Annotated in this window: 46 protein-coding genes and 1 pseudogene (1 of these 47 cut by a window edge); 19 read left to right on the top strand and 28 right to left on the bottom strand. The window is 60.1% G+C overall.

What is annotated here, in order from left to right:
- From BW979_RS03645 to BW979_RS27730, 5 genes are all read right to left on the bottom strand, one after another.
- A protein-coding gene (locus BW979_RS03645; protein ID WP_076383189.1) for a metal ABC transporter substrate-binding protein crosses the window boundary here: on the bottom strand, nt 1–691 show its 5' portion. The gene continues 185 nt to the left of window position 1, outside the view; only the first 691 of its 876 coding nucleotides appear in the window; the start codon lies at nt 689–691; its stop codon lies off the left edge, out of view.
- Nucleotides 692–702: 11 nt separating this feature from the next.
- Nucleotides 703–1569: a metal ABC transporter permease gene (locus BW979_RS03650; RefSeq protein WP_047226683.1), complete on the bottom strand. Its 867-nt coding sequence runs from the start codon at nt 1567–1569 to the stop codon at nt 703–705.
- Complete coding sequence (locus tag BW979_RS03655) at nt 1569–2237, bottom strand: metal ABC transporter ATP-binding protein (protein WP_076383190.1); 669 nt, start codon at nt 2235–2237, stop codon at nt 1569–1571. Before BW979_RS03655 ends, BW979_RS03650 begins: the two co-directional genes overlap by 1 nt.
- Nucleotides 2234–3130, bottom strand: a complete 897-nt coding sequence (gene folE2, locus BW979_RS03660) for a GTP cyclohydrolase FolE2 (RefSeq protein ID WP_076383191.1) — start codon at nt 3128–3130, stop codon at nt 2234–2236. Before folE2 ends, BW979_RS03655 begins: the two co-directional genes overlap by 4 nt.
- Before the next feature lie 127 nt (nt 3131–3257).
- A complete protein-coding gene (locus tag BW979_RS27730) occupies nt 3258–3650 on the bottom strand; it encodes a glutamine synthetase (RefSeq protein ID WP_076383192.1) in 393 nt (130 codons plus the stop codon).
- A 163-nt stretch (nt 3651–3813) separates the two neighbouring features.
- On the opposite strand from BW979_RS27730, the gene zigA reads away from it, so the two are divergent.
- Together zigA and BW979_RS03675 are read left to right on the top strand one after the other, a co-directional pair.
- Complete coding sequence (gene zigA / locus BW979_RS03670) at nt 3814–5022, top strand: zinc metallochaperone GTPase ZigA (RefSeq protein ID WP_076383193.1); 1209 nt, start codon at nt 3814–3816, stop codon at nt 5020–5022.
- Nucleotides 5022–5672 (top strand): DUF1826 domain-containing protein, encoded by a 651-nt coding sequence (locus BW979_RS03675; RefSeq protein ID WP_076383194.1) that lies wholly within the window; start codon nt 5022–5024, stop codon nt 5670–5672. The genes zigA and BW979_RS03675 overlap by 1 nt, the downstream gene beginning before the upstream one ends.
- On the opposite strand, the gene BW979_RS03680 is transcribed toward BW979_RS03675, so the two are convergent.
- A complete protein-coding gene (locus tag BW979_RS03680) occupies nt 5669–6022 on the bottom strand; it encodes a hypothetical protein (protein ID WP_047226688.1) in 354 nt (117 codons plus the stop codon). The two genes, BW979_RS03675 and BW979_RS03680, sit on opposite strands and share 4 nt — an antisense overlap.
- Nucleotides 6023–6049: 27 nt before the next feature.
- Here BW979_RS03680 and BW979_RS03685 point away from each other — a divergent pair, with 27 nt between their 5' ends.
- Nucleotides 6050–7015, top strand: coding sequence for a CobW family GTP-binding protein (locus BW979_RS03685; RefSeq protein ID WP_076383195.1), 966 nt, complete (start codon nt 6050–6052; stop codon nt 7013–7015).
- A gap of 12 nt (nt 7016–7027) precedes the next feature.
- Here BW979_RS03685 and BW979_RS03690 read toward each other — a convergent pair whose 3' ends face one another.
- Nucleotides 7028–7450 carry a DUF3301 domain-containing protein gene (locus BW979_RS03690; protein ID WP_047226690.1) on the bottom strand — a complete coding sequence of 141 codons (423 nt, stop codon included), beginning with the start codon at nt 7448–7450 and terminating at the stop codon, nt 7028–7030.
- Between the two features lie 119 nt (nt 7451–7569).
- On the opposite strand from BW979_RS03690, the gene pdxY reads away from it, so the two are divergent.
- Nucleotides 7570–8442 carry a pyridoxal kinase PdxY gene (gene pdxY, locus BW979_RS03695; RefSeq protein ID WP_047226691.1) on the top strand — a complete coding sequence of 291 codons (873 nt, stop codon included), beginning with the start codon at nt 7570–7572 and terminating at the stop codon, nt 8440–8442.
- A gap of 39 nt (nt 8443–8481) precedes the next feature.
- Here the strand turns inward: pdxY and BW979_RS03700 are convergent, their stop codons facing one another.
- Nucleotides 8482–8967 carry an acyl-CoA thioesterase gene (locus tag BW979_RS03700; RefSeq protein WP_047226692.1) on the bottom strand — a complete coding sequence of 162 codons (486 nt, stop codon included), beginning with the start codon at nt 8965–8967 and terminating at the stop codon, nt 8482–8484.
- 255 nt (nt 8968–9222) lie between these two features.
- Between BW979_RS03700 and BW979_RS03705 the strand changes: the two genes are divergently transcribed.
- Nucleotides 9223–10986, top strand: a complete 1764-nt coding sequence (locus BW979_RS03705) for a cation:proton antiporter (RefSeq protein WP_076383196.1) — start codon at nt 9223–9225, stop codon at nt 10984–10986.
- A 22-nt stretch (nt 10987–11008) separates the two neighbouring features.
- Here the strand turns inward: BW979_RS03705 and BW979_RS03710 are convergent, their stop codons facing one another.
- The 3 genes from BW979_RS03710 to uvrD form a co-directional block, all read right to left on the bottom strand.
- Entirely contained in the window at nt 11009–11416 is a 408-nt protein-coding gene (locus BW979_RS03710) for an SMI1/KNR4 family protein (protein ID WP_003187120.1), read from the bottom strand.
- A 138-nt stretch (nt 11417–11554) separates the two neighbouring features.
- Complete coding sequence (locus tag BW979_RS03715; protein ID WP_047226694.1) at nt 11555–12430, bottom strand: Tim44 domain-containing protein; 876 nt, start codon at nt 12428–12430, stop codon at nt 11555–11557.
- Between the two features lie 308 nt (nt 12431–12738).
- Complete coding sequence (gene uvrD / locus BW979_RS03720) at nt 12739–14922, bottom strand: DNA helicase II (protein WP_047226695.1); 2184 nt, start codon at nt 14920–14922, stop codon at nt 12739–12741.
- Between the two features lie 260 nt (nt 14923–15182).
- Here uvrD and BW979_RS03725 point away from each other — a divergent pair, with 260 nt between their 5' ends.
- The 3 genes from BW979_RS03725 (at nt 15183) to BW979_RS03735 (ending at nt 19405) form a co-directional block, all read left to right on the top strand.
- Nucleotides 15183–18056 (top strand): putative bifunctional diguanylate cyclase/phosphodiesterase, encoded by a 2874-nt coding sequence (locus tag BW979_RS03725; RefSeq protein ID WP_076383197.1) that lies wholly within the window; start codon nt 15183–15185, stop codon nt 18054–18056.
- Nucleotides 18057–18196: 140 nt separating this feature from the next.
- Complete coding sequence (gene hexR / locus BW979_RS03730) at nt 18197–19063, top strand: transcriptional regulator HexR (protein WP_003187110.1); 867 nt, start codon at nt 18197–18199, stop codon at nt 19061–19063.
- A 132-nt stretch (nt 19064–19195) separates the two neighbouring features.
- Complete coding sequence (locus BW979_RS03735) at nt 19196–19405, top strand: PA3496 family putative envelope integrity protein (protein ID WP_047226697.1); 210 nt, start codon at nt 19196–19198, stop codon at nt 19403–19405.
- On the opposite strand, the gene BW979_RS03740 is transcribed toward BW979_RS03735, so the two are convergent.
- Nucleotides 19347–20309, bottom strand: coding sequence for a LysR family transcriptional regulator (locus tag BW979_RS03740; RefSeq protein ID WP_047226698.1), 963 nt, complete (start codon nt 20307–20309; stop codon nt 19347–19349). The two genes, BW979_RS03735 and BW979_RS03740, sit on opposite strands and share 59 nt — an antisense overlap.
- Nucleotides 20310–20497: 188 nt before the next feature.
- Here BW979_RS03740 and BW979_RS03745 point away from each other — a divergent pair, with 188 nt between their 5' ends.
- Together BW979_RS03745 and oadA are read left to right on the top strand one after the other, a co-directional pair.
- The gene (locus tag BW979_RS03745) at nt 20498–21913 is read left to right on the top strand and encodes an acetyl-CoA carboxylase biotin carboxylase subunit (RefSeq protein ID WP_047226699.1); all 1416 of its coding nucleotides are present in this window, start codon (nt 20498–20500) and stop codon (nt 21911–21913) included.
- Between the two features lie 11 nt (nt 21914–21924).
- On the top strand, nt 21925–23733 hold the full coding sequence (oadA, locus tag BW979_RS03750; RefSeq protein ID WP_047226700.1) for a sodium-extruding oxaloacetate decarboxylase subunit alpha: 1809 nt from the start codon (nt 21925–21927) through the stop codon (nt 23731–23733).
- 63 nt (nt 23734–23796) lie between these two features.
- Here the strand turns inward: oadA and BW979_RS03755 are convergent, their stop codons facing one another.
- On the bottom strand, nt 23797–25455 hold the full coding sequence (locus BW979_RS03755) for an autotransporter domain-containing protein (protein WP_231990602.1): 1659 nt from the start codon (nt 25453–25455) through the stop codon (nt 23797–23799).
- Here BW979_RS03755 and BW979_RS27735 point away from each other — a divergent pair.
- Nucleotides 25420–25884: a hypothetical protein gene (locus BW979_RS27735; RefSeq protein ID WP_231990603.1), complete on the top strand. Its 465-nt coding sequence runs from the start codon at nt 25420–25422 to the stop codon at nt 25882–25884. The two genes, BW979_RS03755 and BW979_RS27735, sit on opposite strands and share 36 nt — an antisense overlap.
- Nucleotides 25885–26166: 282 nt before the next feature.
- Here BW979_RS27735 and BW979_RS03760 read toward each other — a convergent pair whose 3' ends face one another.
- Nucleotides 26167–27003, bottom strand: a complete 837-nt coding sequence (locus BW979_RS03760; protein ID WP_076383199.1) for an amino acid ABC transporter permease — start codon at nt 27001–27003, stop codon at nt 26167–26169.
- Complete coding sequence (locus BW979_RS03765; RefSeq protein ID WP_076383200.1) at nt 27000–27821, bottom strand: ABC transporter substrate-binding protein; 822 nt, start codon at nt 27819–27821, stop codon at nt 27000–27002. Before BW979_RS03765 ends, BW979_RS03760 begins: the two co-directional genes overlap by 4 nt.
- A 113-nt stretch (nt 27822–27934) precedes the next feature.
- On the opposite strand from BW979_RS03765, the gene BW979_RS03770 reads away from it, so the two are divergent.
- Nucleotides 27935–28834, top strand: a complete 900-nt coding sequence (locus tag BW979_RS03770; RefSeq protein WP_047226704.1) for a homocysteine S-methyltransferase family protein — start codon at nt 27935–27937, stop codon at nt 28832–28834.
- Nucleotides 28835–29069: 235 nt separating this feature from the next.
- Nucleotides 29070–34415, top strand: coding sequence for a dermonecrotic toxin domain-containing protein (locus tag BW979_RS03775; protein ID WP_076383201.1), 5346 nt, complete (start codon nt 29070–29072; stop codon nt 34413–34415).
- Between the two features lie 159 nt (nt 34416–34574).
- Here BW979_RS03775 and BW979_RS03780 read toward each other — a convergent pair whose 3' ends face one another.
- From BW979_RS03780 to BW979_RS03790, 3 genes are read right to left on the bottom strand one after another with little or no spacing between them, the layout of a single operon-like run.
- Nucleotides 34575–35246, bottom strand: coding sequence for a GNAT family N-acetyltransferase (locus BW979_RS03780; protein WP_047226706.1), 672 nt, complete (start codon nt 35244–35246; stop codon nt 34575–34577).
- 10 nt (nt 35247–35256) lie between these two features.
- Nucleotides 35257–35703 (bottom strand): GNAT family N-acetyltransferase, encoded by a 447-nt coding sequence (locus BW979_RS03785; RefSeq protein WP_047226707.1) that lies wholly within the window; start codon nt 35701–35703, stop codon nt 35257–35259.
- A gap of 2 nt (nt 35704–35705) precedes the next feature.
- The gene (locus BW979_RS03790) at nt 35706–36347 is read right to left on the bottom strand and encodes an FMN-binding negative transcriptional regulator (RefSeq protein WP_076383202.1); all 642 of its coding nucleotides are present in this window, start codon (nt 36345–36347) and stop codon (nt 35706–35708) included.
- A 100-nt stretch (nt 36348–36447) separates the two neighbouring features.
- Here BW979_RS03790 and pdxR point away from each other — a divergent pair, with 100 nt between their 5' ends.
- Nucleotides 36448–37998, top strand: a complete 1551-nt coding sequence (gene pdxR / locus BW979_RS03795) for a MocR-like pyridoxine biosynthesis transcription factor PdxR (RefSeq protein WP_076383203.1) — start codon at nt 36448–36450, stop codon at nt 37996–37998.
- Nucleotides 37999–38122: 124 nt separating this feature from the next.
- Here pdxR and BW979_RS03800 read toward each other — a convergent pair whose 3' ends face one another.
- The 8 genes and pseudogenes from BW979_RS03800 to aspA form a co-directional block, all read right to left on the bottom strand.
- Nucleotides 38123–42442, bottom strand: coding sequence for a dermonecrotic toxin domain-containing protein (locus BW979_RS03800; protein ID WP_231990604.1), 4320 nt, complete (start codon nt 42440–42442; stop codon nt 38123–38125).
- Between the two features lie 433 nt (nt 42443–42875).
- Nucleotides 42876–43976, bottom strand: a complete 1101-nt coding sequence (locus BW979_RS03805; protein ID WP_047226711.1) for a polyamine ABC transporter substrate-binding protein — start codon at nt 43974–43976, stop codon at nt 42876–42878.
- A gap of 12 nt (nt 43977–43988) precedes the next feature.
- Entirely contained in the window at nt 43989–45020 is a 1032-nt protein-coding gene (locus BW979_RS03810; RefSeq protein ID WP_076383205.1) for a histone deacetylase family protein, read from the bottom strand.
- A gap of 381 nt (nt 45021–45401) precedes the next feature.
- A pseudogene (locus tag BW979_RS03815) lies at nt 45402–45763 on the bottom strand (DUF6124 family protein).
- Between the two features lie 382 nt (nt 45764–46145).
- On the bottom strand, nt 46146–47138 hold the full coding sequence (locus BW979_RS03820; RefSeq protein WP_047226713.1) for an AraC family transcriptional regulator: 993 nt from the start codon (nt 47136–47138) through the stop codon (nt 46146–46148).
- Between the two features lie 182 nt (nt 47139–47320).
- Nucleotides 47321–48325, bottom strand: a complete 1005-nt coding sequence (locus tag BW979_RS03825; protein WP_076383206.1) for an asparaginase — start codon at nt 48323–48325, stop codon at nt 47321–47323.
- Nucleotides 48326–48454: 129 nt separating this feature from the next.
- Nucleotides 48455–49906 carry an alanine/glycine:cation symporter family protein gene (locus BW979_RS03830; protein ID WP_047226715.1) on the bottom strand — a complete coding sequence of 484 codons (1452 nt, stop codon included), beginning with the start codon at nt 49904–49906 and terminating at the stop codon, nt 48455–48457.
- Nucleotides 49907–50398: 492 nt separating this feature from the next.
- Entirely contained in the window at nt 50399–51823 is a 1425-nt protein-coding gene (gene aspA / locus BW979_RS03835; protein ID WP_025216214.1) for an aspartate ammonia-lyase, read from the bottom strand.
- A gap of 181 nt (nt 51824–52004) precedes the next feature.
- On the opposite strand from aspA, the gene BW979_RS03840 reads away from it, so the two are divergent.
- From BW979_RS03840 to BW979_RS03860, 5 genes are all read left to right on the top strand, one after another.
- A complete protein-coding gene (locus BW979_RS03840; RefSeq protein ID WP_047226716.1) occupies nt 52005–52922 on the top strand; it encodes a LysR substrate-binding domain-containing protein in 918 nt (305 codons plus the stop codon).
- Nucleotides 52923–53257: 335 nt separating this feature from the next.
- Nucleotides 53258–53749, top strand: a complete 492-nt coding sequence (purE, locus tag BW979_RS03845; RefSeq protein ID WP_003196369.1) for a 5-(carboxyamino)imidazole ribonucleotide mutase — start codon at nt 53258–53260, stop codon at nt 53747–53749.
- 12 nt (nt 53750–53761) lie between these two features.
- On the top strand, nt 53762–54847 hold the full coding sequence (locus tag BW979_RS03850) for a 5-(carboxyamino)imidazole ribonucleotide synthase (protein ID WP_047226717.1): 1086 nt from the start codon (nt 53762–53764) through the stop codon (nt 54845–54847).
- Nucleotides 54848–54950: 103 nt separating this feature from the next.
- Nucleotides 54951–55196, top strand: coding sequence for a GlsB/YeaQ/YmgE family stress response membrane protein (locus tag BW979_RS03855; protein WP_039593587.1), 246 nt, complete (start codon nt 54951–54953; stop codon nt 55194–55196).
- An 87-nt stretch (nt 55197–55283) separates the two neighbouring features.
- Nucleotides 55284–55820, top strand: a complete 537-nt coding sequence (locus BW979_RS03860) for a DUF3299 domain-containing protein (RefSeq protein WP_076383207.1) — start codon at nt 55284–55286, stop codon at nt 55818–55820.
- Nucleotides 55821–55955: 135 nt separating this feature from the next.
- On the opposite strand, the gene BW979_RS03865 is transcribed toward BW979_RS03860, so the two are convergent.
- A complete protein-coding gene (locus BW979_RS03865; RefSeq protein ID WP_076383208.1) occupies nt 55956–56855 on the bottom strand; it encodes a D-hexose-6-phosphate mutarotase in 900 nt (299 codons plus the stop codon).
- Nucleotides 56856–56912: 57 nt separating this feature from the next.
- Nucleotides 56913–57317 (bottom strand): acyl-CoA thioesterase, encoded by a 405-nt coding sequence (locus BW979_RS03870; protein WP_003177184.1) that lies wholly within the window; start codon nt 57315–57317, stop codon nt 56913–56915.
- Nucleotides 57318–57671: the final 354 nt, after the last annotated feature.

The following is a 57671-nucleotide window of genomic DNA, read 5'->3' on the forward strand; positions in this document are numbered from 1 at the left end:
TTACTTTTGCTTGGCGTATCTGGGTAATCAGCGCCGCGACATCGGCGGCCGAGGGCTCCCGTTCAGTGGACAGCCCCTGGGGCGCGATGAACTCAATGCCATAGGCCTGTCCCAGGTAGCCGAAGGCATCGTGGGACGTCACGATCCTGCGATTGCCCGGTGGCAAGGCACCAAGCTTGGCCTTGGCATCGGCGAGCAGCGCATAGATCTTTTTCAGATACGCCTGGCTGTTACGTTCGTAGTCGGCCTTGTGGGCCGGGTCGGCGGTTTCCAGCGCCTTGGTGATGTTCCTGACGTACAGCTCGGCGTTTGCCAGGTTATGCCAGGCATGCGGGTCGGGGACGGTCTCGCCCTCTTCATCCAGCGAACGAGGAATAACGCCGCGACTGGCGCTGATCACCGGTGCGCTGGTTTCGGTGCTGGTGACCAGGCGATCCAGCCACGGTTCAAAACCCAGACCATTCTTGATGATCAGTTTGGCGCTGAGCAACGCCTTAGCGTCGTCTGGCGTGGGTTCGTAAGTGTGGGCATCCGCGTCCGGCCCCACCAGGTTGGTGATCTGGATATGCTCGCCGCCGACCTCTTGGGTCATGTCGGCAAGGATGCTGAAGCTGGTCACCACTTGGAGCTTTTCGGCGGCAGACGTGGATAAGGACAGCATCAGACTGAACAGCACGAGCAGAACGCGCATCGGGAAACACCTCATTGGGATGTGAGTAAAGGCGGGCGACGCAGCAAACCGTGCACCGGACCGAACACTACGGACAGCAGATATAACGCGCCCGCCACCAGTACGATGGCCGGCCCGCTGGGTAGCGAGAAGTGGAATGACAACAGCAGTCCGAGCCACACCGACACACATCCAAGCAGCGCCGCGACTCCCATCAGAACCGGCAAACGGCGGCTCCAGAATCGTGAAGCGGCAGCCGGCAACATCATCAAACCGACCACCATCAGTGCACCGATGGCCTGGAAGCCGATGACCAGATTCAGCACGACCAAGGTCAGAAATACGCCATGGGCCAGTGGGCCCAGCCGACTGACGGTTTGCAGGAAAAGAGGGTCCAGGGTGTCGAGCAACAGCGGTCGGTAAATCAGCGCCATCGCGAGCAGGCTGACCCCCGAAACCCAGAGCATGCCGGTAAGTGTCGGGCCATCTACCGCCAGCGCGGAGCCGAACAACAGGTGCAGCAAGTCCAGGCGTTTGCCGGCCATACCAAGAATCAACACACCGGCGGCCAGGGAAATGGGATAGATCGCCGCAAGGCTGGCGTCTTCCCGCAGACCGGTGCGACGGGTAATCCAGGCTGCCACCCCGGCCATGCTCAAGCCTGCACCGAGTCCGCCCAGCGTCAGGGCTGGCAGGCTCAGCCCGGCAAACCAGAAACCCAGTGCGGCTCCGGGCAAGATGCCATGAGCGACGGCGTCGCCTATCAGGCTCATGCGTCGCAGAATCAAAAACACCCCAAGCGGTGCCGTGCTGCACGCCAATACCAGGCCGCCCAGCAGCGCCCGGCGCATGAAGACAAATTCCTGAAAGGGTTGCCAGAGATGGGTGGCCGCGAGCATCAGGCCACCTGCGTGAGGGGTTGTTGGGAAATCAAATCGACACTGCGGCCCAGCGTGCAACCGGCCTGGCTGACCAATAGTGTATGAGGAATATGTTGGCGCACCGCAGCGAGATCATGACAAACCACCACCAGGGTGCGGCCTTCGGCATGCCAGCCGTGAAGGTGTTTCCACAGTAGCGCCTGGCCTTGTTCGTCGAGGGCGGCGTGGGGTTCGTCGAGCAACAGCAGGGGCGCTTCAGCCAAACTCAAACGGGCGAGAAGGGCGCGTTGCAACTCGCCTCCCGACAACGCCATTAACGAGCGATGCTCCAGGCCATCCAACGCCCAGTCTTGCAGTACGGCTTTCAAGCGATGGCGGCGCATCGCTGGCGTGTGCCTGCTCCCCCAGGATCCCGCCGCCACCAGCTCTTGCAAGCTGATTGGAAATTGCCGATCCAGATGTTGCTGTTGCGCCAGAAACGAGACGCTGCCGCGACGTGGAACATCCAGCACGACTTTGCCGGATAGGGGTTTTTGCAGGCCCGCCAGCACTTTCAGCAGGCTGCTTTTGCCCGCACCGTTGGCTCCGACGATGGCCGTCAGGCTTCCCGCCGGCCGCTCTATGTTCAACGGGGGTGTGAGGGGGTGGCCCGGGGCGCCCCAGCGCAATGACTGGCAACGAATCACAGTGCCTCCCTGACCCAACGGCTTTGTGCCACAGCGTCATGGGCATGCAAACTTTCGGCGTGCACCACTCGCACATCGAGGGAGGCGATATCGGGGGATCGCCTCAAAGCCATGCTCAGCCGCCGCGCGGCGTCTTCACAGAACATTAGGTTTTGACCATTGGCGAGGGCGAAGGCTTGTTCGTCTGCCCGTTTCACGGCGGTTTGTACGGCCGTGCCGAGGGCTGCTTCGGCTTCGTTGATGAGCGACAGCAGCGGCAATTCGTCGACGTCGCTGTTCAGTCTCAGCTTCACCGTGGCCGTGCTGCGTTGACTGTGAGGCGTGGCGAGGATGCCTTTTGATGAGCCTAGCCAGGCCAGGACTCCGGCGTGCTCGAGCGCTTTATTGGCAAAGTCGTCTACAAATTGCTGCTGGATTAACTGACGAGCGAGCGCGGCCGAGCAAGGGCAGGTGGACGAGTAGGCAATCTGAATGGTCAGTTCCACGTGGAACACATCATTTTTCAGGTGGGCCTCGATGCTGACCGGATAGCGCTTCCAGCCAGCCAGTGGGCTGACTAGCGCAGGGCGCTTGAACAGTAGATCGGTACAAATGCTCAGCGAGGCGGCGTCGGACAGACCGGCGTGACTGTCGAGGAATTGCTGGAGGATTCGGCGTAACAGCATGGGAGACAGCGCTGCGCTTTCGAGCAGCTCCAGCGCCAGGTACAAGCGTGACATATGGATGCCTCGGGCTTCACCGTCGTCAAGGCTGACACCGGCATCAGCGATCGCGTTAAGACGCTGACCGTCGATCAATACGGGTACCGCGATGCCGCACATGCCTACCCAGTCAAGGGCCAAGGCCTGGCGCGAAGCCTGCGCGGCAACGTCCGGCAGAGTGAACGCATTCATATTCAAGGTCCGTCATAGGTACACAACAAACGTTATACTATAACAGTATGCTCGACGAGCACTAGTTCATGAACGCAGTTTCATTTTGCTGGGTGTGAGGGCTTTTCGTACCGTTCCACGTGAAACATCAGCGTGGTGCGTCCTGGCAACCGCTTATGCGTCCGCATAAAAATTTCCCAGTGCTTCCACCCGAGCTCGAGAAACGGTTGAGTGTCGTCCAACCTACGCGCCGGCTGTATCCCACCCAGGTCTCTCCGTCAGAAGCTATTCCGGTAAAGAACGTCAGCTGGCCATAGCGGCTAGTGGTTTGTGCCCAATAGCGGCGGCCATTTACTTCAAATCCACGGAGATACAGGGTGTTTCCGGCCGTCATGACGCTGTAGGCATTACCTTGCCCATCGACACAGGCCAGTAAATTCGCGCTGCGAGTGCAGTTTGCCAACATAGGGCTCTGGGCTGAAGCATCTAGCGCCAATAGCAGCATCGGGCTTGCGAATACGAATTTCAGAAAACTGCGCATGTTTTTTACTTCAGACCGGTGGAGCCGAGAGGCTGGTTAAATGTTGTTGTTATACTATAACATTAAAAAGGCTTAGACCTTGAACCGAACCCAAGCCTGAAGAAAAGAGCCGCGACATGCATTCAACCGCATCAGCGCGGCCCGCCCGATGAGGATATACCTGGTGCCCAATCGTCTCCCTGTAACCGTGCTGTCCGGATTTCTCGGCGCCGGTAAAAGCACACTGCTCAATTACGTCCTGCGCAATCGCGACAACCTGCGCGTCGCGGTGATCGTCAACGATATGAGCGAGATCAACATCGATGGCAGCGAAGTCCAGCGAGATGTCACCCTAAGCCGGTCTGAAGAGAAACTGGTGGAGATGAGTAACGGCTGCATTTGCTGCACGTTGCGTGAAGACCTGCTGGAAGAAGTCGGCCAGCTCGCCAGGGAAGGCCGTTTCGACTATCTGCTGATCGAGTCCACGGGGATTTCCGAACCCTTGCCGGTGGCGGAAACCTTTACTTTTCGTGATGAACAAGGCCGCAGCCTGGCGGATGTGGCACGGCTGGACACGATGGTAACGGTGGTCGATGGGGTCAATTTCCTGCTGGATTTCCAGGCGGCCGAAAGCCTCGCTTCACGCGGCGAAACCCTGGGGGAGGAGGATGAGCGTTCCATTACTGATCTGTTGATTGAGCAGATCGAGTTCGCCGATGTGATTCTGATCAGCAAAATCGACCTGATTGGCCGTCACGAACGGGAGGAGTTGATCGCGATTCTGGAACGGCTCAACGCCCAGGCGCAGATCATTCCCATGGTTATGGGCCAAGTACCGCTGGAAAAGATCCTCGACACAGGCCTTTTCGACTTCGAGCGCGCGGCTCAAGCACCGGGCTGGCTGCAGGAGCTGCGCGGTGAGCACGTGCCCGAAACAGAAGAATACGGCATCGCTTCGGCAGCTTACCGGGCGCGCAGGCCGTTTCATCCCCAGCGTTTTTTCAGTTTTATCGACCGTCCGTGGACCAATGGCAAGCTCCTGCGCTCCAAGGGCTTCTTCTGGCTGGCCAGCAAACATGAGGAAGCGGGCAGTTGGTCCCAGGCCGGCGGCTTGATGCGACATGGATTCGCTGGGCGCTGGTGGCGGTTCGTGCCGAAAAGCCAATGGCCGCAAGATGAGGAAAGCACCGCAGCCATCCTGAAAAACTGGCTTCCCGCCACCGGTGATTGCCGGCAGGAGCTGGTATTCATCGGCCAGAATATCGACTTCACGCAACTGACCGCCGAGCTGGACGCTTGCCTGCTCAGTGACGCGGAAATGGCCCTGGGTGTCGACAGTTGGCGTTTGCTGCCGGATCCGTTCGGCCCTTGGCATGACGAGGCCGCAGCGTGATGCTGGCGCCCAGTCCGAAGCGGGAAGTGCCGGTACGCCAGGTTCAGGGCGATACCCCGCGGATCCTGACGCAAATTCTGGACGACGATACCAACCTGGCGGTCTGGCAACGTCAACTGCCGGCGCACATCAGTGATTTTGCGGCAATGGTGCTTTCCATGGATCAGCCTCTGGCCGAATCGCGGGTGCTCGACCTGCCGCACGAGGACGCGCAACCGGCACTGGACGGTCTCGCCGCAGGCTTTGGCGATCTGCATGGCTATGAAGGCTTCATCACCGATGTCTCCTGGCTGGTCAGTGCGTTTGCCTGCCTGCTGGGCGCCAAACGTGTCGGCCTGCGCCTGCGAACGCTGGACAAGGCCATGTGCCCGCGTTTTCACGTCGACCATGTGCCGGTACGGCTGATCGCCACGTACGCTGGCGTGGGCAGCCAGTGGCTAAAGGAAGGTGTGATGGATCGTCGATGTCTGGGGCAACCTGACGCTGAACCGGGTGACCCGCATGCGGTTCAGCAGTTTGCCTGTGGTGATGTGGCGCTGCTCAAAGGCGAGAAGTGGCATGGTAATGAGGGCATGGGCCTGATCCATCGCTCGCCGCAGCTGGCGCCGGGGGAGCGTCGACTGATCCTGACTCTGGACTGGCTCGCTTAAGGTTTGAGCCAGTTGCCCTGACTTTGTCCTTCACAGAAGGGCTGCAGATAGGCCGCATCGCTGGCTACGCCGTAATAGTGAATATCCTGGCGGTAGGGCATATTGGCGACCTGGGCATTGCTGCAGATGCCAAACGCGCCGCCAGGGCATTGATCGACGTACTGTACCTCGACTTTTTGTCCGGCAAGGTTTGGCTGGCAGAAGCCGTCGGCGAACAGTTTCTGCGGAATATTGCGGTTCTGCTGGCAGACTTTTACATCCAGCCGTTCTGCCTGGCTATGCACGACACAAGCCTGGGCCAGCGCCTGGTTCGACGTCAGCGCCAGTAAAAAACAGCCGATCAACCGCATGTTCACCTCCCTCGAAAGCCGCCGATTATGTTGCAGAACATTCCCACCCACGTCATCGCAGGCCCTTTGGGGGCTGGCAAGACCAGCCTGATCAAGCAATTGCTGGCGCAGCGCCCGGCGAATGAGCGCTGGGCGGTGCTGATCAACGAGTTTGGTCAAATCGGCCTGGACGCGGCGTTGCTGACCCAGACTGCCGATGGTATCGCACTGGGCGAAGTGGCCGGGGGCTGTTTGTGTTGCGTCAACGGCGCGCCATTTCAGATCGGCCTCGCTCGTTTACTGCGCAAGGCGCGCCCGGATCGACTGTTTATCGAGCCCTCCGGCCTGGGCCATCCGGCGCAGTTGATGCGGCAACTGAACGAAACGCCATGGCTCGGCGTGCTGGCGGTTCAGCCTTGCGTGTTGGTGCTCGATGCCCGAGCGATGGCGGATGGCACGCCGTTGCCCGACGCGCAGCGGCAAACTCTGGCCGATGCAGGGTTGGTGGTGCTGAACAAATCCGAGCACCTGAGCGAAACCGAACGCCTGGGCATCACCGCGCAACTGCCGGAGATTGCCTTGTACTGGACCCGACAGGCTGTGATGCCGATCGATCGACTGCCAGGTCTTGCGGCTCGCGGAAGCGGGGCTGTGGCTAACGTGAATCTACCCAAGGACGTGGGACAGATGCCGGCCGTCTGGACCGACCCGACATCGCCCATCTGCCTGTATCAGCAACAGGAAGGCGGCTGGAGTATTGGCTGGCGCTGGCATCCGAGTCAGCGACTGGACACGGCGACGTTGACGCGCTGCCTGCAAGGCTGCGGCTGGAAGCGGGCGAAGATGGTTATCCACAGCGCCGATGGCTGGGTTTCAGCCAATGCGCTGGAGGGCGCGACGCTGCGGTGGCAGGCCAGCGAGTGGCGCCAGGACTCACGAATCGAATTGATTTTTGATGAGCCTCAAGACGTGGCAGCGCTGCAAGCCGGCCTGGCGAACTGTCGGTGCCCGTGAGTCAGCCTTGCTTCAAGGCTTCCACTTGTTGTGTTCCTGGCGCCACTGACTCAACTCGATGACTTCGGCCCTGGGCCTGGTCTGGACCGGTTCGATCGGTGTCGGCGCTGACTCTTCGAACGGCATGGGATAAGGCGCCAGCTCGATTTGCGCGCTGTGGGCCCCGAACTGGGTAATGGTGCCCGAATGGCGCGATTCACCCGTAACGGTGAATTCGAAGTTATAGATACGGGCCAGGCGCCGGCGTCCGCTGGCGTCTTTGACGAACCCAATCTTTTTCAGCGCCACGTTGCCGTCCAGCAGCTCGATCTTGAGGTTGGCGCAATGTTGCATGACCCTCGCCAACGCTCGTTCGCGCAAACCATGGTTGTGCCACAGCCAGGCGCCGGCGGTAGCCAACAGCATCAGCACGAAAATATTTCCAAGGGTCAGCATGAACGAAGTGCTCCTACAAGTTGCTGTCAGCTTAACTGTGTCCCCGGTCTGTCGTACAGGTTGCGTTTAGTCGCATACTGCGCGGCTTGAATTTCATTCGTTTTACGGAAACATCCCGCATGAAACGTACCCCTCATCTGCTTGCCATCCAGTCCCACGTGGTCTTCGGTCACGCCGGTAACAGCGCTTCAGTCTTTCCGATGCAACGGGTGGGGGTGAACGTGTGGCCGCTCAACACCGTACAATTTTCCAATCACACTCAGTACGGACAGTGGACCGGCGACGTGCTTGCCTCTGAGCAGATACCGGCATTGGTAGAGGGGATCGCCGCAATCGGCGAGCTGGGCAATTGTGACGCGGTGTTGTCCGGTTACCTGGGCAGCGCCGCCCAAGGGCAGGCGATTCTGGCGGGCGTGGCGCGAATCAAGGCGTGCAATCCCAAGGCAATTTATTTGTGTGATCCGGTCATGGGGCATCCGGAGAAGGGTTGCATCGTGGCGCCCGAGGTGAGCGATTTTCTCCTGGAGGAAGCGGCTGGTGTGGCGGACATCATGTGCCCGAACCAGCTGGAGCTGGACAGTTTTTCGGGACGCAAGGCGCAGTCGCTGCTGGACTGCCTGGCCATGGCTCGCGCGCTCCTGACCCGTGGACCCAAAGCGATACTCGTCAAACACCTGGCCTATCCGGGAAAGCCGGAGGACAGCTTCGAAATGTTGTTGGTAACCGCCGACGGTAGCTGGCACCTGCGTCGTCCATTACTCGCATTCCCTCGTCAGCCGGTGGGGGTGGGAGACTTGACCTCGGGGCTGTTCCTGGCGCGAGTGGTGCTGGGAGACAGCCTGGTGGCGGCGCTCGAATTCACTGCCGCAGCCGTACATGAAGTACTGCTGGAAACCCAGGCGTGTGCCAGTTACGAGTTGGAACTGGTACGCGCCCAGGACCGGATCACCCATCCGAGGGTAAGGTTCGAAGCTGTACCGATCAGCCTCTGATCAACGCGAATCCCTGTGGGTGCGAGCCGGGCGGATCTGTTAAGGGCCGTCGGCTTTGATTTCCTGATAGCGCCTCTCCAGCTCCTGGCGAATTTGCCGACGCTGCTGGGCTTGTTCGTAACGGCGTTTTTCTTCGCTGTTCTGCGGTTGCAATGGCGGGACGGCGGCGGGTTTGCGCTGATCGTCCACCGCAACCATGGTGAAGAAGCAGCTGTTGGTGTGGCGCACCGAGCGTTCACGAATGTTTTCGGTCACGACTTTGATGCCCACTTCCATTGACGTGTTACCGGTGTAGTTCACCGACGCCAGAAACGTCACCAGCTCGCCGACATGAATCGGCTCGCGGAAAATCACCTGGTCAACCGACAGCGTCACTACATAGCGCCCGGCGTAGCGGCTGGCGCAGGCGTAGGCGACTTCGTCGAGGTACTTGAGCAGGGTGCCGCCATGCACATTGCCAGAGAAGTTGGCCATATCGGGGGTCATCAGCACCGTCATCGACAGCTGGGCGTTTCCGGGTTCCATAACGTACTCACGGTTCAAGGCAGCAATTTCGGGAGTGCACCTCTGCGGGTGCTGGAAGGTTTTCAAACTACCAGTATCGGGACGCTGCGCCCGTGGCAGCCGTCACGCTCCGGTGGATCTGTTTCCATATATTGCACTGTCTTTTTGTCGGAAGTCGCGGTGGTACCCTTCAAAAGCCCCTTGCGAGGGTATTTCCTACAAAGGAAACGGACTCGTCCAGCTCTGTGATGAGTCATTTGAACAGGGAGCCCCACCATGCATGCCATCAGTTTTATTCAAGACCTGGCGATCATCATGATGGCAGCGGGGCTGGTCACGGTACTCTTTCATCGTTTCAAACAACCCGTGGTGCTGGGTTACATCGTTGCAGGCTTCATCATCGGCCCGCATACGCCGCCTTTCGGTTTTATCCACGACGAAGAGACGATCAAGACCCTGGCCGAGTTGGGGGTCATCTTCCTCATGTTTTATCTGGGCCTGGAGTTCAGCCTGCGCAAGTTGTTCAAGGTGGGCGCCACGGCGTTCATCGCGGCGTTTCTCGAAATTGTGTTGATGATCTGGATCGGCTACGAAATCGGGCGCTGGTTCGACTGGAACACCATGGATTCGTTGTTCCTCGGGGCAATCCTGGCCATCTCCTCGACCACCATCATCGTCAAGGCCCTCAATGACCTGAAGATGAAGAACGAGCGCTTTGCGCAGTTGATCTTCGGGGTCCTGATTGTCGAAGACATCCTGGGCATCGGCATTATCGCCTTGCTGTCGAGCATCGCTGTCAGCGGAACGGTCAGCTCCGGCGAAGTGTTCTCCACGGTCGGCAAATTGTCGTTATTCATGATTGTCGCCCTGGTGATCGGCATTTTGCTGGTGCCCAGGCTGCTGGCTTACGTGGCGAAGTTCGACAGCGACGAGATGTTGCTGATCACCGTGCTGGGTCTGTGTTTCGGCTTTTGCCTGCTGGTGGTAAAGCTGGAATACAGCATGGTGCTGGGAGCGTTTCTGATCGGCGCGATCATGGCCGAGTCGCGGCAGTTGCTGAAAATCGAGCGGCTGGTGGAGCCGGTGCGCGACTTGTTCAGCGCAATCTTCTTCGTCGCCATCGGCCTGATGCTCGATCCGGTCATATTGCTCCAATACGCTTGGCCGATTGCCGTGATTACCACCGCAGTGGTGTTGGGCAAGATGCTCTCTTGTGGCCTCGGTGCGTTTATTGCCGGCAACGACGGGCGGACCTCGCTGCGAGTCGGGATGGGCCTTTCGCAGATCGGCGAATTTTCCTTCATCATCGCATCGCTGGGGATGACCTTGCAGGTCACCAGCGATTTCCTTTATCCGGTAGCGGTCGCGGTTTCGGTACTGACCACTCTGCTGACCCCGTACCTGATCCGGGCCGCCGACCCTTTATCGGTCAGGCTGGCTGCCGTTATGCCACAACGGCTGTCGAGGGTACTGGGAATGTATGGCGAGTGGCTTCGCAGCATTCAACCCCAAGGGGAGGGGGCGCTGGTGGCCGCCATGATCCGGCGGATTTTGCTGCAGGTGGGTATCAACTTGGCGCTGGTCATCGCGATTTTTATCGCCGGTGGCTACTTTGCCGAACAGATGTCGGCCTATCTGCAAGCCTGGATCAGCGACCCGAGTTGGCACAAAGCACTGATCTGGGGCGGGGCGTTGTTGTTGTCGCTGCCGTTTTTGATTGCCGCGTATCGCAAGCTCAAGGCGTTGTCGATGCTGCTGGCGGAAATGGGCGTGAAGCCGGAGATGGCCGGCCGTCACACCCAGCGCGTGCGTCGAGTGATCGCAGAAGTGATCCCGATCCTCTCGCTGCTGATGATTTTCCTGCTCTTGGCAGCCTTGTCGGCCAGTATTCTGCCGACCAACAAGTTGCTGGTACTGATCGCGGTGGTGGCCACGGTCGTGGCGGCATTGCTCTGGCGCTGGTTCGTCCGCCTGCATACGCGGATGCAGGTGGCCTTGCTGGAGACCCTGGACAATCATAAGGAATCGTCCGGGCATTGACCGGCGGCGGACGTGCGGCGGATCAGCTTTCCAGCCAGACGTCCCGGGCCCAGTGCCAGACCGATTCCCAGGTTTCTTCGGCAATCAGCTCTTCTTCGGCCTGCCACAACACCACGGTCCCGTCTTCTTCGACGCAGTAATAGTCGTCGCCGTCCTGGCAGATCGGGATCAGGCTACGGTCGACACCGGCATCCCAGGCGTTGGCGGCCACATCTGGCAGATAGGTGTGGGACTGCGGATCGGTGACGGTCACGGGTTCCAGGCTGCCGTAGACAACATCGCTGACCGTCAGCAAAAACTCTCTGAATACGAACGGAATATCGATGAACAGCTGCTCTTCGATCTCCACCAGCAAGTCTTCGTCAGGTAACTCCAGTGGAACCGGCACGGGTTCGTTGGCTTCACGCAATTGTTCGATGATTTCTTCCACGTCCGGGATCCTCTTTCTCGATGGCGCGGTTTATATGGAGCGGTTTATACAGTAGCTCGCTATAGATGCAACCGCGAAATAGAAAACCCCGGCCTGAGCCGGGGTTCTTTTATTTCAACATGCAAAACGCGCAGAGGTTCAACCGTTCTGGCGGATACCGGCCACCAGCCAAGGCTGGTCATCGCCCTGGGGACGTTCCATGTTCCAGCTTTCGCTGAACGCTTCGCCTTTGTCGAAGCGCGAGTCCTTCGACACACCGCTGAAGGTCAGGGTGGCGATGGTCTTGTCGGCGCGATCATCGACACCGTCCAGCTGTACTTGCAGATTGTCGATGTAGGTCGACTGGAAGCCATCGCCCAGTTCGGCCCGCTCGCGCTTGAGGAATTCCAGCAGTTGCGGGGTCACGAACTCAGAGATCTTGTCCATTTCGTTCGCATCCCAGTGTTGCTGCAGGGACATGAAATGGTTGCGCGCCGCTTCGATGAAGCGCTCTTCGTTGAACCAGGCTGGCGCATTGATCACCGGTCGAGCAGCCACCGGTGCTGCCGAACCGCCGAAGATCGAACCACTGGCCGGTTGCTGGTTGAACACCTCACGTTGCATCGGCGCATGACCGGCCGGAGCCAGTTGCTCCTGCTGCTTGCGACGACGGGCGGCAATGAAGCGGAAGACCAGGAAGGCGATGACCGCCATGATCAGGATGTCGAAGATCTGCATGCCCTGGAAGCCGTCGCCCATGAACATGGAGGCGAGCAGGCCACCGGCGGCGATGCCGGCCAGGGGGCCGAGCCAGCGCGAAGCACCGCTGGCTTTGGTGGCGGCGCCAGCCGCACCGGCCGCGCCCGCAGTAGCCGCGGTAGAGCCGGCCGCAGAGGACGGCGCCATCTGGCTGGTCTGGTGGGTCGGGGCAGCGCCCGAACTTTTACCACCGCCAAAGCGCTTGGCGGCATTGGCGTCGATGGCCATCGTCAGGCCGATGCACAACGCCATGGCGATGCTAAGAAAACGTTTCATATAAGGGCATTCCCATTTGTGGATAGCACGCGCGCCATGTTGCACAGGTGAACTGTTGCTGGCTAGCGGCAGAGTGTTTCGGGCTTTTGCGTGACAGGTTAGGTTCAGCTTCAGCCGCGCAAGAGGGCTTGTTGGCTTTTGGCTGTAGGAAAGGGGGACAAGTTCTATCGGAAAGGCAGCAGGCGTGAGCAATCCGACCTGTGGGAGCGAGCCTGCTCGCGATCGCGGTGGGTCAGTCACTGTCAATGTTGCCTGATCCACTGCTATCGCGAGCAGGCTCGCTCCCACATAAAAAGCTTTCAGAACGCCTAGATCGCTTCCAACTTGGCATACCCCAGCATCAGCCACTTGCTGCCTTCGCTGAAGTTCACCTGAACCCGGGCCTGGGCGCCGGCGCCTTCGAAGTTGAGGATCACGCCATCGCCGAACACCGAATGTCGCACGGTCTGGCCGAGACTGAAGCCGGTTTCCGGGATGTCGCTGCCGCCAAACAGACTGCTGGTGCTTTGCTGCTGGCCGCCGCCGAACGGACGGCTGACGCTGTTGGACAGCCGCACCTCCTGAATCAGGCCTTTGGGCACTTCACGGACGAAGCGCGACACCTTGTTGTAGGTTTCGCTGCCGTACAGGCGTCGGGTCTCGGCGTACGTCAACACCAGGTTCTGCATGGCGCGGGTGATGCCAACGTAGGCCAGGCGTCGTTCCTCTTCCAAGCGTCCCGGCTCTTCCAGGCTCATCTTGTGCGGGAACAGGCCTTCTTCCATTCCCACCAGGAACACGTAGGGGAATTCCAGGCCCTTGGCACTGTGCAGGGTCATCAACTGGATGCTGTCTTCATGCTCGTCGGCCTGGGTGTCGCCGGCCTCCAGAGAGGCGTGGCCCAGGAAGGCCGACAGCGGCGAAAGCTCTTCGTCTTCCTCGGTGTTCTCGAAGTTGCGTGCGGCGCTGACCAGTTCCTCGAGGTTTTCCACCCGGGCCTGGCCTTTCTCGCCCTTTTCTGCCTCGTGGTAGGCGATCAGGCCGGACTGCTCGATAACGGTCTGAGTCATCAAATGCAGCGGCATGTCCGTGCACTTGGTGGCCAGGTCGTCGATCAGGTCCATGAACGCCTTCAGCGCACCGGCGGCGCGGCCGGTCATGCCCTTGTTGGTGACCAACTGGCGCATGGCTTCCCACATCGACACATGGCTGTGGCGCGCGTGGTCGCGAATCGCTTCGACGGTTTTCTCGCCAATGCCCCGGGTCGGGACGTTGATCACCCGCTCCAGGGCCGCGTCGTTGCCGCGTCCTTCGAGCAGGCGCAGGTAGGCCATGGCGTTCTTGATTTCGGCGCGCTCGAAGAAGCGCTGGCCGCCATAGATGCGGTACGGGATACGTTCGCGCAACAGGGCTTCTTCCAATACCCGGGATTGGGCGTTGGAGCGATACAGGATGGCGATGTCGCTGCGGGCCAGACCGGTTTTCAGCGCGCTTTCGATGGTTTCCACCACGTAGCGGGCTTCATCGTGTTCGTTGAAGGCGGCATAGAGGTTGATCGCTTCGCCTTCGCCGCCGTCGGTCCACAGCTCTTTACCCAGGCGCCCGGTATTGTTGGCGATCAGGGCGTTGGCGGCCTTGAGAATGCCGGCGGTGGAGCGGTAGTTCTGTTCCAGGCGGATCACTTGGGCGTCGGGGAAGTCCGCCGAATATTGATGAATATTCTCGATTTTGGCGCCGCGCCAGCCGTAGATCGACTGGTCGTCATCGCCCACCACCATCAGGCTGTCGCCGCCCTTGGCCAGCAGGCGCAACCAGGCGTATTGCACGGCGTTGGTGTCCTGGAACTCGTCCACCAGCACATGCCGGAAGCGCTTCTGATAGTGCGCCAGCAGGCCTGGGTGATCGCGCCACAGGTCCAGTGCGCGCAGCAGCAGCTCGGAGAAGTCGATCACGCCAGCCCGCTGACACGCCGCCTCGTAGGCTTCATAGATGCTGCGCATGGTCGCCAGGAACAGATCGCCGCTGGCCTGGATGTGTTGCGGACGCAGGCCTTCGTCTTTCTGGCCGTTGATGAACCACTGGGCCTGACGGGCCGGCCAGCGCTGTTCGTCCAGGCCCAGCTCACGGATCACCCGCTTGACCAGCCGCTGCTGGTCGTCGCTGTCGAGAATCTGGAAAGTCTGACTCAGGCCGGCTTCCTGCCAATGCGCCCGCAACAAGCGGTGCGCCAGGCCGTGGAAGGTGCCGACCCACATGCCGGCCGGGTTGATGCCCATCAGTTGCTCGATGCGATGGCGCATCTCGGCAGCGGCCTTGTTGGTGAACGTCACCGACAGGATCGAATGGGGCGAGGCGTTCTCGACCTGGATCAACCAGGCGATACGGTGCACCAGCACCCGGGTTTTACCGGAGCCGGCACCGGCCAGGACTAACTGACGACCCACGGAGGCCGCTACGGCCTGGCGTTGGGCATCGTTGAGGGAGTTCAGCAGAAGGGAGAGATCATCGCGCATCGGGGCATTCTAGGGTGCGGCGGCAGCCCGGGCAAACCGAGCTTTGCCCCAGCCGATAAAAGACCGGTCGGTGATGACCGGTTGGTCATGGGCCACAGGCATTGGCCGGGCTCGCTTGAAGGGCTCGCGACCCAATGAAATAGCGACTTTTTCAGCATTTTTATGAGCTTGGGCAGTGTGGGATGGCCGTTGCCTTGTGTATGCTCGCTGCATGTTTCGGGTTCTCCATGCTCCGCTGAATAAGAACAAGAACAGTGCCTATGACCCTAAATTCCGATCTGGCGGGCCCCTGTGTGGAGCCACGGATCATCTGCAAGCAGTACGCCACGGAAATGGCGGTCGAACGCACAAGGCTGTTGTATCAGGGTTCGCTGCTGCCCACGCTGTTCATGCTGGTCAACGGCCTGGTTTGCGCCGCGTTGTTGTGGGGGCCTTCGCGTCATTTTCAGGTCAGCGTCTGGCTGGTCTGGTTGCTCTCGCTGGTAGCGCTACGGGTCATTCAGGTGGCGGCCTTCGATTCGGCGATACCCAGCCGCCAGGCGCACCCGATATGGTTGCGAATGTTTTTGCTCGGCTCGGCGATGACCGGGCTGACATTGGCCGGAGCAGGTATTGCACTGGTACCGGCCGACAGCTTTCAGCAACAGGCCTGGGTATTCGGCCTGATTGGCGCGGCCACCTTGTCAGCCAGCGTTGCCTATGCCGTGAGCCTTCCGGCGTTTTTGTCCTTTACCTTACCGTGCCTGTTGCCGGCCATCGGTTATCTGTTCTGGGGCGGCGATGAGCAACAGCGCGGATGGGGTTGGCTCGGACTGGTCGTACTCGTCTCGCTCAGCGTAGTGGCCTGGCAGGTCAACCGGTTGATACAAAGTGGCATGCTGCGAAGGTTCCAGAATCAGGCGCTGATCGAGCATTTGCAGCAGGCGCAAGCGCGTAGCGCACAGCTCAACGAGGCACTCGGCCGGGAAGTCGAACAACGCCGCAGCGCCGAGGAAAAACTGCGGTCGGCCCAGGTAGGGCTGGAGGCGCGCGTGGTACAGCGCAGCCTCGAGTTGGAGGCGACCAGCCAGGCCCTGAGCAAGAGCGAAGCCCGTCTTGACCTGGCGCTCAAGGCCAGTGAGTTGGGGCTCTGGGATTGGAACCTGCAAACCGACGAAGTCCATCACACTCAGCTCAAGGAACTGTTCGGCCTGGAGCCTGAGTACATCACAGCGATGCTCAGTCACCTGACCCCGCGTCTGCACCCTCAAGACGTGCCGGCCCTCAAACGCGCCCTCGTTGAGCACCTCAAAGGCCGCAGCGAGGACTACCAGATCGAATACCGCGTACGTCACGGCGATGGCCATTGGGTCTGGATCGAAGACCGCGGTCGGGCTGTGGAGCGCAGCCCGAGTGGCCGAGTGTTGCGCATGGTCGGCACCCGGCGAGACATCAGCACCCGTAAAGAACTTGAGCAACAGCGCCAATTGGCGGCCACGGTTTTCGAGGCCGCCAGCGAAGGCATTGTGATTTTTGACCCGCATTACGCACTGCTGGCCGCCAATCAGGCGTTCACGCGGGTCACCGGTTTTAATATCGATGACATGCTGGGACGCAATGTCGTCGACCTGCCGTGCAGTCGTGATGCCCGCCGGCACTACCCGATTATCCGCCAGGCGCTCAAGCAGCACGGCACCTGGCAAGGTGAACTGGTGGAGGCCCGGGCCAATGGCGAGTTGTATCCCCAGTGGCTGCAACTGAACGTGGTGCGCGATGCGCGGGGAAATGTGAGCCATATCGTGGGCTTCTTCGCCGATCTTTCGGCCCGGCGCGAGTCCGAAGAGCGAATGCGCTACCTGACCCATTACGACGAACTCACCGGGCTGGCGAACCGCTCGTTATTCCGTGAGCGCCTGCACGAAGCCCACCAGCGGGTGCGTCAGGGCGGACGACGCAGCCTGGCACTGCTGCATATCGACCTGGACCGTTTCAAGCTCCTCAACGATAGCCTCGGCCATGATGTTGCTGACCAACTGTTGCAGAAGATGGCCCGCCGCCTGATCAATGCGTTGCCCGAAGCGGACACCATCGCCCGCTTGTCTGGCGATGAGTTCGGGGTGCTGTTCGACGCCTACGGCAACCTTTCCAGCCTGGCGCGGGTGGCAACCCGATTGTCCGCCAAGCTGCGCCTGCCGCTCACCATCGAGGGCCACGAACTGGTGGTCAGCGCCTCGATCGGCATCAGCATGTTGCCCGACAATGCGAGGGAGATTTCCACGCTGGTCAGTCAGGCGAACATGGCCATGCAACATGCCAAGCATCTGGGCGGCAACAATTTCCAGTTCTATACCGACAGCCTCCAGGCCAGCACGCTGGAGCGCCTGCAACTGGAGAATCAGCTGCGCAAGGCCCTCGAAGAACAGCAGTTGAAGGTTTTCTATCAACCCAAACTGTGCCTGGCGACCGGCCGTCTGAACGCTGCCGAGGCGTTGGTGCGTTGGGATCATCCGGTCATGGGCCGAGTTCCGCCGGGAGACTTCATCAGCCTGGCCGAAGAGACCGGGCTGATCGGGCCGATCGGCGAGTTCGTGTTGCGCCAGGCCTGTTGGCAGGCGTGCCAATGGCAGCGTGAGGGGCTGGCGCCGATCAGGGTGTCGGTCAACCTGTCGGTTCATCAGTTGCGCCAAGGCAAGCTGGTCAGCCTGGTTCGGCAAGTGCTGGAGGAAACCGGTCTGGCGCCGCAATACCTGGAACTGGAACTGACTGAAAGCCAGTTGCTCGACAGCGTTGAGCACATCATCGCGACGTTCCAGCAATTGCGCGACCTCGGGGTCAAGCTGGCGATCGATGACTTTGGTACCGGCTATTCGTCTCTGAGTTATCTCAAACGCATCCCTGTGGATTACGTGAAAATCGATCAGGCGTTCATTCGTGGGCTGACGGAGGGTAGCGAAGACGCGGCCATTACCCGGGCAATCATTGCAATGGCCCATGGGTTGTCGCTCAAAGTGGTGGCCGAAGGCGTCGAGCGGCCAGAGCAGCTCGAGTTTCTGAAAGCCGAACAATGTGATGAGGTTCAGGGCTATCTCATCAGCCGACCGGTTGAAGCACAAGGGTTGGCCGCGCTGTTATGGGCTAATCGGGATGATTGCTAGCCCGCCGTTGCTACATGGCGTGCATGCGGCATGAAACCGGGAGATTGAGTTACGGATTGGGCGGGCAAAAAGCCGATTCTTGTAGTATAACTACAAGCTTGCTACATCCCGGCTTCTGCCAATAACAAGAGTCCAATCCCTTGAACCTGTTGCAACACATCGCCCAGTCACGCCATCTGCTGCGCAAGTCGGAGCTGAAAGTCGCCGATCACGTATTGCTTGATCCTGCGGCCGTGATGCACAGCTCCATGGCCGATCTTGCCCACAGCGTCGGCATCAGCGAACCGACCATTGTGCGTTTCTGCCGAGCCATCGGTTGTTCGGGTTTCCAGGACCTGAAACTCAAGCTGGCGCAAAGCCTCGCCGCGGGTGCGAGCTTCGGCCAGTTTGCGATCCATGAAGACGATTCGGTCGCCGACTACAGCCTGAAAATCTTCGACACGACCCTGCATACGCTGATGGAGGTTCGCGAGAAGCTTGATCCGGTGGCGTTGCAAAAAGCCGTCACGGCCATGTCCCAGGCCCAGCGTGTCGAGTTTTATGGTTTCGGTGCTTCGGGCGCGGTGGCGGCCGATGCCCAGCACAAGTTCTTCCGGTTGCTGCTGACGGCCGCGGCTTATTCCGACCCGCACATGCAGGCGATGTCGGCAGTCACGCTGAAGCCCACCGACGTGGCGATCTGCATTTCCCAGTCGGGCCGTTCCAAGGATCTGCTGATCACCGCCAACCTGGTGCGCGAAAGCGGCGCCTCGTTGATCACCTTGTGCCCGAGCCAGACCCCATTGGCCGAGCTGTCCACGGTGAACCTGGCCATCGACGTGCATGAAGACACGGAGATCTACACGCCGTTGACCTCGCGCATCGCCCATCTGGTGGTGATCGATGTGCTGGCGATGGGCGTCGCCATGGCGCGCGGCCCAAGTTTGGTCAATCACCTCAAGAGCGTGAAACGCAGCCTGCGCAGCTTGCGGTTGTCACCCAAGTCGGTGAAAGCGCTGGACGATTGACCGCTGGTCTTGAAGTTGGGGCATCTGTGGCGAGGGGATCTGCGAATTCATCGTTCTGTAACGCTCGCGCCGCCAAACCGTCATCGCGCGCCTTCATCGTAAAGCTCCCGTATACGTCTTGGGAGTCTCGACATGACCCAGTCCTACGAAGAACGCAGCGCCGTCAAAACCCGTCGTCAGCAGGAAGACCAGCGCCGCATGGCGTTTCGTCGTGCCATCGAAGACCGCTGTGAGCAGCGCCAGCTGCTGGCCGAAATCAGCGAGTTTCCGGACGCAGCAGAATTCAACTATTGGCAGGCAACATCGGCGGCTTCCCGTCGAAACGCTCAACCAGGCCAATGATCTGAGCACGCTCGCCGCGAACGAACGCCAGGAAGGCGTGAGCCACCGGTGACAGGCGCTTAGCCCTGGCCTGCACCAGGCACCAGCTGCGGTACAGCGGCAGCTCCTCCACCGGCAACTCGATGAGAGCGCCGGACACCATCTCCCGGCTTACGGCGTGGCGCGTCAACAGTGCCACGCCCAGCCCTGCGAGAACGCATTCGCGTTGGGCCTCCGCCGACGCCACTTCCAGTGTCTGGGTGAAATGCACCCGTTTCTCCTTGAAATACTCCTCGCAGGCCAGCCGCGTACCTGACCCCGGCTCGCGCAGCAGCAGCGTATACGGCTCAAGGTCTTGCAAGCGCAACGGGCCCATGTGGCACAGCGGATGGTCGGGCGGCGCCACAGCGACGATTGGATTGTTGAGAAATGGCAGGAATTCCAGGCCCATGTCCTGAGGCACCATGGACATGATCACCAGATCGTCCCGGTTGTCCGAGAGCCTTCGGATCACTTGGCCGCGGTTGACCACCGTGAGGTTCAGGTTGACCTCCGGGTGCTGGCGCTTGAAGGCGGCGAACAGATGCGGCACGAAGTACTTGGCGCTGGATTCCACCGCCAGCTTCAGTTGGCCTTGCAGCGAGCCCTGCATGTCCGACAACTGCATGTCAAGGTTTTCCAGGCGCCCGAAGATGTCCCGGCTGGCGCGTTGAAGGGCTTCGGCGGCTTCGGTCATGTAGAGTTTTTTGCCAACGTACTCAAACAGCGGCTGGCCAATCAGCTCCTCAAGTGATCGAATCTGTAGGCTAACGGCCGGTTGTGTGAGAGACATTTCGTCGGCTGCGCGGCTGTAGGACCTCAGGTCGCACACCTCATTGAAAATCTGCAGTTGACGCAATGTCATACGCATCAATGACTTACGCATTTTCTATAGGCTCTCGAGCGGGGCGGATGAGTCAACTATAAGTCTTTGCTTATGCACGACCCAATAAATATTCATTTTTGTTAATCAACAGCCAGGACTAGTGTGGTGCTGCGACCGATTGTTACATCTGGTCACGCGTCGACCTGAAGCTCCAGGTCGTGGTACCACCGGCTCAAGGGAACCTCCAATTGATAACAAAGATCCTGATCGCCAACCGTGGTGAGATTGCCGTCCGCATCGTGCGCGCTTGCGCCGAGATGGGCATTCGCTCGGTCGCGGTCTATTCCGACGCTGACCGTCATGCGTTGCATGTCAAGCGTGCGGACGAGGCCCACAGCATCGGCGCCGATCCGCTGGCCGGCTATCTCAACCCGCGCAAACTGGTGAACCTGGCCGTGGAAACCGGTTGCGATGCGTTGCATCCCGGTTATGGCTTTCTCTCGGAAAACGCCGAGCTGGCGGACATCTGCGCCGAGCGCGGGATCAAATTCATCGGTCCGTCGGCTGAAGTCATTCGCCGCATGGGCGACAAGACCGAAGCGCGTCGCAGCATGATCAAGGCCGGCGTACCGGTCACGCCGGGCACCGAAGGCAACGTATCGGGCATCGAAGAGGCCCTGACCGAAGGCGACCGCATTGGTTACCCGGTGATGCTCAAGGCTACGTCCGGTGGTGGCGGTCGGGGTATCCGTCGCTGCAACAGCCGCGAAGAACTCGAACAGGCTTTCCCGCGGGTCATTTCCGAAGCCACCAAGGCCTTTGGTTCGGCGGAAGTGTTCCTGGAAAAATGCATCGTCAATCCCAAGCACATCGAAGCGCAGATCCTGGGTGACAGTTTTGGCAACGTGGTGCATCTGTTCGAGCGTGATTGCTCGATCCAGCGTCGCAACCAGAAGCTGATCGAGATCGCCCCCAGCCCGCAACTGACGCCTGAGCAGCGCGCCTACATTGGTGACCTGTCGGTGCGCGCCGCCAAGGCTGTGGGCTACGAGAACGCCGGCACCGTGGAGTTCCTGCTCGCCGAGGGCGAGGTGTACTTCATGGAGATGAACACCCGGGTGCAGGTGGAACACACCATCACCGAAGAAATCACCGGCATCGACATTGTTCGTGAACAGATTCGCATCGCCTCCGGCCTTCCGTTGTCGGTCAAGCAGGAAGACATTCATCACCGTGGCTTCGCGCTGCAGTTTCGGATCAACGCCGAAGACCCGAAAAACAACTTCCTGCCCAGTTTCGGCAAGATCACCCGCTACTACGCCCCCGGCGGCCCGGGCGTGCGCACCGACACAGCGATCTATACCGGCTACACCATTCCGCCCTTCTACGATTCGATGTGCCTGAAGCTGGTGGTCTGGGCGCTGACCTGGGAAGAAGCAATGGACCGTGGCCTGCGGGCCCTGGACGACATGCGTCTGCAAGGGGTCAAGACCACCGCGGCGTATTACCAGGAAATCCTGCGCAACCCGGAATTCCGTAGTGGCCAGTTCAATACCAGCTTCGTTGAAAGCCATCCTGAGCTGACCAACTACTCGATCAAGCGCAAACCCGAAGAGCTGGCCCTGGCCATCGCCGCCGCCATTGCCGCCCACGCAGGCCTGTAAGGAAAATAACAATGTCCAAGAAGATTCACGTAACCGATACGATCCTGCGCGACGCTCACCAATCGCTGCTCGCCACCCGCATGCGCACCGAAGACATGCTGCCGATCTGCGACAAGCTCGACAAAGTCGGCTATTGGTCGTTGGAAGTCTGGGGCGGCGCAACATTCGACGCCTGCGTGCGCTTCCTGAAGGAAGACCCGTGGGAGCGCTTGCGCCAACTGCGTGCGGCGCTGCCCAACACTCGCCTGCAAATGCTGCTGCGTGGTCAGAACCTGCTGGGCTATCGCCATTACAGCGATGACGTGGTCAAGGCGTTCGTGGCCAAGGCTGCGGTCAACGGCATCGATGTGTTCCGTATTTTCGATGCGATGAACGACGTGCGTAACCTGCGGGTCGCCATCGAGGCGGTGAAAGCCGCCGGCAAGCACGCCCAGGGCACCATCGCCTACACCACCAGCCCGGTGCACACCATTGAGGCTTTCGTAGCCCAGGCCAAGCAAATGGAAGCCATGGGTTGCGACTCGGTGGCGATCAAGGACATGGCCGGTTTGCTGACTCCGTACGCCACTGGCGAGCTGGTGAAGGCATTGAAGACAGAGCAGTCGTTGCCGGTATTCATCCATTCCCATGACACCGCTGGCCTGGCCGCGATGTGTCAGCTCAAGGCGATCGAAAACGGCGCCGATCACATCGACACCGCGATCTCCAGCTTCGCCTGGGGCACCAGCCATCCGGGCACCGAATCGATGGTTGCAGCCCTTAAGGGCAGCGAGTTCGACACGGGTCTGAACCTGGAATTGCTGCAGGAAATCGGCCTGTATTTCTATGCGGTGCGCAAAAAATACCACCAGTTCGAAAGCGAGTTCACGGCGGTGGACACCCGCGTCCAGGTCAATCAGGTGCCGGGCGGGATGATTTCCAACCTGGCCAACCAGCTCAAAGAGCAGGGCGCGTTGAATCGCATGAACGAGGTGCTGGCAGAGATTCCACGGGTGCGCGAAGACCTTGGCTTCCCGCCGCTGGTGACCCCGACCTCGCAGATCGTCGGCACTCAGGCGTTCTTCAACGTACTGGCCGGTGAGCGCTACAAGACCATCACCAACGAAGTGAAGCTCTATTTGCAGGGCGGCTACGGCAAGGCTCCGGGTTCGGTGAATGAGAAGCTGCGCCGTCAGGCCATCGGCAGCGAAGACGTGATCGATGTGCGTCCGGCCGACCTGCTCAAGCCGGAAATGACCAAGCTGCGTGGCGAAATCGGCGCACTGGCCAAATCCGAAGAAGACGTACTGACTTACGCCATGTTCCCGGATATCGGGCGCAAGTTCCTCGAAGAACGCGAAGCCGGCACCCTGACCCCGGAAGTGCTGTTGCCAATCCCTGAGGCGGGCAGTGTGAGCTCGGCGGGCGGTGAAGGCGTGCCGACCGAGTTCGTCATCGATGTTCACGGCGAAACCTACCGCGTCGACATCACCGGCGTGGGCGTCAAGGCTGAAGGCAAGCGTCACTTCTACCTGTCCATCGATGGCATGCCCGAAGAGGTCGTGTTCGAACCGCTCAATGAGTTTGTCGGCGGCGGCAGCAGCAAGCGCAAACAAGCCACTGCGCCGGGCCATGTCAGCACCACCATGCCGGGCAACATCGTCGATGTGCTGGTCAAGGAGGGCGATGTGGTGAAGGCCGGCCAAGCGGTGCTTATTACCGAAGCCATGAAGATGGAAACCGAAGTGCAGGCGGCTATCGCCGGCAAGGTCACCGCCATTCATGTCGCCAAGGGCGACCGGGTCAATCCGGGCGAGATCCTGATCGAGATCGAAGGCTGAGCTAACAGCCTCGATACAACCGTTTAACCTCGGGGGGGCATGTGCTCCCCTTTTTTTTGCCTGTCAGAACATCATTCGCCATTGGCCCATCAACGCCCCGTTACGGTTGTCCTGACCGGTTTCACCCTTATAACTCACCCCCAGGGTATGCCTGGGCGAAACGGCCAGGTCCAGCCCTGTTTCGAAGAGCAGGCTGTCACGGTCCAGTTCGACGCCTTCGACGGTATACGACTTGCCTGCGCCGACCAGGCCCTGGCGGGAAGCGCCTCGGGTCTCGCCGTAGAGATGTTTCCAACCGAGACTCAAGCGCGGCGTCAGTCGCATGCCCTGGTCAAGAGAGAATGACCGGGCGAGGTGCAGGCCCAGGTTGCTGTGGAAATAGTCCTGGGTCTGACCGTTGAACTGCAACGCTGCGTCGCCACCGTTCTCCGAATAGCGATCGCGTTGGTAGCGTTGGTAGCCAAGGTCGATATAAGGCTCGATATCGAAGTGACCGATGTTCAGGTTGTAACCGAGCTGGCCAAAGACCTGCTGCGTATTGGCATCGTAGCGACCTTTGAGGCGATCCCTGAAACCGTTGAAGAGCACATGACGCTTGGTACTGCCGTCATGATTGCCGTAAACGGCGCCCAGGCGCAGCGCCCATGGCCCGTCCTGGCGCAAGGCGTAGGCGCCCAGGTGCCAACTGTCGAGCCGACCATCGAACTGCTGGCCGTCCAGCCGGGTTTGCGTCTTGCCGCCGATTATCCCCAGGCGCCAATCCGGGCTGATGGCCCAGTCGGTTCCCAGCATCACACCTCTGGTCGAGTGTTTCAGGGCATAGCTGCCCAATTGTTTGCCGATACTGCCGCTGTTACCAATGGCCTGGACCCAGACTTGACCGTCAGCATGCACGTTCCCCGGGTTTTTCTGGCCCATGGCCGAAAGCATTCCGCTGCTGATCGGCGCGATGCTGCTCAAGGTGGCGTTGCCCAGATCCGCAGTGTTGAAGCCACTCAGTTGGTCGATGGCGCTGGCGGCGGTCATCATATCGCTGCCGAGCAAGGCGTTGATGGCGGCGTTGGGTTTTGCGACTGGCTGGGTGGTTTGCAATTGGCCGGTGGGTTTGGGAGCGGTGCTGGTGATTTTGGGTGGCTCGACGGGTTTGATTGCTGGGGCTTCGATCCCTGGTCGGGCACCAGCTGCCTGTGCAACGGCGGGCCCGTCGTTGGGGACGGGCGCTGTTGGTTTGACCGGTTGCAGCGCTTCGATATGGGCCGCAAATTCTTGCCCGTTTTCGGTAGTTGCTGCTTGCTTGAGGGGAACATCGTTGCGCGCGTAAGTCAGGTTGACTTGCGTATCGGTGGGGCTCAGCGTCGCCGTCATGAATGCCAGATTGCTGGAGACCGTGCCGAACGTTCCTTCGATCTTCCCCGCGCGGATGACCGTGTGCTCGCGCGCCTCAATGTATTCGCCCGGCACGCCGGCGACGGTCAGCGTCGCGTTGTTGAGGAGCGCGGTGCCTTCAACGTTGATCGTGGAGCTACCACCATCTGCATTGACCCCGTAGATCAGTTCGGCACTCTCCGCCAACGAGAAGTCCTGAGTAATGGAGGGTGCGCCTATTTCGGGGCCGACTTCCAACTGGCCCGCGACACTCAAGAACTCCACAGTGCCATTGCCGCTGAAGCTGGCCCTTTCGCGTACATGAACCTGTCCATTGACCACACCGGAGTTCGTCATGCTGGCACCTGGCTCGACAGTCACGCGATTGGCGACCACGCCCTGGTTATCCAGCTTGCCGAGAACCCCTACCTGGCCGTCGATTCGGCCAGTATTGAGCAACGTGGCCTCTGGCTCGATCACCCCCCAGCCTGCGAAATGCCCGGTGTGTTGCCATTCACCTTGCGCAACCTGCAAAGCCATGAAGTTTCGGGTTTCAGCCAATATCGGATGCTTGGCGGCGTCCAGGCGCAGAACGTTTTTTCCACCGCCACCATCAATGATCCCGGGGAATTTTGCGTTTGCGCTGATGATGACCCAGTCATTTTTGCCCGTCCATTTCGCGTCGCCTTTACGGGAGGTGTTGGCATTTTGCCGCTTGGTATCCTTAGCTTCGGCGAAGGCCCTGAGGTGCTCTTGTTGCTCGGCGGTTGTGAGAATATCGGCTGATGGCTGAGCCATCGAAACATCGGCGCAGCCGAGCGCCAAGGCGATTGCCAGGGCAAGGTGTTGGGGTGGGTGTAAATGTTGGATAGACATCGAGTGCGGCCTCTCTTGAAAGAAGTCCGCACTTTAAAAATTCCACCCCCGGTCACGCTGCCAGCTAACGCCGCGCCTTGGGCAAGCCACAGCAGATGGAATCTGTAGGCCGGTCGTGTTGCGATCCAGAGATTGTCGCTTTGGCTTCCATGACCTGAAGCGTCGCCCTACAAGATCCTCGGAACTGTCCTGTCAGCTGCGCTTGAGATAAGCCTTCCCATAATGCCGCTCCATCCGCGCCTGGATCAGCTCCAACGCGATGGACATCAACCAGTAAATGATCGCCGCCGTGGTGAGCATTTCGATGTAGCGGTAGCTGGAACGACCATAGGATTGCGCCAGGAACATCACTTCCCAGACGCCCATCACCGAGATCAGGGACGAGTCCTTGAGCATGGAGATGAATTGGTTGGTGGTCGGTGGAATGATGGTGCGCATGGCCTGGGGCAGGGTGACGCGCCAGAAGATCACGGTTTCACCCATGCCCAGCGCAAGGGAGGCTTCGCGCTGGCCATGGGGGACGCCAAGGATGCCGGCGCGGAAGATTTCGCTCAGGTAGGCGCCGTAGTTCAGCGACAGGGCGATGATCCCGGCGGCAATCGCGCCCGGCACCAGCCCCAGTTGTGGCAGGCCCAGGTAGATCAGCAGAATCTGGATCAGCAGCGGTGTGCCGCGAAAGAACGACGCGTAGAAACTGGCAATGCCGAAGGCTACCGCGCTGCTGGACAGCCGCGCCAGGGCGGTGATGAAACCCAGCAAGGACGAAGCGACGATCGAACACAGGCATAGAAACAGCGTCAGCGCCGCGCCCTGCAGAAAGCCGTTGGGTGCCAGGTGCACGCCCAGCAGATTCGGCAGCTTGTCGAGGATGATGGAGAATTTCAGGTCGAAGCTCAGGAAAAAACTCGCGAACAACACCAGCATGGCTGCCCAGGTCAGGTACAACCGTGTGCGAAAACCGAAGATCTTTTTCAGGCGCGACTCGGCCACCGGGTGCGGTGGCCGAGAAGGGGATGGAAAGGAAGTCATTGGCTGATGTCGGCGCCGATCCATTTTTGGGAAAGCTTGCTCAAGGTGCCGTCCTGTTTCAACTGGGCGAACACTTCACGCACCTTGCTGTTCCACTCGGCGTCGCCTTTTTCGATGGCCACCGAGTTCGGCTCGGAATAGAGCGCCTCGCCCGCCAGTTTGAAGCGTTTGTCTTCGGTCAGGCGCGGCTGCGCAGTCACCAGGTTGGTCAGTACCGCGTCCAGCCGCACCCCGGCACCCAGGCCGAGATCCTGGAAGGCCACGTTGTCGGTGTCGTACGGGGCGATTTGCACGTCCTCGAAGGGGTAGCTCAAACGGGTGTCTTCGGCGCCTTCGATCACCAGGTTCTTGTTCAGGTAACTCTCGTAGCTGGAGGCGCTGGTGAGGCCGACTTTCTTGCCGCTCAGGTCACTGGCGCCATGGATGCTGTCGTCCTTGGCGTTGACCACGATCACCGCTGGCGAGGCGTAATACTGGACCGGGAAATCGAACACCTCGGCGCGGGCCTTGCTTGGCGTCATGGAGCAGATACAGATGTCATAGCGCCCGCTCCAGCGCCCGGCGGCAATCACGTCCCAGGAGGGGGTTTCCAGGCGCAGCTTCACGCCCAGTTTTTCAGCGACCGCTTTGGCAACATCCACGTCAAAACCGTCGAGCTGGTTCTGATCGTTGAGGAATGAGAAGGGCGGATAGCTTTCCATCAGCACGCCGACCAGTTCTTTTTTCTGCTCGATGCGATCCAGCGTGGCGCCTGCGAGCGCTTGTGACGAAACGGCCAGTAGAGTCAGGCCGAGGGCCAGCAGCGGTTGAAATTTCACGAGAGATCCCTGGCTGAAAAATAAGTTGTGGTTAACCGATGGGTGCGTATTAAATAGTTATAAGAAGGACTCCGGTAGTGAGTATTTTTCATAAGCTTATGAGTGAATCGCATATGGGCGCAGCAACGATAGTCATCCTTGATGGCGGCATGGGCCGCGAACTGCAACGCCGGGGCGCCCCGTTCCGGCAGCCCGAGTGGTCGGCGCTGGCCTTGAGCGAAGCACCCCAGGCGGTCGAAGCGGTACACGCGGCCTACATCGCCAGCGGCGCCAACGTGATTACCAGCAACAGCTACGCCGTAGTACCGTTTCACATCGGAGAGGAGCGCTTTGCAGCCGAGGGCCAGGCATTGGCGGCGCTGGCTGGGGAGCTGGCGCAGCGGGCGGTACAGGCCTCAGGCAAATCAGTACGGATTGCCGGGTCGCTGCCACCGTTGTTCGGTTCCTATCGACCCGATTTGTTCGATGCTTGCCGTGCCAATGAATTGTTGGCGCCGCTGGTGACAGGCCTGGCGCCTCATGTTGACCTGTGGCTGGCCGAAACCCAAAGCTCGACGGTTGAAGCGCGAGCGATCCACGCCGGGCTGCCGAAGGACGGCAAGCCGTTCTGGCTGTCATTCACCCTGAAAGATGAAGACACCGATGAAGTGCCGCGCCTGCGTTCCGGTGAGCCGGTGGCGGACGCGGCGGCAGTGGCCGCCGAGCTCGGCGTCGAAACGCTGCTGTTCAATTGCAGCCAACCAGAAGTGATCGGCGCAGCAATCGATGCCGCGCGGGACACCTTCGAGCGCCTGGGGGTGAAGATCCACATTGGAGCCTACGCCAACGCGTTCCCACCGCAGCCGAAGGAGGCGACGGCCAACGACGGGTTGGACCCGCTGCGCGAAGACCTTGATCCACCAGGGTACCTTCAGTGGGCGGCTGACTGGCGCAAGCGCGGGGCAAGCCATCTGGGCGGCTGCTGCGGGATTGGGCCGGAGCATATTGCGGTGCTGGCGCAAAAGCTGGTCTGAGCCTGGTTCATCGTACTGTGGAATAACCCTGTGGCGCGGGGCTGCGCAGCGGCCCTAAGAACTTGCGGTTGCTGCGCAACCGAGCGCAAGCTCCTTCGCCACGGAGTCGTGAGATTCTGCTGACATTTGGACTTACGCTTTTCCCCGAACCCTCTAACCCCTCCATACATATGTATGTCATTTCCGCTCGAACGGCGCGATAGGGTCCCAGCCCTGATCACAACCGGACACTGAAATGACTGTTTTCTCTGAAAATGAACGTGGCGTGCCTTCTTTCGCGCGCTTGAAACCCATCAGCCTGTTACCCAACGGGAGCCGATTTCAACCTCATACATTTGCCGATCAATGGTTAGCCCAATGGGGCCTCACCGGCGAGGTGCAGGTTCAGGTCACTTATCTGGAGGTCGAGACTGTCGATTCGGCCGCTGAACGCAAAACCGCCGCGGTGGCGTTGCGGGACGCCGTGACACAAGGCTTTCTGAGAGCCCATCAAAGCCGGGCTTCCTCCTCCGCCTTGTCCCCGCGAGAGGGCTGGGTTTATCCCCACCGAAGTCAGATGTCCCTGGACTTTTCGTCACTGCGGGCCAACGGTAAAGCACTCTCGCAAGACGTCCTGCAGCAATTGCGAGCCGGCATCGAGCCCGGTTATCAGGGCACTGGACAGCCCCTCATCACCGAGGTGGATGCTCACGGCAATCTGCTCGGCGCCCGTGAAAAAGAGCAGCTCCGGCAATTGGGGCTTCTGGATGCCAATCAGGTGAAGCTGGCCCGGTTGCTCGCCGCGCTTCCAACGTTCGACACGGTACTCAAGAGTCTGCTGGTCGGCAGAATCAAGGCAAAGCTTGCGCAAGGGAAATTCCGTGCCTCGGCGTTTGAGCACCTGGACCCGGATCACTGCTACGTGAACCACTTTAGCGTCGACTCGATGGGTAAGCGTGCGTTGATCTCCTCGCAGCGTTTTACCGACGTCATGTTGAGCTGCCTGACAACGGACACACGGCCCACCTACACGGTCGATGGCGTGGGATTCTTCAGTCGTGCGGATACGGTGGAAGAGGCTGACAGCCTATTTGTCAGCCCATTGGATCGGAAAACTGCAGCGATCATGGAGTCGGCATTCTATGTCGCTCAACCGGCCACCAACGAAAGTCTCAAGCGGCAGTTTCAGGATGACCTCCTTGCGTTTCGCACGGGTAAGTACGTAGCGGACTGGCTCGATACACCAAGCCCATCCACAGCTGAAGCGGCGCTTGCTTTTTTGCTGTCCCGGCGCTTCTTGTATTTGTTCGATCTGTACAAGGCTGATCGGGATCCGGCCCTCCAATTGACTCTGAGTGAGCGCAACCTGCAGAACGATGAGGATCGCCTGCTGGACCTCATCACGACCCATCCTCGCATGACGGACAGAAACCGCCTGTTGCGGGCGCCCATTCCCCATGTTTATGCCGTCATGCTCGACATGGGTGCCGCAGCGCCCCGCAAATGGCCCGCTGCAATGACCATCAAGCGGGCCGATCAGGCCGCATTGTTCTTGTACTCGCTGGAAGGAGGGATCCAGAAATTCCGTTCCTTCAAGGATCTGGTCAATAAGGTCAGCCCTGTCTATGAGGGACAAAAACGCAGGATTCGGGATATCGCCTCTGAATTGTCTGGACACGCCTTTGAAATCGCCGCAGATGACCTGCTGCGGTTTCAAAGTGCCGCGCTGGAAACGTTTCTGAATGCGCCTGTAAACGAAACACTCGCCTTGCCTGCCTTTGCCCTGAATGTCGAAAATGCGCTGGACCTGCCCATGCTGTCCCTTGCCGGGCCACTGGCTGTGCGCCAGGAAACCCTGGTTGAAGACAATCGCCCCGATTTCTTTAAAACGGCGACCTCTGCGGAAAAATCTCATTACCGCGGTCTGGAGCTGCAGGTGCTGGAAGCCGCCTATACATTGGCAGCCAGTGATATCCAGACGTTGTTGCAGTTCACCCGCCAGAAGATCAGGCAATATCTGCAAAAGGTCGTGCACGCGGACATAGACCCCGATCCGGACCTGTCCATGGTTATGTTTTTCTATGGGAAGAGGGCCAACCCGGGGCAGTCCCGTGTCAGCAGCCTGACCCAGTTGCTATTGGATAACCTGCGACCGTCTCAGCACCCGAATGCAATGAGGGAGGTACTGAGCGCCTACCTGATCGATCCAGACGGCGAACGTATCCGCAACCCGGCCAACGGCTATTTCATCACGTTGAGCGGGCGCGAACTGGCCAAGATGGTGACGAGCATCGATGCCGGTGGCAGTTATGAAGCCATGCTCAGGGAGCAAATGAATAAACCGGCCTACAAGAAGGCCTGGCAGACAGCGTACCTGGCCAATCTGAAATTCAAAGGCTATGAGGCCTCGCTCAAGGGCGACGCAGTGTTCAAGGCCATGGTGGTCGATAAGGCCTCCAACCCACCCAAATCAACTAAGAAACTCGCCCTCTGGCTGGACGCTGTCCTGAGCTCGCCGTCGGTAGAGGCCCGCGCCTCCGTCATGGGGCGCAGCGTGCATGTGTACGGTCTGATGTTGGGTGGAAGCATGGCTGTCGGCGGCCGGCACGCCCATATGGGCAATGCGGTCAGCATCAATGGTGTGCTGGTGTTTTCCGATCAGGAAGGGCCGGATATCAAGGGCACCGTGGGGGTTTATTTTCCCGACAGTCCCGAGGGCGAGGACTTCCACGAGTTTGCCGATCTGAGCGAGGGCGTTGCCGAGCTGTTGTCACGGGAGGATTGGCAGGCGTATTTCCGTTCGCGCATCTCCACGCGTAACCCTTCCGAGATAAAACGCACGCTGGGGCAACAGGGGGGGCGTCCGCTGATTCGCGGTTCGTTGATCACCGGCGATCTTCTTGAAGCCCTCCACCGGGCGCACATCAACTTTCACAGTGCCCATGCCGATCAGCGTTCCAACAGTAACCGCGATGTCCGTCATCAAACCTATGGCAGGTTCGGGCAGATGGCGATCGAGGTTGTCATGGAGTTGGCCGGTATGTTCCTGGCGCCGGGTTTCCAGATGCTCAAGAGCGCCATCAAGACCGGCTTGCTGGTGTACAGGACCGGGGCTATTCCGCTGAACCTGAAGACTCTGGCGCTCGTACATGCGGTAGCGAACCATGGCGGATCGCGTCTTGCCCGAGGCACCGTGCCCTCTCGGGGCCAATCTTTTTTCCGCGCGGTGACCGCGCGCCAGAGTCAGGATGAAGCGCTGTCCGGGTTGCCATTGGACATGGCGATCTATGCTCCTTATGCGGTGAAGGATGTCTCGGTGATCCGTGGGCTGACCGCAGACGCGCGAGGCTTTTATCGTGCCACGATCAGCAATGTGGCCACCGGCAGTGTGACGGCTCGCCCCGTGTATGTGCGACAACCCGACGGGACGGTGTTCCGTGTGCATGACCACACGAAGCTGGATGCAACCGAAGCCACCCTGGTCAACCCGATGACGGGGCTGGACATCCGCTCCAGTGGGGTGATGCGCAGCACCGTGGCGCGCATGTCCGATGGGCAGTGGCGTGCCGTGGGCTTTGGCCGGGGCGGCGGCAAACGGCCGGCGCAGACGCCTGCCCAACCGGGCCCGTCAAAGAAGCCTGCCCTATCGGTTTCCGCTGTTTCCAATTCGATACGCACGCCGGGCAGTTGGAACAATCGGATCATAGACCTGGTGCCGTCAATCATGACGCGCCTAGCGATCTGGCCACAAAACCGCAGCTTGCTGATCATTGATGAAATATCCGCACAACGTGCCTGGTCGGTGCGTTTTACCCCGGGGCAACATGAAACGATTTATCCGGTGGCCGAGCATCCGGATAGAGCAGATACAGATGTCGTTTTGAGACGAACCGGTCATGACCATTACAGTTTGCTCTTGGGTGAGCGCGTGGTGGATATCGATGCCGATGGTGATTGCCTATTCAAGGCCTTGGCGGCTGGGTTGAATGAAGGGCAGGCCCAGGAGACGTTCACGATGCAGGGGCTGCGCGATGCGGCAGCCGATCATGTCGATCTACATCCGGAGTTGAGTCAATACGTGGCGCCGCCAGTCTCCAGAGTGCAGCAAGCGCTTTTTGAGAATGCGCCATCGCTTGTCAATCTTCTGGACAATGCGGCGATGCTCGATCTCACCCGGATCGTCTACGGAACGCCCAACCCGCAGCGCTTGTTCCAACCGACCTTGGATTACTTGGACCTGCATGCAAACAGAACTGTTCGTATGGCAATTACTGCGGCACCAGGGACTAAGTTACCTCCTGAGATCCTGCAGGAAGTCGGCCGCATGTTATCGCCCCGGCCCCCGGCAAATCTGGCGGCAGGCACCAGCGGCCCTTTTTCCGCGCAGGAAAAAGTCACCATGAAGCAACTGTTCGAGGACATTCTGCTGCCGCCTGTCGATGATCAGAACATTCTTCGGCTGCTCGGTGACAAGTACCTGCTGGTTTCCAAAGACGTGGCCCACATCATGCTGGAGTATGGGCTCACCGCCCGGCAGTTGGTCGGTCATCATCCCCGCAATAGCCTGGCCTATGTCAGGCATGAGGAGGCGCTGCACGATCATCTGGACCCGGATGAGCTAGAAACGCTGCTGGACGGTGCCCATCTCGTGGATCGCAATGATCTGGATGACGTAAAAGACCAGCTGATGCGCGTTCGGGACAAGTTCGTCGATGACGATGCTGAGCTGTTTGATCAGTTCATGTATGCCGACATGGTCGAGCGGACCGTTGATTTATTCAGAACGGCCCTTGGGCGTTTCCCTGATCTGCTGCGGCGGGCCAACATTATCCTGAGATCCCGCGTTATCGCTCACAACCTCGGTGGCATGTTGTCCGTGAGTGACGTCGCGAGGTGGATCCGTAATCCGGCGCTGTCCGACAGGCGCTTTGAACTCATTGCCGCGTATGCAGACGCCCGTTATGCCGAACTGGAGCGTACGGGACGCATCGACCTTGACTGGATGCAGGTGTTCAATGATCAGAACCTGCAAAACATTCTCGTTTATCGACCTAATTTGATGGCGTTCATGAAGTTCCTGGGCGGGGCGCGGAAGAACGTTGAGAGCATAGACGTACCTGCCGTCGCGAAATTGTTTAGCCCTCCAGGGGAGTTGCCGTCCAATAACCGGGTGGCCATCTTGTTAAATACCCCGGGTTTAGTGGGGAACCTTATGCGTCTGCGAGCCGATTACGCCATGCAGATCTGGCTCGACCTGATTGGGCCGCATTTTAGCGATGCGACTATTCGGCAGGCGCTTGGACGACCGGGGTCGCTGCGTACTGGACTGGAATTTGGATTGGCATTAAGAGAAAGCCTGGGGGCAGAAGAAGCCCGTGCGAATCGAATCATCCAGACCCTGTTCGCCATCGGCCAACGACGGGCCCAGCTCTATCTCTACAACTTTAACTTCCCAGCTAACCGCTTGGGGCATAGCCGTCTGGATTTTGCCGTGTACCTGGAAAGTCATCTGAGCATCCCGGAGTGGGCCTGGCAGTATGCACGACGGGGCGTGACCCCTGACTCGCTCAAGCAGTTTGGTGAGGTGAAGAGGTTGGAGTGATTTGACGGTGGGCAGGCGACGAATGTGTCGACTGCCCAATAGCCATCGCGAGCAGGCTTGCTCCCACAAGGGATTGGCGGCGAATACAGATTCTGCATTCGCCCTGGGCTCCTGTGGGAGCGAGCCTGCTCGCGATAGCTGACTGTCAGGCGAAACAATTCAAGAGCGACACTCCACCAACCCAAGCACCTGCCCACCCGCGCTCTGGTTCTCCTCACTCAGCCAGCGCTCGAATCCTGCCCGGATCGCCGGCCACTCCGAATCCAGCATCGAGTACCACGCGGTGTCGCGGTTCTGGCCCTTGACCACCATATGCTGGCGGAACACCCCTTCAAAGGTGAAGCCCAGCCGCTCGGCAGCGTATTTGGAACGGGCATTGGCGTTGTTGCACTTCCACTCCAGGCGCCGATAACCCAGAGCGAAAGATTCCTTGGCCAACAGATAAATCGCCTCGGTGCTTTTCGGCGAGCGCTGCATCGGCGCGCCGAAGGTCACATGGCCGATCTCGATGCGGCCTTGTGCTGGCACGATCGACATCAGGCTGAGGATGCCCTGCACCTCGCCACTGGCGCGGTCGATCACGCTGAAGAAATACGGGTCGACGTTGGCGGCGTGATTGGCCAGCCACGCATCGAACGCGCTGCGATCCTTGAACGGGCCGTAGGGCAAGTAATCCCAGAGTTTCGGGTCGGCACCGGGCCCTTCGAGGGCTTGCCACAGGCCGTCGGCGTGACGCGCCGGATCGAGTTTTTCCAGGCGGATGAAGCGCCCTTCGAGCAACTGCGTAGACGGCGCCGGAGCGCCTTTCCAATCGGCGAGGGAAATCGACATGCTGCGCTCCTTACAGGGCTTTGCGAAATTGAATGTAACCCGGGCGTTCGGCGATGCGCTCATAAAGCTGGATCGCCGTCGCGTTGGTTTCGTGGGTCAGCCAATGCACCTTGCAGCAACCATCGGCCTTGGCGGTGGTGTAGACAAATTCGATGAGCTGGCGACCGACCCCGGTGCCGCGGCTGTGCTCTGTCACCAGCAGGTCTTGCAGGTAGCAGGAGTTTTCGATGCTCCAGTTCGACCGGTGATAAATGAAATGCACCAGGCCTACCGCCGTGTCGCCGTTCCAGGCGAGGGCGCCGTGGGTCGGTTCGCGGTCATCGAGCAGACGTTGCCAGGTGCTTTGGCTCACGGCCTGCGGCAGTTCGGTGTTGTAGAAACGCAGGTAGGCCTGCCACAACGGCAACCAGGCGGCGTGATCGTCAGCGCTGACGAGGCGGATCTGGGGATGGCTCATGTTCACTCCTTGGACGATAGGTCATGCATCAGGTGTGCGAGGGCCTGGTCCTGCGGGTCCAGGCTGGCGGCAAGACCGTGACGTACCCCGCTGATGTCCGCGGGGCTGCGGTTCTGGCTGAGTTTGCGTTTGCCTTCCAGGCGCTGGATGGGCAGGGTGAAACCGACGATGGCCTTGAGCATGCTGTCGATGTACTGCGCCGGTGCATCATCGATTTTCCAGGGCTGGGCGCGGCCGGCTTCGTGACGATCGGTCAGGGCGCCCACCAGGTTACGCAGGCGATGGGGATCGCTGAACACCTCTGCGCGGCCATAGGCGTGTACGGCCAGATAGTTCCAGGTCGGCACGACTTTGCCGTGTTCGGCCTTGCTGGGATAGAAACCGGGACTGACGTAGGCGTCGGCCCCGGCGAAAACCACCAATGCTTCGGCACCGGCTTCCAGGTCATGCCATTGTGGATTGGCCCGGGCCATGTGGCCGTAGAGGCTGCCATTGGGGCCTTGTTGCGGGTCCAGCAACAGTGGCAAATGACTGGCCTGCAAGCCGTGTTCACCGTGAGTGATCAATACAGCCAGGCGGCAATCACCCATCATGGCATGCAGTTGGGGCAGGTCTTCGACGACAAAGGCTTGTGGGTTGTACATGACGATTTTCCTTGGCGAATGCGAGCATCCTAGGCAGGCTATTGGTCTGTTGTAAGAGCCACTTATGACCAATTCGATAGGTCCATTTGCGAGGACTCTCATGAACAATGCCGTGCCGCCACTGTCGTTCAACCCCGCCGGCATTGAGCTGGACCGCCGTCAGGGGCTCAGTCGCCAGCTTTACCAGGCTTTGCGTATGCGGGTGCTGGATGGGCGGTTGGCCAGCGGTACGCGTCTGCCGGCCAGTCGCGATCTGGCGGCGGCCTTGGCGATTTCCCGCAATAGCGTGGTGCGGGCCTATGACCAGCTCTACGCCGAGGGTTTCATCGAAGGACGGGTCGGTGACGGCACTTATGTGGCAAAACTGTCGTCGCCGGCCCTGCCGCTGAAAAACATATCCACAAAAGTATCCACAGGGTTTTCAACAGGCTTACCCACTGGTTTATCCACAGATTGGCTGGATTTACCTGTGGGTCCATCCAGTAAAGTTATCCACAGCGGTGCATTGGAACGGGTCGAAAAGCACCATTTGCCCCAACCACCCCTGGGTCCGCCAAGGGCATTTCGGGTCGGTGTTCCGGCGTTCGATCTGTTTCCTTTCGAGGTTTGGGCCAAGCTGAACGCGGCTTTCTGGCGCAAGCCGGATCTGCAGCAACTGTGCTATGGCGATTCCCAAGGTGATGCGCGCTTGCGCGGTCTTATCGCAGCGTATCTGCGCAGCTCCCGAGGCCTGCACTGCACAGCTGAACAAATTGTGATCACCAGCGGAGCTCAGCAGGGCATTAGCCTTTGTGCACAGCTACTGGTGGACCCGGGTGACGTCGTGGCTGTGGAAAACCCCGGCTATCGCGCTGCCGGGCATGCGTTCTCGGTCGCCGGTGCCGAGGTCAGAGGGGTGCCCGTGGATGGCGATGGTCTGGATTGCGCGGCGCTGGGTACGTTGAACCACTGTCGGCTGGCTTATGTCACGCCGTCCCATCAGTACCCGACCGGGGTCGTCATGAGCCTTGCGCGGCGCTTGGAGCTGCTGACCTGGGCCGAGCGCAATAATGGCTGGATCGTCGAGGATGACTATGACGGCGAGTATCGCTACAGCGGTGCGCCGCTGGCGCCTCTGGCTGCACTGGATCGCCAGGGGCGGGTTCTTTATGTCGGGACGTTCGGCAAAGTCGCGTTCCCGGCCTTGCGCCTGGGTTATCTCGTGTTGCCACCCGGCCTGGTAGACGCCTTCGCCCGACGTCGTGCGGTGGATGTACGCCACTCTGAAGTCAGTACCCAGGCGGTGATGGCCGAATTCATGGCCGCCGGGCATTTCCAACGGCACATCAGGCGTATGCGCCGGGCCGCCCTGGCCAGGCGCGACGCGCTGCTGGCCGGCTGGCCGAAGGCGGTTCCAGGGGTTGGCGCCATGCCCACGGTGGTGGCGGGCCTGCACGTCACTGTGCCGGTGGACAGCGTCGAGCGTGAGCAAGAGCTAATAGCCCGAGCGACCCATGCCGGTGTCGAAATCAATGGCTTGAGTGGCTATTGGTTGCCCACCACGACGACGCCAGTGCGAGCCGGGCTGGTGCTGGGGTTCGCGGCCGTCCCGCCAGCAGCGATTGGCACCGCGCTGGCGAGCCTGGCCAAGGCCTGGAGAACAGGAGGCTGAGCGCCTGGCACAATCCCTGTGGGAGCGAGCCTGCTCGCGAAGACGTGGGCGCATCCAACATGGCGGCTGGCTGATCCACCGCTTTCGCGAGCAAGCCCGCTCCCACAGATTCAGACCCTGACCGTTATGAGGGCCGCTTTGGAAAGAACACTTCCCTGGCCTGATCCACCGCAATTTCGCTGCGGTAAAGATCGATCAGTTGGCGCTGGGTGAGATCCTGGGTGGCGTCGGCGCGTGCTCCCTTGCTGACTTGTTCCGGTGTTTTCAAGCGACCGGAAAGGTAGGCGTGGGCGGGGACCCAGTCGGTGGAGTAACGGAAATCGGCAAACCAAAGCGTTTTGTTTTCCTTCACGTCCCTGATCTCATACCGGTCGAGATAGCCGCGAAGAGGGCCTTTGTTTTTTTGTCGGTTCTTTAGTTTGGTGATGGAAATACGGTTGCGGCTTTTAAGCCAAATGACGCCATCCATGGTCGGAGGGCGATGTTTGATGACATTCAGTACGGCATCGAAGGCTTCCTCGTACAGGGCCTTCGCTTGCGTCTTGAGTGCCATGCGCAGGGCTTCGGCGGTACGCTTTTGTTTTACTGACACTTCAACGGTTTCGTTCGAGGCACTGTCCACTGCCTTTTTGATTGCAATGCCGACTTTCTCCATCCTGTTTGCATGGGCGTTCAGGATCATTCCGAGACCGGTGGGCGATCGGCCTGGCGCATTCATGTGCTCCTCGACCTGCGCCTGGAACGCCTCCAGCCCATCGATCAGGGCTTGGCCCTTTGCGAGGCTGGTTGCCAGTGGCGGGACGATCTGCGGCGTGTCGGCGAGCGCATGGGGCACCCACTCACCGGTTCCCTTGCGGTGGAAGGTGGCGATGATCTTGTCCGTGACCGGGTTCTTCACATCGACCCAATCGGTTTCTTCCTGCATTTTCGTTAAACGAGGCTCACCACTGACAAGGCCCCAAAAGCGTGCCCTGATGAACTTCTTCCTGAACCTGGGGCGTGGCTCGTAAGGGTTGCCCATGCTGCGCCGGTTGCTTCTCTCATCCAGGGCCTGGGCCAAATGTTGCAGTGCCCGTTTTTTCAGGCCGCCGATCTGCTTGTTCAGCCGATTGAGTTCGGCCGGCCGGGCGCTGTCCTTGTATTCAGTGCCCACGTATTCGAGTTGTTCTTCAAGGGCGGTGAACTGTTCCGTGAGACTGCCAAATGCATCGATTTGCTCATCCAGCCGGATCACGCTGCGTTCCTCGATGGCGTCGTGCAGGCTTTGGAAGGCGATCGTGGCGCTATCAACCAGTTGGTTAATGACGGCCCAACCTTCGGGCACTGTATTGATGCTGTCGAGCGACAGGCAGAGGTGGCGATACATGTCCAACTGGATAAGACGAATACCGTCGCTCTTGTAGGTCGGCATTCTTCCACGGTGCTGCCGGATAAACTCAAAACCTTCACGCCCCAGTATCTTGAGCCTGGAAAAACGGGTCTCCATGTAATCCAGGCGCTCGTTCATATCCTCGCCGACCCGGATCATGCTTTCGGCTGCATCGACGTGCTGCTGCTCCACGACCGCGACGCCGGTGGTGGCCATGTCCATGGCTGTTCTCAGGGCAGGGGTAAACCGCTCTTTCAGCGCGTCTATCTCTTCGAACGTGAAGTTGATCTGTGCGTTCAGGTAGCCAAGCCTGGCTTTAGGCGCGTCGGGTCTTGATTGGAAGACGGGCCATTGCGTCAGTATGTTCAGCGCTTCTTCATAGCTTTCGCGCTGGGTTTTCAAGGTGCTCAAGTAAACGTTGCGCTTGGTCTCCTTGGCGGAGCCCGAGGCGCTGTTCAATTCTTGCGCATTCATTGTCAGCAGTGCCTGGTGCTCCGGTTTTTTTTCTTCGAAGCGGTTCAGTTCGGCCAGCAGTTGAACGCTGCGGCGGTGAGTGTCGGCGATGACTTTTTCCATCGCACCTTTTGAGCCCGTTCCGCGCAGGCGCAAACGGATGTCGATATGCCAATTGCCGTGTACATCCAGCCTCAGGGGAGGGCCCAGGCGCGAGGGATTCTTCCCGTCGACGACGCAGACCTTATCGCCCACCATCAGCACGTTGAACCATTTTTCTCCCACTTTGGCGTACCACCGCCCCTGTCGTTGATAGAGCCCTTTGGACATGCCATCGGTATGGGCCTGCCCTGGTGTTTCGGGCGCGTCGACACTGAAACTCTCAAGGAGCTTGGCACCCTCTCCCGATTTGCCTGTCAAGGCACCGCTGGAATGGATGGACTCATAGTGTTCGGGGTGCGGTTGCTTAGCGGTGGAGGGCGCGAGTTTTTCGATAATGAGCTTGGGTTTAACCAGCTTGACCGGCTCCTCTAACACCTCCGGCGCCGCTGCCCTGCGACTGCGTGTGCCTTCTCTGGCATGGTCGATAGCGTGGGTGGTGATCGCCATGGCCAGGTTCAGCAGCAGGTCGACGAATGCCTCCCATGTGGCTTGGTCGTTGGCGTGTTCGCTGTCCTGCATCAGCGTTTCAATGTCATCCAGAATTTGCCAGAGCCAGACGGCGGTGCCCACGGCAGCGCCCAGATAAGGCAGGGCCAGGTTGAAAATCAGCCAGCCTGCCTGCTTGAACGTACTCCAGCGGGTTTCGCTGTTGGAGACCGATTGCCGGTCTGCAAGCTCGACCAGGGCATTGGCATTGGCCTTGAACAACAGTGGCAGGAAATCGGGGCCCAGGTTTTTTTCGCTCAAACCGACGGGGGCGCTATCGAGCCATGATGTAAAAGGGTCCGTCGCAAACTCAACGATGACCCAGGGTGAGGGCAGCGGGCCCGAGAAAATGTATCGGCTGTAATTGCTGCGCACCTCATCGGGTAGCCAGGCCAGGACCGATTGGCGCAATTCAGGGATTTGCCTGATCGCATACAACAGGTTGCTGGAGGAGGGGTACTGGCACAACTGCGGCTCAAGCAGCGGTCGATAAAGCAGGCAGGGACCGGCGTCTGGATTCTTCGGACCGATCACGAACATATTGGTCACAATGTCTTCCGAGGGGATCAGTTTCTGTTGGGATATGAAGGCCAGCCTGCGCAAGACGATGGGTTGTCCGTCGACCTTGCGATCGGCTTCCTCCGGTTCCATCAGTGCGGCGACATAACGGTAACCCCGTTCGTCGATGTTCCCACGCCCTCGGATCTTTCCCTCCAGCGCCAGCATGGGCAGTTGAATGCGCAACTGGGAGGTGTACAACTCTTCGCGGCGGGCCGATTCGGTCGGATCGTCGAGCAGTTTGCTCTTCACCAGATCGGGATAGACGCGACCGATATCTATCTTGGTGATCAGGCTTTCGATGTAGTCGGTCGTCATCCAGGTGGGCAACACCTTGCCGGTGAGGGACCTGACGGTTTTGTTGCCCAGGGGCAGTGCAATCAGGTTTTGCAAGGCCAGCTCAACGAGATTGAACCGGGTGGTCTCGAATTTGCCCGGAACGATAAAAGACCCCCAGGCCACGAGGCTGCGAATCTGGATCTCGATTTTTTCTGGATCGAGTGTCGCAGCGTCGGCATGGTCCGCTTGCATCTGCTTCTTGAGGGCGTTCAACGCAAACTCCTTGATAGGAGCAATATCGTCCAGGTAGGTCTTGCCGGCATGGGAACTGCTCAACGCCGAAAGGTTTTTCATGTGCTGGGCGAACAGAATCTGATCGGATATCGACGCTGCCAGCAGCCAGTCGGGGATCTTTTTATCGAACCACGTCGCGCCAAGACCTTTTTCTGCGTCCAGCCCGCTGGTCACTGGCTGTTCGTCTTCGATGGATGCAATTTTTTTCAGAAAGCTGGGGGAACCGAGGATCTTGACCTGCATGGCGATCAGGCCGCAGGCCTTTTGATCGAAGATGTTGCCGGTGGGCTCATACAGCCGCCACTGGATTTTCTTGCGGAACGTGGTGTCCAGTTGCGTCGGGAGAAATTGCCCCAGCGCTTGCTGTGAATCGAATTTTTTATAGCTGTCGCGCAGCGAGTACGTAAGGATGACCTCTTTGCTGGCGATGGTTCCGATCAGTACCACCAACGAGTTTTCATTCAGGCGGCTCACTTTGGTCCCGTCAACTTCATCGATGTCGATCAGGTACGCGTGAGTGTCGTAGCGATCATGTTGCTTGCGGTCCTCCGGGTTGGGGTAAAGGAACAATTGCCTGGCCATGTCGCACTCAGTCGCGGTCCAGCCATTGACCTCTTTGACGTCCCAGATCTTGCGCAGCGTTCTGGAGAGCTCATGCCAGCGTGGTCCGGATGTGCCCACTGGCGCGTTCCAGTACGCCAGTTGTTGTTCCTGGCAGGCGGACAACATGACGGGCTCCAGTTCGTTGATCAGGGCTCCGATCTGTTCGATACGTACCGGCAGATGCACCTCCGGGGTGCTGATCGGTAGCTGAGTCAAAAAGTGCACGCCTTCGATCAGCATGGTCGAATCGCTCGCGCCTACTCGTTCGGCCACCATATCGCTGAGGGTTTCGTAACGGGTGGGCAGTTCCAGGATTTCGCCGTCGACAATGTCCCAGCGAGGCTCGCCAACGACTGTGTTGAGCGGATCGAGGTCCAGTGTCGGATACATTTTCTTGAGGGCCCTGCGCAGAAGCACGGCGGCAACTTCCGGGGAGGTAGGCCCTGCGAGTAGCTGGTTGAGCACAGCATTCTTGAGGCTGGCTTCAGGTGTAGTGTTCGTGGTTGTAGAGGTTCTGGTCATCTGACGCTCCCTGTCTTGCGATAGGTGGAATCCCCGCCGCTGAATGCTTCGGGGATTCCATGCTAGGGAGGTACAAGACAGGGAAGGTGGTAACTATGTATAGGCCGCCTGACAATGCCCGGTTGGGAATAAACCCCTTGCCGCAGAGCCTTTACTGGCCGGATTTAATCCGGGTCCAGGCCCGCGTCCGCGCGCGCTCGGCGTCCCTGGGCAACGGTTGCAAGGTGTAGAGCGTAGCCATCGCCGCCTCGGTCGGATACAGGTTGGGGTTGCTGCGGATCGCCGGGTCGACCATTTCGGTGGCGTCCTTGTTGGGGTTCGGATAGCCAACGAAATCGCTGACCGGTGCGATTACCTCCGGTTGCAGCAAATAATTGATGAAGGTGTAGGCGTCGTCCGGATTTTTCGCCCCTTTAGGGATGGCGAGCATGTCGAACCAGATCGGCGCGCCTTCCTTGGGCAGGCGCATGTCCACGGTCACGCCGTTCTTGGCATCCTTGGCGCGGTTGGCCGCCTGGGAGAAGCTACCGGAGTAACCGACCGCCACGCAGATATCGCCGTTGGCGATGTCGGCCATGTACTTGGACGAGTGGAAATAGGTGATGTGCGGGCGGATCTTCATCAGCAGCGCTTCGGCCTTGGCGTAGTCCGCCGGCTTCTTGCTGTTGGGGTCCAGGCCCAGGTGCTGCAAGGCCAGGGGCAGGATCTCCGACGGTGAATCGAGCAGCGCCACGCCGCACTGCTTGAGCTTGCTGATGTTCTCTTCCTTGAAGATCAGATCCCAGCTGTCCACCGGCGCGTTGTCACCCAGGGCAGCTTTGATTTTGTCCGGGTTGAAGCCGATCAGGATGGTGCCGTACATGTAGGGCACGGCGAACTTGTTGCCCGGGTCGTTGGCTTCGATCAGCTTCATCAGCTTGGGATCGAGGTGGTTCCAGTTCGGCAGCTTGCTGCGGTCCAGGGGCTGGAACACCCCGGCCTCGATCTGCTTGGCCAGGAACACGTTGGACGGCACCACCACGTCGTAGCCGGAATTGCCGGTCAGCAGCTTGGCCTCCAGCGCTTCGTTGGTGTCGAAGATGTCGTAGACCAGTTTGACCTGGCTGTTCTGCGCCTTGAAATCGTCCAGGGCCTTGGGCGTGATGTAGTCGAACCAGTTGTAGACACGCAGGGTGCGCTCTTCGGCCTGGACAGCGCCGCACAGCAGCGCGGCGCACAGGCTGGGAACCATCAAACGCTTGAGTCTGTTCATGCTGTTATTTCCTCATTGGGCGCTTTGAAAACCTTCGAGAACGTTCACGGCATTGATGCCGATTTCTGCTACCGCATAGCCGCCTTCCATCACGAACAGGGTCGGTTTGCCGAGCGTGGCGATGCGCTTGCCCATCGCCAGGTAATCCGGGCTGTCGAGCTTGAACTGCGAAATCGGGTCGTCCTTGAAGGTGTCCACGCCCAGGGACACGACGATGACATCGGCGTCGTAGCCTTGGATTTGCCCGCAGGCCTGCTCCAGCGCGGCGCTCCAAGTGTCCCAGCCTGAGCCGGCCGGCAAAGGATAGTTGAAGTTGAAGCCCTCACCGGTGCCTTCACCGTACTCGTCGGCGTAGCCGAGGAAGAATGGAAATTCGGCTTCCGGGTGGCCGTGGATCGAAGCGAACAGCACGTCGCTGCGCTCGTAGAAAATCGACTGAGTGCCGTTGCCGTGGTGGTAATCGACATCGAGGATCGCGACCTTCTTGTGGCCCTGGTCGAGAAACGCCTGGGCGGCGATGGCGGCGTTGTTGAGGTAGCAATAGCCGCCCATCAAGTCGCCGGCGGCGTGGTGCCCCGGCGGGCGACACAGCGCAAAGGCACTGCGGGCGCCGCGCTGGATCTCGGCCTGGGCGGTGAGGGCGACTTGCGCGGCGCTGTAGGCTGCCTGCCAAGTGCCGGCGGTGATCGGCGCGCCGGCGTCGAAACTGTAATAACCCAACTGGCCGTGCAGGCTCGTGGGTATGACCGTGCGAAAGGTCCGCGCCGGCCAGGTGAAGGGCAACAAATCGCCCTCGCGGTTGTACTTGGCCCAGCGGTCCCAAGCACCTTTGAAAAATTCCAGATACGCCGCGCTGTGGATGCGCTGGATCGGCCCCAGACCAAAATCCTGCGGCGCCTCCACTGGCCCCAGTCCCCGCGCCTTGACCCGCTCCAACACATGATCGGCCCGGGACGGCATCTCGAAGCAGGGCATCAATTGCCCGTCCATCAACTCGCAACGCCCGTGGTGCAGGTGGTGATCGTCTGAATAGATCGTCAGCATTTTTTTGTTCTCCGCAAAGCTGGTCGGTTTGAACACAGTCTTGCGGCGTGCGGCGTTTCAGAGAACGGCAGGAGAGGCCAAAAGGGGATCGAAATGGCCAAAAGGTTTGACCGTAAATCGCCCCTTGTTGGCGCGGGTGCGCGCGGGGTTGGGGCATGGAGCCCCTGTGGGAGCGAGCTTGCTCGCGATGGCGGCGGCACATTGCAGCCTGGTCTAACGGATGTAAGAGGTCCGTGGCGAGGGAGCTTGCTCCCGCTCGGCGGCGCAGCCGTCGTAAACCGGCTGATGCGGTTTGTCTGGAGAATGCGTCAGCCTGTTTTGGGGCGGCTTCGCCACCCAGCGGGAGCAAGCTCCCTCGCCACGGGGTTGATGGTGTAACGGCTAGCGTGGCTCGACGTTATCCAGCGCTCGGTTCGCCAGCAATGAACTCAGTTCGATCAGTTGCTGGATGCCGAGGAGGAAGTGGCGGTGCGAGCCTTCCAGATCGAAAGCCAACTCGTTGACCATCGCTTCGGCAGAAGCCAGAGTTTCGCTGAGGTTGGCCAGCAGGCATTCGTTGTCGAGGCCTTTTACGACGGAGAATAGCTGGCCGGGTGGATGGTTTCCGCGGGTTTTGCTGGTTTGGCCGCCAGGTAATAGTCCAATGCGCGTTTGGAGGCTTCGTCGAGCTTTTTTGCGTTGAGACCGTCCAAGTAGGGGGAGTTGGGATCTGCTTCTGCTGGGTTTGGTTTAATCTTGAACATAGTGAAGCTCCTTTCACGTGAGGAACTTTCGTCAACCGGGCCGCCAAACCCGTTCGCTGGTGTCAGCGACAGGGAGACGATAGGTGGTGAGGGCAAGGCGCACAAGCAGGCGGATTCTGGCGTAGTTGTAGGCAACTGCGCAGGGTTGCGTGGGGTGGTGGAAGTGTGACGGCGGGTGGGTAAACAGAGCTTCGTGTCGCTCTGCGATTCGTGGCGAGGGAGCTTGCTCCCGCTCGGCGGCGCAGCCGTCGTAGACCGGTTGTTGCGGTCTACCTGGCGTCAGCCTTTAGGACGCCGGATGTGTCTGAGCGGACGCCATCGCGGGCAAGCCTTGCTCCCACAGGGTTAGGTGTTGTGCGTGAAAGCGGCGATTAACGAAAGCTCAGGACCTGAACTGACTCGGCGCCACCCCACTCCAGCGCACAAAGGCATGTCGAAAACTGGCGGTTTCGCTGAAGCCGAGCATTTCGGCAATCTGATAGATCGGCAATTTATCCTCGCACAGCATCTGCTTGGCCCGTTCGAAGCGCAGTTCGTCGAGCAGTTCTTGATAGCTGCAGCCCATATTTTTGAGGTGACGACGCAAGGTGCGCGACGAGCAGTTCATTTGTTCTGCCAAGCCTTCCAGGCCAGGAGCGGCGTTCAATTGTGCACTGAGCAGTTGGCGAATCCGCCCCAGCCAGGCCTGGCGACCGGTGAACTCGGTGTTCTGCCGACGGCAGCGTTCGGCCATGGCGTGGTGGGTGATGGGGTCGGCCAGGGGCAGCGGTTGTTCCAGCCAGTGACGGTCGAAGGCGAACGCGTTATCGATGCTGTCGAAACGCACCGGGCAGTCGAAAAGCGCTGCGTAGCGCGCCTGGTAATCGGGCGCCGAATGTTCGAAGCGCGCCGCGCGCAGGGGCAGCGTCTGGCCGAGCAGGTCGTTGCAGATGACTTTGAGCGAAACCATGCAGAACTCGGCGTTGAACACCGCCAGGGCCGGGTTCTCCCGATAATCGCTGGCGCTGAGCCAGACCGTTTCATGGCCTTCTTCCAGATGCAGGTCGAAGAGTGTTCCCAATAGCGCCGGATAGCGCAGCGCCAAACGCAAAGCGTCACCCAAAGTGGCACTGCTGAGCAGGGCATACCCCAGCATCCCGTAGGACGACACGTGCATGCGCAAGCCCAGTTCCAGGCCGATGTCGCGCTTGAGGGCCACGGCATTGGCGCAGACCTGCATCTCCTGATTGGTGGTGATGCGCGTGTCGGCCCGGCTCAGATCCGCCGCGCTGATGCCGCTGCCGGTCAGCAATGCATCACTGGGCAGGCCTTCGTGCTTGAAGGTATTGAGTACCAGGGAGACGGCGTTGAGTGTGGTGAGGTGGGAGTGAAGCATGTTCGTTTCCGGCCGGGGGAGGCTGGAAATGGAGCAAGTTGTATGCCGAACGAAGATTGCCAGGCTTGAGCGAACCCCTGTGGGAGCGAGCTTGCTCGCGATAGCGGTGGAACATTCAATATTGATGCTGAATGAAAGTCAGCCATCGCGAGCAAGCTCGCTCCCACAGGTTTTGCCGGGTGTCAGCTCAACTCGCCACACAGATCCAGCTCAACCAGCCGCCGAACCTCATCCACCGGCAGCCCAGCGCCAATCAACGCCTGCAACTTGCCGAATGCCGCCTCACGGGTCATGCCGCCACCGGACAGCACGCCGACGCCACGCAAGCGACTGCCGGCCTCGTACACGTCCAGCTCGACGCCACCTTCATGGCATTGGGTCACTGCCACCACGACCACGCCGCTGTCCCGCGCCCGCTCGAGGCTGGCGAGGAAGGCCGGGTCGTCGCTCGGGCCGGTGCCGCTGCCGTAGCATTCCAGCACCAGGCCCTGGATGCCGCTGCCCAGCAGGCCATCGAGAATTTCGGCGCTGATGCCGGGAAACAGCGGCAGCGCCGCGACGTTCGCCAGTTGCTTGGGCTGGTCGTAATTGAGCTGTGCCGGCAGCGAGGTTGCCTTGATGCCACCGCCCTGACGCTCCAGGCGTTTGAACGGATGGCGACCGAAGCTGCGCACCTTGGCGCAACGGGTCGGGGCCAACAGCTCGCCGTGGAAATACAGATGCACACCCGGCGCCAGACCCTGGCCGAGGGCAACCAACGCGCCACTGAGGTTTTCCCAGGCATCGCTGTCGGTCACGCCGGCGGGCAACATGGAGCCGGTGAAACACACCCGCGCATGCAGGCCGAGTAACTGGAAGCTCATGGCGGCCGCGCTGTAGGCCAGCGTATCGGTGCCGTGCAGGATCAATACGCTGTCGCAGCCTTGCACATCCACGGCGTCGACCACTGCTTCGCGCAGTTGCTGCCAGTAGGCCGGGGTCATGTTGGCGCTGTCGATCAGCGGCGACATTTCCCGGAAACGCCATTGCGGGATGACGAGTTCGGGTTGGCTGTGCAGGTAATCGCGCATCCGTGCTTCGAAACCGGATGCCGGGGCCAGGCCATGGGCGCTGGCCTGCATGCCGATGGTGCCACCGGTGTAGAGCACCATGACGTGCTGGGCGGCAGGGTAGGTCGAGAAATTCATGGGTGTTCTCCGAGGACGAAAGCGACAGCTCATCGGGCTGTCACAACATAAGGTCGAGCATGACGCCGACCTTACGCTGTGTCACGCCGGGCGCAGAGGGTGCGCCCGGTTTTTCCAACAGCCTACCGATCAGCGTTGCGCGGCGGCCACGCCTGCCGAAGCCTTTCCAGGCGCGGCTACCGGTGCCGAAGGGTTGGCTGGCCAGGCCTTGCGGTCCAGATCCAGGTCCGGGAACTTGCTTGAATCGAAAACCGGAACCTTGATGCCGGCCGAACGCTGGTCATCGTAGTCACGCAGGATGCGCATGCCGACCTTGAACAGCAGGAACAACGCGATCAGGTTCACGAACGCCAGCAGGGTCATGGTGATGTCGGCGAAGGCGAACACGGTGCCGAGGTTTTCGATGGCACCCCAGAAGATCAACACCAGTACCAGGGTGCGGTAGCCGATCAGCACCTTGCGGTTTTCGCCGACCATGAAGCGCAGGTTGTTCTCGCCCAGGTAGTAGTTGTAGAGGATCGAGGTGAACACGAACAACGACAGGGCCACAGAGATGAATACCCGCCCCCAGTCACCCACCACGGCGGCGAGGGAGTTTTGGGTCAGGGCAATACCGTCACCTTCGAAGCCCGGGGTGTAGAAGCCCGACAGCAGGATCAGCAGCGCGGTGCAGGTGCAGATCAGAAAGGTGTCGAGGAACACGCTGAACGCCTGAATCACACCCTGAGCCACCGGGTGCTCGACCGAGGCCACGGCGGCGACGTTTGGCGCACTGCCCAGGCCCGCTTCGTTGGCGAACACGCCACGCTTGACGCCCATGACAATGGCGCTGCCGATCAGGCCGCCAAAGGCCTGGTCAAGGCCGAAGGCGCTTTTGACGATGGTGGTCAGCATGGCCGGCACCTGATCGAACTGCAGCACGATCACGTAGAGGGTGACGCCGATATACGCCAGGGTTTTGACCGGCACCAGCAGATCAGCAACCTTGGCGATGCGCTTGATCCCACCGATGAACACCAGGCCCAACAGCACCGCCAGGCCAATGCCTGTGTAGGTGGTGTCGAAACCGAAAGCGTTGTTCAGCGAGTGAGTCACGGCATGGGCCTGCAGGCCGTTGAAGGCGAAGCCGAAGGTGATCAGCAGCAGGAACGCCATGATCATGCCCAGCCAGCGCTTCTGCAGGCCGTGCTGGATGTAATAGGACGGGCCACCACGGAATTGGCCTTCGGCGTCGCAGCGCTTGTAGAGCTGGCCGAGGGAACATTCGAAGAAGCTGCTGGACATGCCGACCAGCGCGGTCACCCACATCCAGAACACCGCGCCGGGCCCGCCGAGGGTGACGGCGATGCCGACACCGGCGATGTTGCCCGCGCCGACACGACCGGCCAGGCTGAGCATCAGGGCCTGAAAGGAACTGAGCTGACCGGCGCTGCTTTTGAGGCTGTCACGGAACACCGCGAACATGTGAAAGAAATGACGGAACTGGACGAAACGCGAGCGGATCGTGAAGTAGCTACCGAGCCCGACAATGAGCACGATCAGCACTTTCCCTGAGAGGAAGTCGTTGATGACTTCGAGCATGAGTATTCCTCGCTGTTTTTTGTTTAAGCAAATGCTGGCCATTTGGAAACATCGTGTTACATCGGTCGGTGCGCGGCACGACAGGTGAGGCGATGTTCCGTCCCGGTCCAGATTGCGGGTTTGTTATTAGTTCGGTTTTCGCATGTGTTGGGGGTCTCGTTTCTGACGACCGCTCACGCGAAGAGGGGCGGCACTATACCTACCAGTGCGGCGCCCGTCTGCACGATTGTGGTGCGTGCGACGAAACGGACCTTTGAATCACCTGGCCTCGCGGTCAGGTTCTTGCGGGGGCGAGCCTGCTCGCGATGGCTGGCGACGCGGTTTTTTCAAACGGCAGCGCGTCATCGTTTATCGCGAGCAGGCTCGCTCCTACAGGTTCTCTAATCGTTTGTAGCTATCAGTTAAAAAAAAGGGCTTGGGGAATAAATCCCCAAGCCCTCAAAAGGTGAGAGGTGTCTAGTCCCTCGACCTGGTGAGCAGTCATTGCGTCGATCACGCCTTCAGCGGGACGAGACGCGGAGCAATCATGTTTTCGGGGCGCAGGATGTCGTCGAGCATGGCGTCGTCGAGCAAGCCTTCTTCGCGCACCAGTTCCAGTACGCCGCGGCCGCTTTCCAGCGCAACACGGGCGATACGGGTGGCATTTTCATAGCCGATGTACGGGTTCAGGGCGGTGACCAGGCCGATCGAGTGCTCGACCAGTTCGCGGCAGCGCGCTTCGTTGGCGGTGATGCCGACGATGCAGTGTTCGCGCAGCATGTCCATGGCCCGTTGCAGCAGGCGGATCGAGTCGAAGATCTTGAAGGCGATCAACGGCTCCATCACGTTCAATTGCAGTTGCCCGCCTTCGGCCGCGATGGTCAGGGCCAGGTCGTTGCCGATGATCTGGAACGCTACCTGGTTGACCGCTTCGGGGATCACCGGGTTGACCTTGCCCGGCATGATCGAGCTGCCTGGCTGGCGAGCCGGCAGGTTGATCTCGTTGATGCCGGTGCGAGGACCGCTGGACAGCAGGCGCAGGTCGTTGCAAATCTTCGACAGCTTGACCGCGGTGCGCTTGAGCATGCCGGAGAACAGTACGAAGGCACCCATGTCGGACGTGGCTTCGATCAGGTCGGCGGCCGGTACCAGCGGCTGGCCGCTGATGGTTGCCAGGCGCTGTACGGCCAGGGCCTGATAGCGCGGATCGGCGTTGATGCCGGTGCCGATGGCGGTGCCGCCCAGGTTTACTTCGGTGAGCAGTTCAGGCGCCAGGGTTTTGAGGCGTGCCAGGTCTTCGCTCAGGGTGGTGGCGAAGGCGCGGAATTCCTGGCCGAGGGTCATCGGCACAGCGTCCTGCAGTTGGGTGCGGCCCATTTTCAGGACGTGGCTGAACTCTTCACCCTTGGCGGCAAAGGCTTGGATCAGGCTGTCGAGGCTGGCCAGCAACGCGTCGTGACCCAACAGCAGACCCAGGCGAATCGCGGTCGGATAGGCGTCGTTGGTGGACTGCGCCATGTTCACGTCGTTGTTGGGGTGCAGGTACTGGTATTCGCCTTTGTTGTGGCCCATGGCCTCCAACGCAATGTTGGCGATGACTTCGTTGGCATTCATGTTGGTTGAAGTGCCAGCGCCGCCCTGGATCATGTCCACCACGAACTCTTCGTGGAAATCGCCGCGGATCAGTCTTGCACAGGCTTCGCTGATAGCGGCGTGCTTGGCTTCGCTGAGTTGGCCCAGCTCGCGGTTGGCATCAGCGGCGGCCTGTTTGACCATTGCCAGACCGACCACCAGCTTGGGGTAATGCGAGATCGGGACGCCGGAGAGACGGAAGTTGTTCACCGCTCGCAGGGTCTGGATGCCGTAATACGCTTGCGCCGGTACTTCAAGTACGCCAAGCAGGTCTTTTTCTGTGCGGAATGATGCAGCGGAAGACATGATAGAAATCATCTCGATAAGGACCCGGTCTGAGCCGGAACGCTGTGAATCCTAGGCTTTCAGAAAAATTAGGGCCAATGCTGTTAAACACTGGCCTATGCACATTCGGCATAATGCGGGTGTGACGCCGACGGTACGGCGAGCGTGTGACCTGTTTTGGTGCGTGCCTTGGGAGGACGTGATGAATCTAGAAAGCAAATGGCTCGAGGACTTCAGTGCCCTGGCCGCGACTCGCAGTTTTTCCCAGGCGGCCGAACGGCGCTTCGTGACGCAACCGGCCTTCAGCCGACGCATCCGCAGCCTCGAAGCGGCGCTGGGGCTGACCCTGGTCAACCGCTCTCGCACACCGATCGAACTGACAGCGGCGGGGCAGTTGTTCCTGGTGACGGCGCGCACCGTGGTCGAGCAACTGGGTGAAGTGCTGCGTCATCTGCACCATCTGGAAGGCGGGCAGGGCGAAGTGATGCAAGTGGCGGCCGCGCACTCCCTGGCGCTGGGCTTCTTCCCGCGCTGGATCGCACAACTGCGCAACGAAGGCTTGAACATCGCCACGCGGCTGGTGGCGACCAACGTCGGCGACGCCGTGCATGCGTTGCGTGAAGGGGGTTGCGATCTGATGCTGGCCTTCTATGACCCGGATTCGGCCATGCAAATGGACCCGGAGATTTTCCCCTCGCTGCACTTGGGCCAGACCGAAATGCTGCCGGTGTGTGCCGCCGATGCTGAGGGCAAACCGCTGTTCGATCTTGAAGGCGAGGCCAGCGTGCCCTTGCTGGCCTACAGCGCCGGTGCATTTCTCGGACGCTCGGTGAACCAGTTGCTGCGCCAGCGGGCCCTGCGTTTCACCACGGTTTACGAAACGGCCATGGCCGACAGCCTCAAAAGCATGGCGCTGGAGGGCCTGGGTATCGCCTGGGTGCCACAACTGAGCGTGCGTGCCGAACTGGCCCGGGGCGAACTGGTGGTCTGCGGCGGCGCGCAATGGCACGTGCCCCTGGAAATCCGCCTGTATCGCTGCGCGCTGGTGCGCAAGGCCAACGTGCGCTTGTTGTGGCGCAAGCTCGAGGGCGGCGCGGCGCAAGGCGTGACTGGCACCTGATACCACGAAGATCTTCTGTCGGAGCGAGCTTGCTCGCGATAGCGGTGTGTCAGGCAACGATGATGTTAAATGTCAGTCCGCTATCGCGAGCAGGCTCGTTCCCACAGGGGCATTGTGGTGCTTTTTCGCTGACCTGAGAGTCAATAAAACCGCCGTTTAACCACAAATGACAGATGGTCGCGACAGGGGCTGTTTATCTATTTCATTGAGGTATACTGCGCGGCCTTCGGCCGGTCCAGATCGGCCATAATTCGTACAACAAGCCACGCCGGTTTCCTGCGTGGCTTGTTGTTTTTTGACGCGCCTGCGGGCGCCCAGAGAGAAGAGGCACGACGATGAGTGCACTGGTTGGCGTGATCATGGGCTCCAAGTCCGATTGGTCCACCCTTAGCCACACCGCCGATATGCTGGAAAAGCTCGGCATCCCTTACGAGGTGAAAGTGGTCTCCGCCCACCGCACCCCGGACCTGCTGTTCCAGTACGCCGAAGAGGCTGAGGCGCGTGGCATCGAGGTGATCATCGCCGGTGCCGGTGGCGCGGCCCACCTGCCAGGCATGTGTGCGGCCAAGACTCACCTGCCGGTGCTGGGCGTGCCGGTGCAGTCGTCGATGCTCTCGGGCGTCGATTCGCTGCTGTCGATCGTGCAGATGCCGGCCGGCATTCCGGTCGCGACCCTGGCCATCGGCAAGGCCGGTGCGATCAACGCGGCCCTGCTGTCGGCGAGCATCCTGGGCGCCAAGCACCCACAATTTCATACCGTGCTGAAAAAATTCCGTGCTGAGCAGACAGACAGCGTCCTGGACAATCCAGACCCACGCATTGCCTGAGGTGGTTGACGAATGAAGATCGGTGTAATCGGTGGCGGCCAGTTGGGTCGCATGTTGGCCCTGGCGGGAACGCCGCTGGGAATGAACTTCGCTTTCCTCGATCCGGCGCCGGACGCCTGCGCCAGCGCGCTGGGTGAACATCTGCGGGCCGACTACGGTGATCAGGACCATCTGCGCCAACTGGCCGATGAAGTCGATCTGGTGACCTTCGAGTTCGAGAGCGTCCCGGCCGAAACCGTTGCCTTCCTGTCCCAGTTCGTCCCGGTCTACCCGAGTGCCGAAGCCTTGCGCATCGCCCGCGACCGCTGGTTCGAAAAGAACATGTTCAAGGACCTGGGCATCCCTACACCTGCGTTCGCCGACATCCAATCCCAGGCCGACCTGGAAGCCGCCGTTGCTTCCATCGGCCTGCCGGCCGTCCTCAAGACTCGCACCCTGGGCTACGACGGCAAGGGCCAGAAAGTCCTGCGCAATCCTGAGGATGTGGCCGGCACGTTCGCCGAGCTGGGCAGCGTGGCCTGCCTGCTGGAAGGTTTTGTACCGTTCACCGGGGAAGTCTCGTTGATCGCCGTGCGGGCTCGCGACGGGGAAATCCGTTTCTATCCGCTGGTGCACAACACCCACAAGGACGGCATTCTCAAGCTGTCCGTTGCCAGCACCGATCATCCGCTGCAGGCCCTGGCCGAGGACTACTCCAGCCGTGTGCTCAAGCAACTGGACTATGTCGGCGTGATGGCGTTCGAGTTCTTTGAAGTGGACGGCGGCCTCAAGGCCAATGAAATCGCCCCGCGCGTGCACAACTCCGGGCACTGGACCACCGAAGGCGCCGAATGCAGCCAGTTTGAAAACCACCTGCGGGCGGTGGCCGGGCTGCCGCTGGGCTCGACCGCCAAAGTCGGCGAAAGCGCGATGCTCAACTTCATCGGCAAGGTGCCGGACAGCGAGAAAGTCCTGGCGATTGCCGATTGCCACCTGCATCACTATGGCAAGGCGTTCAAGGCCGGGCGCAAGGTCGGTCACGCCAACCTGCGCTGCGCTGACCGGGCCACGCTGGCCCAGCAGATCATCAAGGTCGAGACACTGATCGCCGAACAATAGTCTTCAGTGTCGGTGGAACCATTGGTCGGCTAACTTCTCTGATGGCTAGGTGCCAAAGCCCGAACGGGCTTTGGTCTAGCGACTTACCTCAGAGGGAAATGCCATGGGAATCATTGGAACCATCTTTATCGGCTTGATCGTGGGCCTGCTGGCGCGCTTCCTGAAACCGGGCGATGACAGCATGGGCTGGATCATGACCATCCTGCTCGGTATCGGCGGTTCGTTGGCAGCCACTTACGGCGGCCAGGCCCTGGGCATCTACCAGGCTGGCGAAGGCGCCGGTTTCATCGGTGCCCTGGTGGGCGCGGTGGTGTTGCTGGTGATCTACGGTCTGATCAAAAGAAACTGATTCTGTGACAAAGCCCCCTCTGCGTTGGCGCGCAGGGAGGGCTAGAATGCCCGGCGTCGTACTTCCTACTTATTGCCGAGCCCATTCATGCGCCGTTTAGTCTTGACCCTCCTTCTGCTGGGCAGCGGCCTGGCCCACGCCGCCGAACTGCCGGAAACCGACTGGCTCGAACTGATGCCCAAGTCGGACCAGAAAGCCCTCGAGGCCATGCCCGAGATTGACCACAACACCCCCGAAGCCAGCGGCACCTTCACCGAAAAAGGTGGCTTGAAACAAAGCAAGGGCTTACCGGCGGTGATGTATTCGAGCAAGACCGTGGCGTCGATGAACGACCGGCATATCCGCCTGGGCGGCTACCCGGTGCCGCTGGAGTCCGACGCCAAGGGCCGCAGCACGCTGTTCTTCCTGGTGCCTTACCCCGGCGCCTGCATTCACGTCCCGCCACCACCGCCCAATCAACTGGTGCTGGTGCGCTATCCCAAGGGTTTGAAGCTGGACGACATCTACACACCGCTCTGGGTGACCGGCACGCTGAAGATCGAAAAGGTCGACAACGACCTGGCCAGTGCGGCGTACGCGCTGGAAGCGGAAAAGGTGAGGGTGGTGCAGGAGGCGGATCTGTAACGGCCGGCTGGCCTGATACAAATCCCAATGTGGGAGCGAGCCTGCTCGCGAAGCGGTGGGTCAGTCTCAACGATATTGACGGTCAGTCCGCTATCGAGAGCAGGCTCGCTCCCACAATGGTTTTTGTGGTGTGGCTTAGAGCGGCTTGCTACCGATGCTCACCCCGAGGGTATGACTGGCCTGCGGCAACAGCGTTACCACATCGTCCATCACATTCGCCGTCTCGATACACAGCATGCGCTGCCAGCCATCGTCGGCCATGTCGCTGAAGGCCTTGGCGCGTTCGGTCCAGGGGTTCCAGATCACCGCCGAGCGTGAACCGCTGCTGGTCAGTTCGATGCGTCGTTCCCAGTGCGGGTCAACGATGCTCAGCTTCGCAGGGGTATCGAGATAGATGCGATCAGTCTCGCCGGCAAAGTGCAGGTCGCCGGCCTGGGTCACGGTATTCCAGTCGTCCAGTGTTTCGATATAACGCAAGCCATCCACGCCTTTGACATGCACGTTGCGCACGTCACTGACAGCGAAGTAACTGTGCAGCGCCTGGCTCAGGCTGACGGTTTCGCTGCCGCGGTTATGGCTGGTGAGGTGGATGTGCAACTGCTCGTCCATCACGATAGTCAGCGTCAGGTCCACCTGATGGGGCCAGCCCGAGAGGCCGTTTTCGGGGTAGGGCAGCACGAATTCCACTTTCAGGCTCTCGCCCTGGGCTTCGATGCCCTTGAGCTCCCAATCCATGGCCCGCACCAGGCCGTGAGCGGTGGCCGGATCGTTGCTCACGCGCATGGCCTGCACGCTGTCGGGGTTGCGCGTCAGGTTACCGAACCACGGCCAGCACACCGGCACCCCGGCACGGATGCTCTTGCCCGCCTTGAACGTTGCCTGGTCGTTGAGCCAGATCAGCGGCGGCTGGCCGTCGACCTGATAGCTGAGGATGTGCGCGCCTTGCTGGGCCACCAGCAACTCGGCCTGACCGTGGCGGATGCGCCAGCCGTTCAGTTCATCCAGTTTGACGGCTTCGACATGGGGCGTAGGCATACTGCAAGTCTCGCTCAGGAACATGAACTGCAATGGACCGCAAAACGGCCCCCGTGTTTAACGGGCGCGCGGCGGAACCGAGCGGGTACGGCCACTGCCATCGATGGCGACGAACACAAACACCGCCTCGGTGACCTTGCGCCATTCGCTGGACAGCGGATCGTCACTCCAGACCTCGACCATCATCTGGATCGAACTGCGGCCGATCTCCAGCGCCTGGGTATAAAAAGACAGCTGGGCACCCACGGCCACCGGCACCAGAAATGCCATGCGGTCGATCGCCACGGTGGCCACGCGTCCACCGGCCACTTTGCTGGCCATGGCCGTGCCGGCCAAGTCCATCTGGGAAACCAGCCAGCCGCCGAAAATATCGCCAAAGCCGTTGGTTTCGCGGGGAAGCGCGGTGATTTGCAGGGCCAGGTCGCCTTGCGGGATTGGATCTTCCTGTTCGAGCTCTATCATGCCGGGGGTGCCTCTGACCCGTAACTCTGTCTTATGTATCAGGTGAATAGCCGTCTTTGAAAAAAACGATTCAGCCCGAACATGCGTTCGTCACGTTTTTCGTAAAGGCGTGCCAAAGGGAAACTCTGCGAAACCGGCTGGCAGGTTACTACGCCGCCAACGACGTTTTCGCACAGCAACCCCTTACAGAGTGTTGCAAGGTTGCGAGTATATCGAGCGATAGACGTCGAGACGACCACCCGGTTCCGATTTTGACTGTCAATTACGCACCTCTATGTGCTTTTTTGAACAATTTGCTATCGTGCCGAGCCTGCCCACCGTTGTCCGGGGTTGCAGAACTGACTATAAGAGAAG

It is taken from the genome of Pseudomonas sp. A214 (genome assembly GCF_900156295.1).
In the GTDB taxonomy this organism is placed as follows: domain Bacteria; phylum Pseudomonadota; class Gammaproteobacteria; order Pseudomonadales; family Pseudomonadaceae; genus Aquipseudomonas; species Aquipseudomonas rhizophila.

What these genes read in the sequence shown, in the direction of transcription:
- BW979_RS03650 (WP_047226683.1), bottom strand. Translation starts at nt 1,569, where the DNA reads ATGCTCGCGGCCACCCATCTCTGGCAACCCTTTCAGGAATTTGTCTTC.
- folE2 (WP_076383191.1), bottom strand. Translation starts at nt 3,130, where the DNA reads ATGAATGCGTTCACTCTGCCGGACGTTGCCGCGCAGGCTTCGCGCCAG.
- BW979_RS27730 (WP_076383192.1), bottom strand. Translation starts at nt 3,650, where the DNA reads ATGCGCAGTTTTCTGAAATTCGTATTCGCAAGCCCGATGCTGCTATTG.
- BW979_RS03675 (WP_076383194.1), top strand. Translation starts at nt 5,022, where the DNA reads ATGCTGGCGCCCAGTCCGAAGCGGGAAGTGCCGGTACGCCAGGTTCAG.
- BW979_RS03680 (WP_047226688.1), bottom strand. Translation starts at nt 6,022, where the DNA reads ATGCGGTTGATCGGCTGTTTTTTACTGGCGCTGACGTCGAACCAGGCG.
- BW979_RS03685 (WP_076383195.1), top strand. Translation starts at nt 6,050, where the DNA reads ATGTTGCAGAACATTCCCACCCACGTCATCGCAGGCCCTTTGGGGGCT.
- BW979_RS03690 (WP_047226690.1), bottom strand. Translation starts at nt 7,450, where the DNA reads ATGCTGACCCTTGGAAATATTTTCGTGCTGATGCTGTTGGCTACCGCC.
- pdxY (WP_047226691.1), top strand. Translation starts at nt 7,570, where the DNA reads ATGAAACGTACCCCTCATCTGCTTGCCATCCAGTCCCACGTGGTCTTC.
- BW979_RS03700 (WP_047226692.1), bottom strand. Translation starts at nt 8,967, where the DNA reads ATGGAACCCGGAAACGCCCAGCTGTCGATGACGGTGCTGATGACCCCC.
- BW979_RS03705 (WP_076383196.1), top strand. Translation starts at nt 9,223, where the DNA reads ATGCATGCCATCAGTTTTATTCAAGACCTGGCGATCATCATGATGGCA.
- BW979_RS03715 (WP_047226694.1), bottom strand. Translation starts at nt 12,430, where the DNA reads ATGAAACGTTTTCTTAGCATCGCCATGGCGTTGTGCATCGGCCTGACG.
- uvrD (WP_047226695.1), bottom strand. Translation starts at nt 14,922, where the DNA reads ATGCGCGATGATCTCTCCCTTCTGCTGAACTCCCTCAACGATGCCCAA.
- BW979_RS03725 (WP_076383197.1), top strand. Translation starts at nt 15,183, where the DNA reads ATGACCCTAAATTCCGATCTGGCGGGCCCCTGTGTGGAGCCACGGATC.
- BW979_RS03735 (WP_047226697.1), top strand. Translation starts at nt 19,196, where the DNA reads ATGACCCAGTCCTACGAAGAACGCAGCGCCGTCAAAACCCGTCGTCAG.
- BW979_RS03740 (WP_047226698.1), bottom strand. Translation starts at nt 20,309, where the DNA reads ATGCGTAAGTCATTGATGCGTATGACATTGCGTCAACTGCAGATTTTC.
- oadA (WP_047226700.1), top strand. Translation starts at nt 21,925, where the DNA reads ATGTCCAAGAAGATTCACGTAACCGATACGATCCTGCGCGACGCTCAC.
- BW979_RS27735 (WP_231990603.1), top strand. Translation starts at nt 25,420, where the DNA reads ATGAACCTGTCCATTGACCACACCGGAGTTCGTCATGCTGGCACCTGG.
- BW979_RS03755 (WP_231990602.1), bottom strand. Translation starts at nt 25,455, where the DNA reads ATGACGAACTCCGGTGTGGTCAATGGACAGGTTCATGTACGCGAAAGG.
- BW979_RS03760 (WP_076383199.1), bottom strand. Translation starts at nt 27,003, where the DNA reads ATGACTTCCTTTCCATCCCCTTCTCGGCCACCGCACCCGGTGGCCGAG.
- BW979_RS03770 (WP_047226704.1), top strand. Translation starts at nt 27,935, where the DNA reads ATGGGCGCAGCAACGATAGTCATCCTTGATGGCGGCATGGGCCGCGAA.
- BW979_RS03775 (WP_076383201.1), top strand. Translation starts at nt 29,070, where the DNA reads ATGACTGTTTTCTCTGAAAATGAACGTGGCGTGCCTTCTTTCGCGCGC.
- BW979_RS03780 (WP_047226706.1), bottom strand. Translation starts at nt 35,246, where the DNA reads ATGTCGATTTCCCTCGCCGATTGGAAAGGCGCTCCGGCGCCGTCTACG.
- BW979_RS03785 (WP_047226707.1), bottom strand. Translation starts at nt 35,703, where the DNA reads ATGAGCCATCCCCAGATCCGCCTCGTCAGCGCTGACGATCACGCCGCC.
- BW979_RS03790 (WP_076383202.1), bottom strand. Translation starts at nt 36,347, where the DNA reads ATGTACAACCCACAAGCCTTTGTCGTCGAAGACCTGCCCCAACTGCAT.
- pdxR (WP_076383203.1), top strand. Translation starts at nt 36,448, where the DNA reads ATGAACAATGCCGTGCCGCCACTGTCGTTCAACCCCGCCGGCATTGAG.
- BW979_RS03800 (WP_231990604.1), bottom strand. Translation starts at nt 42,442, where the DNA reads ATGCTGATCGAAGGCGTGCACTTTTTGACTCAGCTACCGATCAGCACC.
- BW979_RS03805 (WP_047226711.1), bottom strand. Translation starts at nt 43,976, where the DNA reads ATGAACAGACTCAAGCGTTTGATGGTTCCCAGCCTGTGCGCCGCGCTG.
- BW979_RS03810 (WP_076383205.1), bottom strand. Translation starts at nt 45,020, where the DNA reads ATGCTGACGATCTATTCAGACGATCACCACCTGCACCACGGGCGTTGC.
- BW979_RS03820 (WP_047226713.1), bottom strand. Translation starts at nt 47,138, where the DNA reads ATGCTTCACTCCCACCTCACCACACTCAACGCCGTCTCCCTGGTACTC.
- BW979_RS03825 (WP_076383206.1), bottom strand. Translation starts at nt 48,325, where the DNA reads ATGAATTTCTCGACCTACCCTGCCGCCCAGCACGTCATGGTGCTCTAC.
- BW979_RS03830 (WP_047226715.1), bottom strand. Translation starts at nt 49,906, where the DNA reads ATGCTCGAAGTCATCAACGACTTCCTCTCAGGGAAAGTGCTGATCGTG.
- aspA (WP_025216214.1), bottom strand. Translation starts at nt 51,823, where the DNA reads ATGTCTTCCGCTGCATCATTCCGCACAGAAAAAGACCTGCTTGGCGTA.
- BW979_RS03840 (WP_047226716.1), top strand. Translation starts at nt 52,005, where the DNA reads ATGAATCTAGAAAGCAAATGGCTCGAGGACTTCAGTGCCCTGGCCGCG.
- purE (WP_003196369.1), top strand. Translation starts at nt 53,258, where the DNA reads ATGAGTGCACTGGTTGGCGTGATCATGGGCTCCAAGTCCGATTGGTCC.
- BW979_RS03850 (WP_047226717.1), top strand. Translation starts at nt 53,762, where the DNA reads ATGAAGATCGGTGTAATCGGTGGCGGCCAGTTGGGTCGCATGTTGGCC.
- BW979_RS03855 (WP_039593587.1), top strand. Translation starts at nt 54,951, where the DNA reads ATGGGAATCATTGGAACCATCTTTATCGGCTTGATCGTGGGCCTGCTG.
- BW979_RS03860 (WP_076383207.1), top strand. Translation starts at nt 55,284, where the DNA reads ATGCGCCGTTTAGTCTTGACCCTCCTTCTGCTGGGCAGCGGCCTGGCC.
- BW979_RS03865 (WP_076383208.1), bottom strand. Translation starts at nt 56,855, where the DNA reads ATGCCTACGCCCCATGTCGAAGCCGTCAAACTGGATGAACTGAACGGC.
- BW979_RS03870 (WP_003177184.1), bottom strand. Translation starts at nt 57,317, where the DNA reads ATGATAGAGCTCGAACAGGAAGATCCAATCCCGCAAGGCGACCTGGCC.